At 65.4% G+C, this 57315-nt stretch carries 51 protein-coding genes, 2 pseudogenes and 1 other annotated feature (1 of these 54 only partly in view); of the genes and pseudogenes, 35 read left to right on the top strand and 18 right to left on the bottom strand.

All coding sequences use genetic code 11. The features are described from left to right. Positions 1-15: 15 nt before the first annotated feature. From EV685_RS02570 to EV685_RS02555, 4 genes are read right to left on the bottom strand one after another with little or no spacing between them, the layout of a single operon-like run. Complete coding sequence (locus EV685_RS02570) at positions 16-345, bottom strand: STAS domain-containing protein (RefSeq protein ID WP_130480398.1); 330 nt, start codon at positions 343-345, stop codon at positions 16-18. An 8-nt stretch (positions 346-353) separates the two neighbouring features. Further along, complete coding sequence (locus EV685_RS02565; RefSeq protein ID WP_130480397.1) at positions 354-719, bottom strand: response regulator; 366 nt, start codon at positions 717-719, stop codon at positions 354-356. Positions 720-725: 6 nt separating this feature from the next. Further along, complete coding sequence (locus EV685_RS02560) at positions 726-1097, bottom strand: response regulator (protein WP_130480396.1); 372 nt, start codon at positions 1095-1097, stop codon at positions 726-728. Between the two features lie 34 nt (positions 1098-1131). Continuing rightward, positions 1132-2292, bottom strand: a complete 1161-nt coding sequence (locus tag EV685_RS02555; protein WP_130480395.1) for a methyl-accepting chemotaxis protein — start codon at positions 2290-2292, stop codon at positions 1132-1134. 315 nt (positions 2293-2607) lie between these two features. Here EV685_RS02555 and EV685_RS02550 point away from each other — a divergent pair, with 315 nt between their 5' ends. From EV685_RS02550 to EV685_RS02465, 16 genes are all read left to right on the top strand, one after another. Next, positions 2608-3873 carry a methyl-accepting chemotaxis protein gene (locus EV685_RS02550; RefSeq protein ID WP_130480394.1) on the top strand — a complete coding sequence of 422 codons (1266 nt, stop codon included), beginning with the start codon at positions 2608-2610 and terminating at the stop codon, positions 3871-3873. Positions 3874-3913: 40 nt separating this feature from the next. Then, complete coding sequence (locus tag EV685_RS02545; RefSeq protein ID WP_165396694.1) at positions 3914-5992, top strand: sensor domain-containing diguanylate cyclase; 2079 nt, start codon at positions 3914-3916, stop codon at positions 5990-5992. Between the two features lie 382 nt (positions 5993-6374). Next, a complete protein-coding gene (locus EV685_RS02540; protein WP_130480392.1) occupies positions 6375-7331 on the top strand; it encodes a hypothetical protein in 957 nt (318 codons plus the stop codon). After that, on the top strand, positions 7331-9352 hold the full coding sequence (locus EV685_RS02535) for a cytochrome c3 family protein (RefSeq protein WP_207224751.1): 2022 nt from the start codon (positions 7331-7333) through the stop codon (positions 9350-9352). The genes EV685_RS02540 and EV685_RS02535 overlap by 1 nt, the downstream gene beginning before the upstream one ends. After that, a complete protein-coding gene (locus EV685_RS21145) occupies positions 9349-11451 on the top strand; it encodes a cytochrome c3 family protein (RefSeq protein WP_165396693.1) in 2103 nt (700 codons plus the stop codon). Before EV685_RS02535 ends, EV685_RS21145 begins: the two co-directional genes overlap by 4 nt. Positions 11452-11517: 66 nt before the next feature. Continuing rightward, entirely contained in the window at positions 11518-13989 is a 2472-nt protein-coding gene (locus EV685_RS02515; protein ID WP_130480389.1) for a tetratricopeptide repeat protein, read from the top strand. Continuing rightward, positions 13979-14671: a cytochrome c biogenesis heme-transporting ATPase CcmA gene (gene ccmA / locus EV685_RS02510; protein WP_130480388.1), complete on the top strand. Its 693-nt coding sequence runs from the start codon at positions 13979-13981 to the stop codon at positions 14669-14671. Before EV685_RS02515 ends, ccmA begins: the two co-directional genes overlap by 11 nt. 68 nt (positions 14672-14739) lie before the next feature. Next, the gene (ccmB, locus tag EV685_RS02505) at positions 14740-15408 is read left to right on the top strand and encodes a heme exporter protein CcmB (protein WP_130480952.1); all 669 of its coding nucleotides are present in this window, start codon (positions 14740-14742) and stop codon (positions 15406-15408) included. A gap of 284 nt (positions 15409-15692) precedes the next feature. After that, positions 15693-16454, top strand: coding sequence for a heme ABC transporter permease CcmC (gene ccmC, locus EV685_RS02500; RefSeq protein WP_130480387.1), 762 nt, complete (start codon positions 15693-15695; stop codon positions 16452-16454). Between the two features lie 72 nt (positions 16455-16526). Then, on the top strand, positions 16527-16682 hold the full coding sequence (ccmD, locus tag EV685_RS02495; RefSeq protein WP_130480386.1) for a heme exporter protein CcmD: 156 nt from the start codon (positions 16527-16529) through the stop codon (positions 16680-16682). A 3-nt stretch (positions 16683-16685) separates the two neighbouring features. Continuing rightward, complete coding sequence (ccmE, locus tag EV685_RS02490) at positions 16686-17159, top strand: cytochrome c maturation protein CcmE (RefSeq protein WP_130480385.1); 474 nt, start codon at positions 16686-16688, stop codon at positions 17157-17159. Further along, entirely contained in the window at positions 17156-19150 is a 1995-nt protein-coding gene (locus EV685_RS02485) for a heme lyase CcmF/NrfE family subunit (RefSeq protein ID WP_130480384.1), read from the top strand. Before ccmE ends, EV685_RS02485 begins: the two co-directional genes overlap by 4 nt. Next, complete coding sequence (locus EV685_RS02480) at positions 19147-19683, top strand: DsbE family thiol:disulfide interchange protein (RefSeq protein WP_207224749.1); 537 nt, start codon at positions 19147-19149, stop codon at positions 19681-19683. Before EV685_RS02485 ends, EV685_RS02480 begins: the two co-directional genes overlap by 4 nt. Then, on the top strand, positions 19676-20182 hold the full coding sequence (locus EV685_RS02475; protein WP_130480383.1) for a cytochrome c-type biogenesis protein: 507 nt from the start codon (positions 19676-19678) through the stop codon (positions 20180-20182). Before EV685_RS02480 ends, EV685_RS02475 begins: the two co-directional genes overlap by 8 nt. 106 nt (positions 20183-20288) lie before the next feature. Continuing rightward, positions 20289-21632, top strand: coding sequence for a tetratricopeptide repeat protein (locus EV685_RS02470; RefSeq protein WP_130480382.1), 1344 nt, complete (start codon positions 20289-20291; stop codon positions 21630-21632). Positions 21633-21650: 18 nt separating this feature from the next. Then, the gene (locus EV685_RS02465) at positions 21651-22976 is read left to right on the top strand and encodes an NAD(P)-binding domain-containing protein (protein ID WP_130480381.1); all 1326 of its coding nucleotides are present in this window, start codon (positions 21651-21653) and stop codon (positions 22974-22976) included. 19 nt (positions 22977-22995) lie between these two features. Here EV685_RS02465 and EV685_RS02460 read toward each other — a convergent pair whose 3' ends face one another. After that, positions 22996-23685, bottom strand: coding sequence for a GntR family transcriptional regulator (locus EV685_RS02460; RefSeq protein ID WP_130480950.1), 690 nt, complete (start codon positions 23683-23685; stop codon positions 22996-22998). Positions 23686-23910: 225 nt separating this feature from the next. On the opposite strand from EV685_RS02460, the gene ylqF reads away from it, so the two are divergent. The 3 genes from ylqF (at position 23911) to EV685_RS02445 (ending at position 26718) form a co-directional block, all read left to right on the top strand. Further along, entirely contained in the window at positions 23911-24948 is a 1038-nt protein-coding gene (gene ylqF / locus EV685_RS02455) for a ribosome biogenesis GTPase YlqF (protein ID WP_130480380.1), read from the top strand. A gap of 147 nt (positions 24949-25095) precedes the next feature. After that, on the top strand, positions 25096-25380 hold the full coding sequence (locus EV685_RS02450; RefSeq protein ID WP_130480379.1) for a helix-turn-helix domain-containing protein: 285 nt from the start codon (positions 25096-25098) through the stop codon (positions 25378-25380). A gap of 15 nt (positions 25381-25395) precedes the next feature. After that, the gene (locus tag EV685_RS02445) at positions 25396-26718 is read left to right on the top strand and encodes a HipA domain-containing protein (RefSeq protein ID WP_130480378.1); all 1323 of its coding nucleotides are present in this window, start codon (positions 25396-25398) and stop codon (positions 26716-26718) included. A gap of 21 nt (positions 26719-26739) precedes the next feature. On the opposite strand, the pseudogene EV685_RS20535 reads toward EV685_RS02445, so the two are convergent. Further along, positions 26740-26928, bottom strand: a pseudogene (locus EV685_RS20535) (hypothetical protein); the annotation flags it as partial. Positions 26929-26985: 57 nt separating this feature from the next. Next, a complete protein-coding gene (gene aroQ / locus EV685_RS02440; protein ID WP_130480377.1) occupies positions 26986-27429 on the bottom strand; it encodes a type II 3-dehydroquinate dehydratase in 444 nt (147 codons plus the stop codon). A 245-nt stretch (positions 27430-27674) separates the two neighbouring features. Between aroQ and EV685_RS02435 the strand changes: the two genes are divergently transcribed. From EV685_RS02435 to EV685_RS02405, 7 genes are all read left to right on the top strand, one after another. Further along, the gene (locus EV685_RS02435) at positions 27675-28907 is read left to right on the top strand and encodes a 3-hydroxybenzoate 6-monooxygenase (protein WP_130480376.1); all 1233 of its coding nucleotides are present in this window, start codon (positions 27675-27677) and stop codon (positions 28905-28907) included. A gap of 61 nt (positions 28908-28968) precedes the next feature. Then, complete coding sequence (locus tag EV685_RS02430) at positions 28969-30006, top strand: cupin domain-containing protein (RefSeq protein WP_130480375.1); 1038 nt, start codon at positions 28969-28971, stop codon at positions 30004-30006. A 78-nt stretch (positions 30007-30084) separates the two neighbouring features. After that, complete coding sequence (locus EV685_RS02425) at positions 30085-30786, top strand: fumarylacetoacetate hydrolase family protein (RefSeq protein ID WP_130480374.1); 702 nt, start codon at positions 30085-30087, stop codon at positions 30784-30786. Between the two features lie 20 nt (positions 30787-30806). Beyond that, positions 30807-31448, top strand: a complete 642-nt coding sequence (gene maiA, locus EV685_RS02420; protein WP_130480373.1) for a maleylacetoacetate isomerase — start codon at positions 30807-30809, stop codon at positions 31446-31448. Positions 31449-31609: 161 nt separating this feature from the next. Then, complete coding sequence (locus EV685_RS02415) at positions 31610-32137, top strand: TRAP transporter small permease (protein WP_130480372.1); 528 nt, start codon at positions 31610-31612, stop codon at positions 32135-32137. Then, complete coding sequence (locus EV685_RS02410; RefSeq protein ID WP_130480371.1) at positions 32134-33465, top strand: TRAP transporter large permease; 1332 nt, start codon at positions 32134-32136, stop codon at positions 33463-33465. Before EV685_RS02415 ends, EV685_RS02410 begins: the two co-directional genes overlap by 4 nt. 41 nt (positions 33466-33506) lie before the next feature. Continuing rightward, positions 33507-34553, top strand: coding sequence for a TRAP transporter substrate-binding protein (locus tag EV685_RS02405; protein WP_130480370.1), 1047 nt, complete (start codon positions 33507-33509; stop codon positions 34551-34553). A 159-nt stretch (positions 34554-34712) separates the two neighbouring features. On the opposite strand, the gene EV685_RS02400 is transcribed toward EV685_RS02405, so the two are convergent. The 3 genes from EV685_RS02400 to EV685_RS02390 all read right to left on the bottom strand — a co-directional run bounded on the left by EV685_RS02400 (position 34713) and on the right by EV685_RS02390 (position 36980). Continuing rightward, positions 34713-35150 carry a universal stress protein gene (locus EV685_RS02400; protein WP_130480369.1) on the bottom strand — a complete coding sequence of 146 codons (438 nt, stop codon included), beginning with the start codon at positions 35148-35150 and terminating at the stop codon, positions 34713-34715. A 145-nt stretch (positions 35151-35295) separates the two neighbouring features. Then, on the bottom strand, positions 35296-36096 hold the full coding sequence (locus EV685_RS02395) for a hypothetical protein (protein ID WP_130480368.1): 801 nt from the start codon (positions 36094-36096) through the stop codon (positions 35296-35298). A gap of 35 nt (positions 36097-36131) precedes the next feature. Continuing rightward, entirely contained in the window at positions 36132-36980 is an 849-nt protein-coding gene (locus tag EV685_RS02390; RefSeq protein WP_130480367.1) for a hypothetical protein, read from the bottom strand. Positions 36981-37407: 427 nt separating this feature from the next. Here EV685_RS02390 and xrtB point away from each other — a divergent pair, with 427 nt between their 5' ends. The 9 genes from xrtB to EV685_RS02345 all read left to right on the top strand — a co-directional run bounded on the left by xrtB (position 37408) and on the right by EV685_RS02345 (position 47943). Next, positions 37408-38313, top strand: a complete 906-nt coding sequence (gene xrtB / locus EV685_RS02385; protein ID WP_130480366.1) for an exosortase B — start codon at positions 37408-37410, stop codon at positions 38311-38313. 11 nt (positions 38314-38324) lie between these two features. Beyond that, a complete protein-coding gene (gene epsI / locus EV685_RS02380) occupies positions 38325-39023 on the top strand; it encodes an exosortase-associated protein EpsI, B-type (RefSeq protein WP_130480365.1) in 699 nt (232 codons plus the stop codon). Positions 39024-39050: 27 nt separating this feature from the next. After that, a complete protein-coding gene (gene gmd / locus EV685_RS02375; protein ID WP_242615382.1) occupies positions 39051-40181 on the top strand; it encodes a GDP-mannose 4,6-dehydratase in 1131 nt (376 codons plus the stop codon). A 16-nt stretch (positions 40182-40197) separates the two neighbouring features. Beyond that, the gene (locus EV685_RS02370; protein WP_165396691.1) at positions 40198-41733 is read left to right on the top strand and encodes an oligosaccharide flippase family protein; all 1536 of its coding nucleotides are present in this window, start codon (positions 40198-40200) and stop codon (positions 41731-41733) included. 43 nt (positions 41734-41776) lie between these two features. After that, positions 41777-43033 carry a glycosyltransferase family 4 protein gene (locus tag EV685_RS02365; protein ID WP_130480362.1) on the top strand — a complete coding sequence of 419 codons (1257 nt, stop codon included), beginning with the start codon at positions 41777-41779 and terminating at the stop codon, positions 43031-43033. Beyond that, a complete protein-coding gene (locus EV685_RS21300; RefSeq protein WP_420820798.1) occupies positions 43030-43656 on the top strand; it encodes an acyltransferase in 627 nt (208 codons plus the stop codon). The genes EV685_RS02365 and EV685_RS21300 overlap by 4 nt, the downstream gene beginning before the upstream one ends. Before the next feature lie 410 nt (positions 43657-44066). Then, positions 44067-45443: an O-antigen ligase family protein gene (locus tag EV685_RS02355; protein WP_130480361.1), complete on the top strand. Its 1377-nt coding sequence runs from the start codon at positions 44067-44069 to the stop codon at positions 45441-45443. Beyond that, complete coding sequence (locus EV685_RS02350; RefSeq protein ID WP_130480360.1) at positions 45440-46342, top strand: glycosyltransferase family 2 protein; 903 nt, start codon at positions 45440-45442, stop codon at positions 46340-46342. Before EV685_RS02355 ends, EV685_RS02350 begins: the two co-directional genes overlap by 4 nt. Before the next feature lie 47 nt (positions 46343-46389). Then, positions 46390-47943: a hypothetical protein gene (locus tag EV685_RS02345; protein WP_130480359.1), complete on the top strand. Its 1554-nt coding sequence runs from the start codon at positions 46390-46392 to the stop codon at positions 47941-47943. Between the two features lie 149 nt (positions 47944-48092). Here the strand turns inward: EV685_RS02345 and EV685_RS02340 are convergent. From EV685_RS02340 to EV685_RS02305, 8 genes and pseudogenes are all read right to left on the bottom strand, one after another. Next, positions 48093-49288 (bottom strand): annotated as a pseudogene (locus EV685_RS02340) (IS3 family transposase). Continuing rightward, positions 48924-49040, bottom strand: a sequence feature (AL1L pseudoknot). Its footprint overlaps the pseudogene before it by 117 nt. Before the next feature lie 104 nt (positions 49289-49392). Then, positions 49393-50526, bottom strand: coding sequence for a glycosyltransferase family 4 protein (locus tag EV685_RS02335; protein ID WP_130480358.1), 1134 nt, complete (start codon positions 50524-50526; stop codon positions 49393-49395). A 5-nt stretch (positions 50527-50531) separates the two neighbouring features. Continuing rightward, positions 50532-51134, bottom strand: coding sequence for an acyltransferase (locus tag EV685_RS02330; protein ID WP_130480357.1), 603 nt, complete (start codon positions 51132-51134; stop codon positions 50532-50534). A gap of 66 nt (positions 51135-51200) precedes the next feature. Beyond that, a complete protein-coding gene (locus EV685_RS02325) occupies positions 51201-51929 on the bottom strand; it encodes a WecB/TagA/CpsF family glycosyltransferase (RefSeq protein ID WP_242615381.1) in 729 nt (242 codons plus the stop codon). A gap of 390 nt (positions 51930-52319) precedes the next feature. Continuing rightward, positions 52320-55130 carry a patatin-like phospholipase family protein gene (locus tag EV685_RS20745; protein ID WP_207224747.1) on the bottom strand — a complete coding sequence of 937 codons (2811 nt, stop codon included), beginning with the start codon at positions 55128-55130 and terminating at the stop codon, positions 52320-52322. 158 nt (positions 55131-55288) lie between these two features. After that, entirely contained in the window at positions 55289-55861 is a 573-nt protein-coding gene (locus tag EV685_RS20875) for a PEP-CTERM sorting domain-containing protein (protein ID WP_130480355.1), read from the bottom strand. Positions 55862-56143: 282 nt separating this feature from the next. Further along, positions 56144-56848: a PEPxxWA-CTERM sorting domain-containing protein gene (locus tag EV685_RS02310; RefSeq protein WP_242615380.1), complete on the bottom strand. Its 705-nt coding sequence runs from the start codon at positions 56846-56848 to the stop codon at positions 56144-56146. A gap of 186 nt (positions 56849-57034) precedes the next feature. Next, on the bottom strand, positions 57035-57315 hold the end of the coding sequence (locus EV685_RS02305; protein WP_130480354.1) for a PEP-CTERM sorting domain-containing protein. Its footprint extends 451 nt past the window's final position; 281 of the gene's 732 nt are visible here — the last part of the coding sequence; its start codon lies beyond the right edge, outside the window; it ends in the stop codon at positions 57035-57037.

Here is a 57315-nt window from a genome sequence, read left to right as displayed (position 1 = left end):
CGGGTGTCCTGGGGGTCAGGCTGACGGAGCGGGCGTCGATGCGGGCGTCGATGCGGGCGTGGCCAGCAGCGACTGCAGGCCGAAGGTCTGCAGGACGTCGCGCACCACGGCGCTCGCCTGCACGATGCGCAGCTGCGCACCGCCGAGCTTGAGCGTGTTGCGGGTGGCCAGCAGCAGCTGCACGCCGCTGCTGTCGCAGGTGGTGACGGCGCTGAGGTCCAGTGCCAGGTCGGCCTCGGGCGTGCTCGCCGCATGGCTTGCGACGATGGCCAGCAGGGCCTCGCGCTGGGCCATGGCCTGCTGGATGTCGAGGTCGCCGCTCAGTGCGTGCAGCGCATGGGTCACGGCCGGCCTCAGACGCAGAGCTTGTGGACGGCCTCGACCAGCTGCGAGGGCTGGAAGGGCTTGGTGATCCAGGCGCGGGCGCCGGCCGCACGGCCCTCGGCCTTCTTGGCCTCCTGGCTCTCGGTCGTCAGCATGATCACCGGGGTGAACTTGTAGGCCGCCAGCGTCTTGATGTGGCGCAGGAAGGTCAGGCCGTCCATCTGCGGCATGTTCACGTCGCAGACGATCAGGTTGATCTTCTGGCCGGTGAGCTTGGCCACCGCGTCCTTGCCATCGCCGGCCTCGACGACCGCGTAGCCGGCCTTCTGCAGCGCCAGCTTCACGACGGTGCGGAAGCTGCTCGAGTCGTCCACGACCATGACGGTCTTGCTCATGTCGTCTTACTCCTTGAAGAACGAGGTGACCAGCTCCACCAGTTTGGAGGGCTGGAAGGGCTTGGTGATCCAGGCATTGGCCCCGGCGGCGCGGCCTTCGGCCTTCTTCGCCTCGCTGGTCTCGGTGGTCAGCATGACCACCGGGGTGCGGCCATGCTTGGGCTGGGTGCGCAGCTGGCGCACGAAGCTCAGGCCGTCCATGCCGGGCATGTTCACGTCGCAGACCAGCAGGTCGACGGGGCTGGTGGCGAGCTTGCGCAGGGCGTCCTGCCCATCGCTGGCCTCGACCACGCCGTAGCCGACACGCTTGAGGGCCAGCGCCACCACGGTGCGGAAGCTGCTGGAGTCGTCGATGACCATCACGTTCTTGCTGCCCATGGCAGATCTCCTTGTCGTTGAGGTTGGTGGCGGGTCAGAAGAACTCGACACCGCTGGTGCGTTGGATGTCCACGGTGCCGTGGTGGTGGTTGCGCTGTTCTTCCATCGTGTAGGTCTGCTCCAGGTCTTCCAGCCAGCGTGCCGCGTCGGCGTGGGTGGCGTCCTGGTGCGTCTCGATCCAGGTGGCGAAGCGGTTCATGTCGTTGCCGATGGCATCGAGCATCTGCGTCAGCCGGTCCTGAAACTGGAAGCCCACAAAGATCTGTTCGAGGTCCTGGCCCAGCCGCGAACTCAGCGACTGCAACTCGCGCGAGGACGCCAGCGAGCGCGACAGGTCGCGCACCAGCACGGTGACGACGTCTCGGGCCTGCAGGCGGGCGCGCAGCTCGATCTCCTCGTCGGAGCGGGTCTGGGCGATGGCCTGGTTGCGGGTGCGCTCGATGCGTTCGGCCAGCGACTGGATGCGCTGGGCCAGCTGGGCGCCGTTGCGGTCGCACTGGCCCGAGAGTGAACGGACCTCCTGCGCGACCACCGCGAAGCCCTGGCCTTCGCGGCCGGCGCGGTGGGCCTCGATCGAGGCGTTGAGCGCCACCAGACCGGTGTTGGCCGCGATCTGGCGAACGTCCTTGACCAGGCGCTGCAGGGCGTGAAGTTCGTCGTGCAGGCCGGCGATTTCCTCGACCATGGCCTGGCGCTGGCGGGTCGCTTCCTGCATCGGGCCGAGCAGGCCGTCGATCGCGTCGCGGTGGGTGTCGACCAGCTCGTCGGTGGTGCCCGCGCGCAGGCTCATCGAGCTGCCCTCGACCTCGCGGGCAGCCACCGACAGGCCGTCGGACAGGCTGGAGAAGGCCTGCAGCAGCGCGTCGATCTTCTGGCCGGCCTCGTTGCGCGAGGCGTCGATGTGGCGCTTCCAGACCGGCACGACCTGGCTGACCATCAGGCGCGCGCCGCTGTCTTCGGCGCTGCCGGCGGCGTCGCCCGGCCGGTGGCCGTTGCCGCGCTGGCGGCGCACCAGCCAGCCGGTCAAGAGGGCGCCGGACAAGGCCAGCCCCACGCCGATCGGCCATGCGGGGGCGGCAACGGCGACGCCGGCGACCAGCAGGCAGCCGCTGGTGGCCAGCAGGTCAATGCCGGTCCGAGTCGCGCCGGTCCGGGCGGCGCCGGAGGCCGTGCGGGAAGTCTTGTCGTGTGTCAACGCAGCCCCCGTGTCGGGAGCGGGCCGCGTTGGCGTGTGCAAGAGACCATGTGCGCGCTCTCCATCTGAAAAAACCGTTGTCGTGGGTCGCATCCAACCTGCCTGCCGGACGGGCATGCCGAAGCGCTCAGGTTCAACTGTCGGGCGGTAAGGCCCCCGGCGATGCCCGGATATCGGCCGGCGGAACCGTTTACTTCTCAGGTATCGGTGGACAGGCGTCACGGAAGAATCGCTTCATCGGGTCTGTGCTGGCGTCCATCTGTCGCGCGCGCCGCTCAGCCACTCACCCACCCACCCACCCACCAAGGAAGTTGGATGTCGATGAACCTCGTGGCGCCATCGCCGCCTGACCTGAGCCCGACCCACCCGGATCCCGCCGCCGGTCTTGACGCGGGTGACGCCGACCGACGAGGTCACGACGGCGCGAGCACCGCCCTGCGCAACTACTTCCGCTACCACGGCATCTACGCGCCGGGCGTGCGCCTGATGCGGGCGATGTCGGTGCGTGGCAAGGCCACCCTGCTGGCCACCGCCTTCATGCTGCCGCTCGCGCTGGCCCTGCACCGGCTCTTTGAGCACCAGCCCCATGACCCGCAGGAAATGACCCTGCTGCTGATGAGCATCGGCTTCTGTCTGGCGCTGGCGCTCTACATGCTGCTGTCCTTCTACCGCGTCACCCATGGCGGCTTGACCCATCTGAAGGAGCAGGTCGGTCGCATGGCCAGTGGCGACCTCAGCATGCGGCCCCAGCCCTGGGGGCGCGACGAGGTGGCGCATGCGATGCACTCGCTCGGCCAGTCGCTGGGCCGTCTGGCCGACCTGTTCGCGGTGGTCCGTCAAGGTGTGGCGGCGTCCTCGCACGCCTCGCGCGAGATCGCCGCTGGCAACCACGACTTGGCACGTCGCACAGCGGCGGCGGCGGCGGCCATCGACCAGGTGCTGGCGGGGGTCGGCCAGTACATCGAGCAGCTCGATGCCAGCGGCCTGCGCGTGGACGAGGCCGAGGCGGTGGTGCAGCGCATGCGCCTCGACGCTGCCCATGCACGCCACCAGATGACGCAGCTCGATCACCGCATGCAGGCCTTGCAAAGCCGCAGCCGCGAGATCGTCGAGATCGTCGCGCTCATCGACAACCTTGCCTTCCGCACCAACATCCTGGCGCTCAACGCCTCGATCGAGGCGGCCAAGGCGGGCGAGGCCGGGCGCGGCTTTGCGGTCGTCGCCCAGGAGGTCCGCAGCCTGGCCGGCCGCAGCGCCGAGTCGGCCCGCCGCATCGGCGAGATCATCTCCGGCTCGACCGACGACATTGCCCAGGGCCATGTGCTGGCCGGCGAGGCGGCACAGGCGCTGCGCCAGACCGACAGCCAGGTCGAACGCATCCACGACGAGATGCAGCAGATCGTGGGCCTGACCCGCGCCGGCCAGACCAGCTCGCAGGAAATCCTCGCCGAGCTGCGCCGCTTGGGCGAGCTGACCCAGGAGAACCACCGCCTGGTCGACCAGATGGCGCTGGCCTCGAACGCGCTCAGCGCCGAGGGCGAGCGGCTGGATGACACGGTGGCGAGCTTCAAGCTGGTCTGATCCCGGTGGCGACGCCTCAGGGCGTCCCTACACTGCCTTCGTGTCCCTCTGGTCCCTACCCCTGATCCGTGTTCGAGCGCTGCTGCGGCGAGCGCCGCGCCAGCTGGCGCCGTGGTTCGGCTCCTTGCGGCTGCAGCTGGCGCTGGCCTGTGGGGCCCTGATCGCCGTCAGCGTGATCGCCGTCACCACGGTGGTGGTGCAGCGCGGGGCGCTGCACAGCGAACAGGCGGTGCTCGACAACGAGGCGGCCAATGTCGATCACCTCGCGGTCCTGCTGCGTGACCGCGTGGTGCGGCTGCAGCTGGCCTTGCGGGCGGCTGCCCAGCCGGTCGACGACCTGGTCCTGCACGACCGGCTGGCCCAGCAGCGCTACATGAGCCAGCGCCAGGTGCTGGCCACGCTGTTCTCGACCATCGCGCTGGTCGACCTGGATGGCCGCGTGCTGGTGCTGCGCAACGGGGCGGACATCGGCCACCCTGACATCCACATCGGCGACCGGGCCTATTTCCTGGCCACCCGCCACCAGGGTCGGCCGATGATTTCCGAGCCGCTGATCGGCCGCGTCTCGCGCGAGGCGATCGTCGCCTTGACGATGCCGGTGCTGGGCGCCGATGGCCAGCTGCGGGCGGTGCTGCTGGGCACCCTGAAGCTGAATTCCAGCGATCTGCTCTACGGCCTCAGCACCCAGATGGCCGCGGATCCCGCCGTGATGCAGACGATCATCACCGACGCCAGCGGCCTCGTGCTCGCACACCCGGATCCCGCCGTCGTGCTGCGCCAGATCGACGAGGTGCCCGGCCTGCGCCTGGCGGCCGCGCGGTGGGTGAGGGCGGGGCGTCCGATCGAGCCGATGCCCGAGGCCTACAGCGACGCCGGCTACGTCGTCGCCGCAGCGGGCGTGCCCGGGCCGGACTGGATGATCTTCCGCGTCGCCAGCTCCGATGCGCTGCTCGGTGGCCTGCGCTCCGGCGTGCGCGAGGCGATCGCCTTTGGTGCCTTGATGGCGCTGCTGGCCATGCTGCTGCTCTGGGCCTGGGTGACGTGGTTGCTGCGGCCGCTCTCCCGGCTGGAAGACCGCACCCGCCTGCTTGGGCCGGGTGGCCCTCCGCTCGAACAGGGTTGGCCCGATGCCAGCGGCGAGGTCGGCGAGCTGGAGCACGCGCTGCGCGCCGCGTTGCAGGAACAGGTCCGTGCCGAGGCCAGCAATGCCGAGCTGCTGGTCAAGCTGAGATCGGTCATGAGCACCGCACCGATCGGTCTGGCCTTCACCCGCTCGCGCACCTTCGAGCTGGTCAGCGATGAGTTCTGCCGCCTGTTTGGCCATCCACCCGGCGGCCTGGTCGGCGAGACGGCCCGGCTGATCTATGCCTCCGACGAGGAGTACGCCGGGCTCGGACCGAAGGTGGTGCAGGCCTTTGCCGAAGGGCGACGCTACAGCGGCGACCACGAGTTCGTCCGGCGCGACGGTGGTCGCTTCATCGGCGAGCTGGTCGGGCGGCCGGTCGATCCAAGCGACTCGGGCGCCGGCACCATCTGGCTGCTGCGCGACGTCACCCGCGAGCGTGCCGACCAGCGCGAGCTGGCATGGAGCGCCAGCCACGACGCGTTGACCGGGCTGATCAACCGGCGTCAGTTCGAGCGTTCGCTGGCGGCACTGGTCGACCGCCAGCGGCTGGCCGAACAGCAGTCCTTGCCCTGGTCGGGTGCGGCGCTGCTGTTCATCGACCTGGACCTGTTCAAGCAGGTCAACGACAGCGCCGGCCACGCCGCCGGCGACGAGATGCTCCGGGCGGTCGCGCGGGCTCTGGACAGCAGCCTGCGCCGCGACGAGTGCGTGGCGCGGCTGGGTGGCGACGAGTTCGCGGTCCTGCTCGACGCCTGCGATCCGCCGGCGGCCGAACGTCTGGCGCACAAGCTGCAGCAGGCGATCGAGCAGATCCGCCTGCCCTGGGGCGAGCACCTGCTGCAGGTCGGGGCCAGCGTCGGTGTGCTGGTCATCGAGCCGCCCCTGCGCGAGCCCGATGTGCTGATGCACGCGGTCGATCTGGCCTGCTACGCCGCCAAGCAGTCGGGTCGCCACGCGGTCTGGGTCGCCGAGCGTGTGCGCCCCGACGCGTGAACATGTAACAACTGCATCGCAGCGGCACCGATCGGGTCCACCCATTTGGGGGATTTGACCCCCGACAAGATGGAAAAGCGCCTGCTTTTCCGGCGACCACCCGTGCCGGATTCCACGAATTCTCCCTGCTGCAATGCAGCATCCGAGGCATCGGCGTGGGGCTGCGGCGGTGTCAAGGGCCCGCCACACGTGACGGTTCAGACTTCCTTCACCTGTGTCCCGCCTTACCTTTGTTCACCGCTGGCTTCAGCGAGGTTTCATGCACCGACCCTAGGATCCTGGGAAATCGTTCCATTGAGCGAGATCAGTTCGGGTGCCAACCCCCAAGTGACGTGCCTGGCCCCGTCTGATCGCCGCTCTCCCGACCTACAGGAATCCGCCCGTGAGCACTGCACTGTCCGCCTCGCATCCGGCCCATGCCGGCCAGGTCACGGCCCGTCCGCAGGCCGACGCCGGCTCATCGGCGCGTGCAGACACGAACGCGCCGGCGCGTCAGCGCGGACAGCGCAATGCCTCGGTCCTGGTCACCTTGGGCACCCTGTTGGGTGGGGCTTGGGAAATCAGCCGGCGCGGTTTTTTCACAGCCGGCGACGACATCGGTTACTGGCTCGGGGTCGTGGGCGGCTCGATGATGTTGCTGCTGCTGCTCTATCCGCTGCGCAAGCATGTGCGCGCGATGCGCGGCTGGGGCTCGCCCAAGGTCTGGCTGGCCGGCCACATGGTGCTGGGCATCGGCGGGCCGCTGCTCATCTTGCTGCACTGCGGCTTCCAGGTCGGCTCGATGAATGCCGCCGCCGCCCTCTACAGCATGTGCATCGTCGCCGCGAGCGGCGTGATCGGCCGATTCCTGTACGTGCGCGTCAACCGTGGCCTCGTCGCAGAACGCAATGCCCTGGGCGAATTGCGGCGACAGATGGGCTTCGATGGCGAGCGCCGCTCCATGCTGTGGTTTGCGCCGCAGGTGCAGGAATCCCTCAACGCCTTCGAGGCCGACGTGGTCGAGCGTGGCTCGGTCAAGGCCGGTGCCGGCCGCCACTGGCTGCGCCTGCTGCTGGTGCTGCCGGTGCGCAGCTGGTCGGTGCGCCTGAAGGCCCAGCGCGACATCCGACTGGCCTTGCGTGTGCTGGCGCGTGAACAGAACTGGCAGGGCAGCCTGCTGCGCCAGCGCCAGCGTCAGGCGCGCCGCTCGCTGGTGTCCTACTTTGTGGCGGTGATGCGGGTGGCGCTGTTCGCCGCCTGGGAGCGTGTCTTCGCGCTCTGGCACGTGGCCCACATCCCCTTCGTGTTCCTGCTGGTGATCGCGGGCGTCGTGCACGTGATCGCGGTGCACGCCTACTGATGTCCGATGTGCACCGCCCCTGCCATCCGCTGCGCGCCCTCTTGAAGGGCGCGCAGGCGGGATGGGCCTTGCTCCGGCGCGGGGTCGCCGGCCTGGTCCTCGTGATCCTGGCCATGTTGGCGATGCTGGCGGGCACGGGCGTCGCCCGGGCCCAGGGCATCGAGTCGGTGCTGTCGCCCGGCAAGGTGGTGCAGTCGCACGCCAAGGCCGAGGCCGAGTGCAAGAGCTGCCACGTCAAGTTCGACCGCAACGCGCAGGACCGCCTGTGCATCGATTGCCACAAGGACATTGGCGCGGACGTGCGCGACAAGGCCGGCTTCCACGGCCGCAAGCTGGCCGCCGAGCCAGCGCCGTGCCGCGACTGCCACACCGACCACAAGGGCCGCAACGCACGCATCGTCGAGTTCGATCCCAAGACCTTCGACCACACCGGCCTGGCCGACTACACGCTGCGCGGCGCGCACATCAAGACCGAGTGCAAGAGCTGCCACCTGCCCGGCAAGAAGTGGCGCGAGGCGCCGCAGGACTGCCTGTCCTGCCACAAGAAGGACGACACCCACAAAGGCTCGCTGGGCCCGAAGTGTGCCGACTGCCACACCGAAAGCGACTGGAAGAAGACCACCTTCGACCACGACAAGACCCGCTTTGCGCTCAAGGACAAACACGCCGATGCCAAGTGCGGCGATTGCCACCGCGACAGCAACTACCGCGAGACGCCGCGCACCTGCATCGGCTGTCACCGCAAGGACGACGAACAGCTGATCAAGGGCCGTCGCGGTCACCAGGGCCAGTACGGCGAGAAGTGCGAGAGCTGCCACAACGCCAAGGCCTGGAAGCCCAGCACCTTCAACCATGACGTCGACACCAAGTACCTGCTCAAGGGCAAGCACAAGCCGCTCGAATGCAAGGCCTGCCACACCGGCCACCTCTACAAGAACCCGGTCAAGAGCGATTGCCTGAGCTGCCACGTCAAGGATGACAAGCACAAGGGCACGCTGGGCAAGGATTGCGCGTCCTGCCACAACGAACGCGGCTGGAAGGACCAGGGCAAGTTCGACCACGACAAGACCAAGTTCCCGCTGCTGGGCAAGCACATCGAGGCCGAGTGCAAGGCCTGCCACAAGTCGCAGGTCTTCAACGAGGCCCCCAAGGACTGCATCGGCTGTCACGAGAAGGACGACAAGCACGAGAAGACCCTGGGCCGCGACTGCGGTGCCTGCCACGGCGAGCGCGACTGGAAGACCACCAAGGGCAAGTTCGACCACGACAAGACCCAGTTCCCGCTGCGCAACGGCCATGCCGTGCCCAAGCTCGAATGCAAGGCCTGCCACAAGAGCCTGAAGGAGATGCGCAAGACGCCGCTGGACTGCCTGAGCTGTCACAAGAAGGACGACAAGCACGAAGGCCAGCTCGGCCCGCGCTGCGAGAACTGCCACACCGACAAGACCTGGAAGACCACCATCGGCTTCGACCACGCCAAGACGCGCTTCCCGCTCACCGGCCGCCACATCACCACCGTCTGCAAGGACTGCCACACCACCGGCGCGCGCTTCAAGGACGCGCCGATGGACTGCTACAGCTGCCACAAGAAGGCCGACAAGCACAAACTGACGCTGGGCGTGGGCTGCGAGAGCTGCCACAACACGCGGTCCTGGGGCATCTGGAACTTCGACCATGACCGCCAGACCAGCTACCGGCTGGAAGGCCCGCACGCCAAGGTCGCCTGCATCACCTGCCACAGCCGGCCGGCACCGACCGGCAAGAAGGTCGCCCCGACCGGCACCACCTGCGTGGCCTGCCACCGCAAGGACGACGTGCACGACGGCGCCTTCGGCAACCGCTGCGAGCAGTGCCACGTGGTCGACCGGTGGAAACGCATCGTCAACCGCAGCATGAGTCCGGCGCCTGCCTTTACATCGGCGACACCGGCGGCACCGGCGGCATCGGCCGCACCCGCCGCACCCGCCGCGCCCGTCGCACCCGCACAGAAGCCCGCCCGATCGAACCGGAGTCCCTCATGAACCAGCCCCGAACGCCTGACCTGATGTCGCTGCTGCGGCACCTGCTGGCCCTGCTGGTGCTCGTCGCCAGCGGCCTGATCGCCCCCGCCGCGCAGGCCCAGACCATGGGCCGCGACTTCGACCACAACCGCACCGGCTTCGTGCTGAGCGGTGCCCATGCACGCGAGCGCTGCGAGTCCTGCCACGTCAACGGTGTGTTCAAGGGCACGCCGCGCGACTGCCAGACCTGCCACACCAGTGGCAGCCGGCTGGCCCGCAACAACACCGTCAAGTCGGCCAACCACATCCCGACCACGGCGCCTTGCCAGACCTGCCACACCAGCCAGTCCTTCAGCGGTGCGCGCTTCAGCCATGCCGGCGTCGCCCGCGGCAGTTGCGCGACCTGCCACAACACCCGCAACGCACCGGGCAAGCCGACCAACCACATCGCCACGACCGCCAGCTGCGACACCTGCCACCGCACCACCGCCTGGCTGCCCGCGACCGGCACCGACCACAGCACCTTCACCGCCGCCACCAACTGCGCGAGCTGCCACAACGGCAGCAGCGCGACCGGCAAGACCGCCCGTCACATCGCCACCGGCTCGCTCAACTGCACCAGCTGCCACAGCACCCGCGGCTGGCTGCCCAGCAGCTGGAACCACAGCCAGATGGCCGTGGCCAACACCTGCTCGTCCTGCCACAACGGCAACAACGCCAGCGGCAAGTCGGCCACCCACCTGGTGACGACGGCGCAGTGCGACACCTGCCACAAGTCGACCGCCAGCTGGACGGCCAGCACCAAGGTCGACCACAGCACCTTCTCGGCCGCGACCAACTGCTCGACCTGCCACAACGGCACGACCGCCACCGGCAAGACGGCCCGCCACATCACCACTGGCACGCTCAACTGCACGTCCTGCCACAGCACGACCACCTGGACGCCCAGCAGCTGGAACCACAGCCAGATGGTGGTGGCCAACACCTGCTCGACCTGCCACAACGGCAACAACGCCAGCGGCAAGTCGGCCACCCACCTGGTGACGACCGCGCAGTGCGACACCTGCCACAAGTCGACCACCAGCTGGGCCGCCAGCACGGCGGTCAACCACAGCACCTTCACCACGGCGACCAACTGCACCACCTGTCACAACGGCAGTGGCGCGACCGGCAAGCCGATGACGCACATCCCCGTGGCCGCCACCAACTGCATCAGCTGCCACACGACGACCGGCTGGAAGCCGCACCGCTTCACGCACAGCCAGGTGGTCGTCACCAACCAGTGCAGCACCTGCCACAGCGGCAGCTACCCGCCGGCCGACGGACGTCCGGCAACGCATGTGCCCTACCAGTCGCTGACCGGCGTGGCGATCACCAACTGCGACACCTGCCACAAGGCCGGCTACCTGTCGTGGACGCCCGCGCGGCTGCACGCCAGCATCACCGTGACCAGCCAGTGCGCGACCTGCCACATCGCCGTCAAGCCCAACACCGGCGTGCACATCGGCGTGACCGGCAACTGCGAGAGCTGCCACCGCAGCACGTCGTCCTGGGCCTCGGCCACCTTCGCCCACTCGCCGGCCAACGCGGTGGGGACAGGCACCTGCGACACCTGCCACAACGGCGTGCAGGCCAAGGGCAAGCCGCCGGGCACGCACATCCCCGTGCCAGTGGGCACGGCCAAGTGCGACTCCTGCCACCGCTCGCAAAGCTCGTTTGCGACCGCCGTGACGATGAACCACAACGTCGTGGCGACCGCCACCTGCAAGAGCTGCCACAGCGGCGCCTTTGTCTCGCAGGGCATCGTCGGTGCGCTGGGCAAGCCGACCAACCACATCCCGGAGGCGACCCAGCTGCTCAACGGCGCCTCGCTGGACTGCAAGTCCTGCCACACCGGCACGACGGCCTGGACCACGGTGCGCATGAACCACAACGGCACGATGGGCAACGGCGCGGGCTGGTGCAAGGGTTGCCACCTCAGCGGCACCAACTTCCTCGGCAACATGGACAAGGAATCGCTCACGCACGAGCGTCGCTCGCCGGTGCCGACCGACTGCTCCATGTCCGGCTGCCACCGCCCGCTGGGCAACTCCGGCAGCACCTACACGAACTGGGACTGAGGCCGGCGCGCCGCGCCCGCGCCGTCCCGCCACGCACCCGACAAGAACGACAGCAAGGACCCGACCGTGATCCATCGCCAAGAACCGCACCGAGCACTGGCCCCACTGGCTCCTCTGGCCCTCGCCTGCGTCGTCGCCTGCCTGACGCTGGCCCCGTCCGTGGCCCGGGCCCAGCTGCTCGACGAGCTGGAGCTGCGCCGCGAGGGCGCCGATGCGATCGTGCAGGTGCGCCTGCAGACCCTGGTGCGCTACGGCCGCAGCGTCAGCACCCGCAGCGGTGACCTGTTCCAGATCTACTTCGACGCGCCGGACCTGCGCGATGCCGCCATCCAGCCCAGCCAGCGGCGCCTGCAGGCCATCAACGGCCTGCCCACGCTGACGGTCAACGAGGAACCGCTGCTGGGCAGCGTGACCCAGCGCAAGCTGGTCGTGCGCATCGACCCGGCCACCCGCATGCGGGTGCGCGCCGGGCGTGACAACCGCAGCATCGAGCTGGTCCTGCCCGGCCTGGGCGCCCGCGTGAAGGCCGCACCGACGGCATCGGCCCCGGCAGCCACGGCCCTGGCCCCGGCGCTGGCCGCCGGCGGCGCCACGGTCATCGTGCTGCAAAGCTCGACCGATCCCAACCTGCAGCTCAACGTGCCGGTGCCCAAGCAGCTGCAGTCGCTGGACGTCAACACCGCCACCCGCGTGGTCGACGGCCAGACGCGGCACGAGATCCATCTGGGCCCCTTTGCCGATGTGGCCGAGGCGCGCCGCGCGCTCGAGATCGCGCGGGCCCGCTTCCCGGGGGCGGCCATCGTGACCCTGCCGGCGGCGCCTGCCCCCACCGCGCAGGCAGCACCCGGGGTGCCCGTCAACGTCGAAGCCACGGCCGCCACGCTCCTGGCCGAGGCCCGCGCCGCCAACCAGGCCGGTGACACGGCGAGCGCGCTGGACCGGCTCAACCGCCTGCTGGACCTGCCGCCCAACCGCGCCTCCCGCGAGGCGCAGGAACTGATCGGTCTGGTGCGCCTGAACGCGGGCGACACGGCCCGCGCGCGGCGCGAGTTCGAGACCTTCCTGAAGCTCTACCCGACCGGCCCGGACAGCCAGCGTGTCGCCGCCCGCCTGGCCGCGCTGCCGGCCGAGACCGCTGCGACGGCCGAGGCGCCGCGCAAGCAGGCCGCCACGACGACGGTCAACGGCTCGGCCGGCCTGTACTACTACGGCGGCCAGTCCAAGGTCCGTTCGGAGGAGTTCCGCGATTCGCCCATCAGCGGCCTGCCCGAGCTGACCCAGAACCCGACGCTGACCGGCACCGACCAGAAGCTGGCCATCGGCACCTTCGACCTGAACTACCGCCACCGCAGCACCGAGCAGGACCTGCGCTTCGTCTTCCGCGACAGCTACACGGCCGACCTGATGCCTGGTCGCACCAGCCGCAACAAGCTGTCGGCGCTCTACGTCGACCACAAGTCCTTCGAGCGCGGCACCAGCATCCGGCTCGGGCGCCAGTCGCCCACCGGCGGCGGCGTGCTGGGCCGCTTCGACGGTGCGACCGCCGGCTACACCTTCGCACCGAAGTGGAAGGTCAACGCCGTGGCCGGCCGGCCGACCGACAAGCTGCAGCAGACCAAACGCTCGTTCGGCGGCCTGTCGGTCGATGCCGATGCGTTGACGCCCAATGTCTCGGGCAGCCTCTACGGCATCCAGCAGAACATCGACGGGCTGGTCGACCGCCGCGCCATCGGCAGCGACCTGCGCTACTTCAACGGTGGCACCTTTGTCTCGGGCTCGCTGGACTACGACACCATCCTGCGGGCGGTCAACATCGCGGCGTTGCAGGGCACCTGGCAGCAGCTCGACGCCGAGGGCAATGCCGGCACCACCGTCAACTTCCTGCTCGACCGGCGCTCGCAGCCGATCCTGATGCTGGGCAACGCCCTGTTCTTCCAGGACCCCAACGGCGGCGCGATTCCGGTGCGCATGAGCGACGCGCTGGCGCTGCGCGACCTCGACACGCTGCGCAGCTATGTGCGCACGACGACGGCCTACTCCAACCAGGCGCAGCTGGGCGTGACCACGCCGCTCAACGAGCGCTGGCAGATCGGTGGCGACATCCGCATGACGCGGGTGGGCGCGATCGCCGCCGTGCCTGCGCTGGGCTTGCCGGCGCAGCCGGCCACCGGCGCGATCTGGAGCCTGGGCGGCCAGCTGATCGGCAGCAACCTGTACTCGATCCGCGACACCCACGTCTTCAACCTGACGGCCCAGCGTGGCGCGACCTTCAGCGGTCAGCTGTTCATGTACAACAACCTGTCGGCGCTCAACGAGCAGTGGAGCGTCGAGCCGTCGCTGCAGGTCTACCGCCAGAGCGACGACAGCGGCGTCAAGCTCGCCCGCATCAAGCCCGGTCTGCGTGTCTCCTGGCGCGTCGACCCGGGCGTCACCCTCGAGTCGGCCGCCGACTACGAGCTCAGCAAGATCACCACGACCACAGGCAACGAGAATACGGACCGCGTGTTCTATTACCTGGGCGGTCGTTATGACTTCTGATCCTGCGGCGCCGCTAGAGGCCCGCGAGCTGGCCTGCCGACGTGGCGAGCGCAAGCTCTTCGGCGGCCTCAACCTGGCCCTGCGCCCGGGCCGTCTGGTCTGGCTGCGGGCCGACAACGGCCGCGGCAAGACCAGCCTGCTGCGCCTGCTGGCCGGGCTGGCCGCACCGGACGCCGGCGAGGTCCGCGCCGCCGGCCTGCCGGTGCGACGCGCCGCCGCCGCTGGACGGGCACCGCTCTACATCGGCCACGCCAACGCCCTGAAGGACGACCTCAGCGCGGCCGAGACGCTGGCCTTCACCGCCCGCCTGCACGGCCGCATCGCCCAGGCCGATGCGCAGTCCGCGCCGGTGCGCGCCGCGCTGACGCGCATGGGCATGGGCCAACGGCTGGATGCGCCGGTGCGCACGCTGTCACAAGGCCAGCGCCGCCGCATCGCGCTGGCCCGGCTGGCGCTGGAACACGCGCCGCTGCCGTGGATCCTCGATGAGCCCTATGACGCGCTGGACAGCGCCGGCATCGCCGCGCTCGATGGCCTGCTGGGCGAACACGTCGCCCGCGGCGGCTGCGCCATCCTGACCAGCCACCAGGCGCTGGCCGCCAGCGCGCCGCCGGCCGATACCTTGTGGCTCACCCGCACCGGTCTGGAAGTCCGGCCGCTGGCGACGGAGCCCACGCCATGAGCGCCGCGCTGCAAGGCGTGGAAGGGCAGGGCGCCGATCGGGCCGTCGACGAATCGCCAGCCGCGCCGCTGCTCGGCACGCTCGCCGCGCTGGTCCTGCGTGACCTGCGCCTGGCCGCCCGCCGCCGCAGCGAGGCGACGCTGCCGATCGTTTTCTTCATCGTCGCGGTCGGCCTGTTCCCGCTGGGGGTCGGGCCGGAGCCGCAGACCCTGCGCCAGATCGCGCCGGGCGTGGTGTGGGTCTGCGCGCTGCTGGCGGCGATGCTGTCGGTCAATTCGCTCTATGCCGGCGACCATGCCGACGGCACGCTCGAACAACTGCTGCTGTGCGGCCAGCCGCTGGCCGGCGTCGCGCTGGCGCGGTCCTTGTCGCACTGGTTGCTGACGGGCCTGCCGCTGGTGATGGTGGCGCCGCTGTTCGGGCTGATGTTCGACCTGTCCGTCGAGGGCATCGCCGCGCTGGTGCTGGGCCTGCTGATGGGCACGCCGGTGCTGAGCCTGCTCGGCAACGTCGGCGCGGCCCTGACGCTGGGCCTGCGCAGCGGCGGCATGTTGGTCTTCTTGCTGGTGCTGCCGCTGGCGGTGCCGGTGCTGATCTTCGGCACCGGCGCGGTCGGTGCGGTCGAGACGGGGATGTCGCCGCAACCCCACTACGCGCTGCTGGGCGCGCTGCTCATCGCGACCGCCGGCTTGGCCCCGCTGGCCAGTGCAGCGGCTCTGCGCATCTCGACCGAGTGATCCGTGGCTGCGGGCCTGTCACGCGTCTTGACCTGCAGCAACTTCCGGTAATCCTGAGCGACACGATGCCCTGAGACAATGCCCGGCTGCCTGCCGGAACACCCGGTGCCCCGATCGCTCAGATCGCCCCGAATGCGGGGAACTCCGTCAGGGGTGCCGGGTCGGATCGGGCGCCGGTCCAGGCCAGAAACGCCTCGCGCCTTGAACTGCATATATTCGCCGTTACGCATGTTTACCGTCACGTCCATGCCCACGTCATCTTTGTCGACCCGATCGATCCCGTCATGAAGTCCTGGCGCCTCTTCACTTTCGCTGCACCGTCGCGCTTCTATGCCCTCACGGGCGCGCTGTTGCCATGGCTCTGGGCCGTGACGATCGCGCTGGCGCTGGCCGGCCTCTACATCGGCTTCATCGTCGCGCCGACCGACGCGACCCAGGGCGAGGCCTACCGCATCATCTACATCCACGTGCCCGCCGCCTGGGTCTCGATGGTGCTGTACCTGGCCATGGCCTTCTGGGCGGCCATCGGCTGGGCCTTCAACGCCCGGCTGGCCTCGATGGTGGCGCGTTCGATCGCCCCGACCGGCGCGATGCTGACCTTCCTGGCCCTGTGGACCGGCGCGCTGTGGGGCAAGCCGACCTGGGGCACCTGGTGGGTCTGGGATGCCCGGCTGACCTCCGAATTCATCCTGCTGCTGCTCTACCTCGGCTACATGGCCCTGGTGGCCGCGATCGACGACACCCGCCGGGCTGACCGGGCTGGCGCGCTGCTGGCGGTGGTGGGTGCGGTCAACGTGCCGATCATCTATTTCTCGGTCAAGTGGTGGAACACGCTGCACCAGGGCGCCACGGTCAGCCTGACCGCCGCGCCCAAGATGGCCGAGACCATGCTGCAGGGCATGCTGCTGATGAGCCTGGCCTTCTGGGGCTATGCCTTCGCGGTGGTGTTCTCGCGCACCCGGGCGCTGATCCTCGAACGCGAGCGCGACACCGCCTGGGTGGGCGAACTCAGCGGCCGTCCGGCGGCCGGCACGGCCTCGTCCTGAGCCCGCTGCCCGACCCGCGCGCCCGACACCCGACACCTGACACCCGACATTCGTTCTCGACACGGACACCCGATGAAAGACTTCTGGTCCATGGGCGGCTACGGCCTCTATGTGTGGGGCTCCTACGCGGTCTGTGCCGCGTTGATGCTGCTCGAACCCTGGCTGGCGCAACAGCGCCGGCGCCGCGCGCTGGAAGCGGCGGCACGACCGATCGATGAGGAGATCTGAACCATGAAACCCCGTCACAAGCGGCTGGCGATTGCCGGCGGTGTGCTGGTCGCCGTGGGCGCCGTTTCGGCCCTGGTGCTCAGCGCCTTCGAGAGCAATCTCGTGTTCTTCTACTCGCCCAGCCAGGTGGTCGCCAAGGAGGTGCCCGATGGCCGCACCTTCCGGCTCGGCGGCATGGTCGAGGAGGGCAGCGTGCGGCGTGAAGGCGTGCGCGTGAACTTCGTCGTCACCGACACGGTCCAGAAGGTGCCGGTCAGCTACGAGGGCATCCTTCCCGACCTGTTCAAGGAAGGCAAGGGCGTGGTCGCGCAGGGCACCGTGCAGTCGGGCGTCTTCCAGGCCCGCGAGGTGCTGGCCAAGCACGACGAGAACTACATGCCGCCCGAAGCCGCCGAGGCCCTCAAGCGGGCCAAGGAAGGCGGCCAGATGCAGAGCGCGCAGGCCGACAAGTCGATGCCCAAGGGGAGCCAGCCATGATCAGCTATGCCGAACTCGGGCATGTCCTGCTGTGGGTCGCCCTGGGCGTGTCGCTGGTGCTGGGCACCGTGCCGCTGGTGGGTGCGCAGAAGAACCGGGCCGACTGGATGGCGCTGGCCCGGCCCGCCACCACGCTGCTGTTTGTGCTGGTGCTGGCCTCCACCGTCTGCCTCGGCGTCGGCTTCGTGACGCACGACTTCTCGGTCACCTACGTGGCCAGCAACTCCAACAGCCAGCTGCCGCTGGCCTACCGCATCGCCGGCATCTGGGGCGGCCATGAAGGCTCGCTGCTGCTGTGGATGCTGATGCTGGCCGGCTGGATGATGGCCGTGGCGCTGTTCAGCCGGGATCTGCCGATGCAGGTGCTGGCCCGCATCCTGGCGGTGATGGGTCTGGTGTCGGTGGGCTTCCTGGCCTTCACGCTGCTGACCTCCAACCCCTTCGAGCGCCTGTGGCCGCCGGCCCCTGATGGCCGTGACCTGAACCCGCTGCTGCAGGACCCGGGCATGGTGATCCACCCGCCGATGCTCTACATGGGCTATGTCGGCTTCGCGGTCGCCTTCGCCTTTGCGATCGCCGCGCTGATCGGCGGCAACCTCGATGCGCAATGGGCCCGCTGGACCCGGCCGTGGACCACGGTGGCGTGGATGTTCCTGACCATCGGCATCGCGCTGGGCTCCTGGTGGGCCTACTACGAGCTGGGCTGGGGCGGCTGGTGGTTCTGGGACCCCGTCGAGAACGCCTCGTTCATGCCCTGGCTGGTCGGCACCGCGCTGATCCACTCGCTGGCGGTGACCGAGAAGCGCGGCAGCTTCAAGAACTGGACCGTGCTGCTGGCCATCATGGCCTTCTCGCTGTCGCTGGTCGGCACCTTCTTGGTCCGCTCGGGCGTGCTGTCCTCGGTCCATGCCTTCGCGACCGATCCGGCGCGTGGCCTGTTCATCCTCGGCTTCCTGGTCGTGGTGATCGGCTCCTCGCTGACGCTCTACGCCTGGCGCGCCCCGAGCGTCGGCCTGGGCTCGCGCTTCGCCCTGCTCTCGCGCGAGACGCTGCTGCTGGGCAACAACGTCATGTTCGTCGTGGCGATGGCGGCGGTGCTGCTGGGCACGCTCTACCCGCTGCTGCTCGACGCGCTCAACCTCGGCAAGATCTCGGTCGGCCCGCCGTACTTCGACACCGTCTTCGCGCCACTGATGATCCCGGTGATCTTCCTGATGGGCGTCGGTCCGATGACGCGCTGGAAGCAGGCCGAACTGCCCGACCTGGCGCGCCGCCTGCGCTGGGCCGCCGTGGTCGCGCTGGTCGGCTCGCTGCTGACGGGCTGGCTGGCCGGTCGCATCGAGGTCATGACCAGCATCGGTCTTGCGCTCGCCTGGTGGATCGCCGCCAGCGTGGCCACCGATCTGTGGGAGAAGGTCCGCCCGCTGCCCGGCGTGGCCACGCTCGGCCAGCGCCTGCGCCAGGTCCAGCGTGCGACGGTGGGCATGATGGTGGCGCACCTGGGTGTCGCGGCCTTCATCTTCGGCGTCACGATGGTGCGCACCTACGAGGTCGAGCGCGACGTCAAGATGAACCTGGGCGACACCACAACCGTGGCCGGCCACACCTTCACCTTCCTGGGCGTGCGTGACATCGAAGGCCCCAACTACGTCGCCGCGCAGGGCCAGGTCAAGGTCACGGCCGAAGGCAGCGAGAAGGTCATCACCGAGATGTACCCGGAAAAGCGCGTCTACCGCGTGCAGCGCAACCCGATGACCGAGGCCGCCATTGACGTCGGCCTGACCCGCGACCTCTATGTCTCGCTGGGCGAGGCGGTCGACAACAACGGCGCCTGGATCGTGCGCATCTACGTCAAGCCCTTCGTCGACTGGATCTGGGGTGGCTGCTTCATCATGGCCCTGGGCGGCCTGCTGGCCGCGACCGATCGCCGCTACCGCCGCAAGGTGGCCGCAACCGCAGCCCAGAACGCGGCCGAGGGGGTGTCGGCATGAACCGCAAGATGCTTCGCTTCCTGCTGCCGCTGGGCCTGTTCCTGGTCATCGCGGCCTTCCTGGGCGTGGGACTCAACCGCGATCCGCGCGAGGTCCCGTCGCCGTTGATCGGCAAGCCGGCGCCCGAGTTCGCGCTGGCCACGCTGCACGACCCGGCCAAGACCCTGCAGCGGGCCGACCTGCTGGGCAAGGTCTGGATGCTCAACGTCTGGGCCTCCTGGTGCGTGGCCTGCCGCGAGGAGCATCCGCTGCTGGTCCAGTACAGCAAGCAGAATCGCCTGCCCATCTACGGCCTGAACTACAAGGACCAGCGCGCCGATGGTCAGCAGTGGCTGGCCCAGTTCGGCAACCCCTACACCGACTCGCTGCATGACCTGAACGGCCGCGTCGGCCTGGACTTCGGTGTCTATGGCGTGCCCGAGACCTTCATCATCGACCGCGAGGGCGTGGTGCGTTTCAAGCACATCGGCCCGCTCACCCCTCAGGTGATCCGCGAGCGCATCGAACCGCTGCTGAAGACCCTCAATGTCTGATCACCTCGACCTGCCCACGAACTTGTGGCGCCTGATCCGGCGTGTGCCGGCCCTGCTCGCCAGCGTGTTCGTCGCCGTCAGCCTGCTGGCGCCCGCCGTGCAGGCCGCCGAAGCCCAGCCCGCCGTCGCCGACCCCGAGCTGGAGCGCCGCATGCTGGAGATCACCTCCGAGCTGCGCTGCCTGGTCTGCCAGAACCAGACCGTGGCCGGCTCCAGCGCCGGCCTGGCCGACGACCTGCGCGAGCAGGTCCGCGAGATGCTGCACAAGGGCGCCAGCAACGAGGAGATCATCTCCTTCATGACCGCCCGCTACGGCGACTTCGTGCTCTATCGGCCGCCGGTCAAGACCACCACCGTGCTGCTGTGGGCCGGCCCGACCGTGCTGATGATCGGTGGCGTCGCCATGCTGATCGTCGTGCTGCGCCGGCGCAGCCGCATGCCCGCCGAGGCCTTCGACCCCGACGAGGACGAGGACAGCGCCGCCACCGGCCGCACCTGACCCGCGTCGACCCGACCCGGCCCCTCCAGCGGCGCGCCCCCGTGCGGCGCGCCCTCCTGTCGCCCGGCCCTGCCCGGGCCACCGATCTGCTCGACCGACGACACCCATGACCCCTGACATCGCCACCCTGCGCCGACAGCTCCAGCAACTCCAGGAACTGCACGCCAGCGGCGCGCTGGACGACGTCCAGTTCGCCCAGAGCCGCGAGCGCCTTGAACGCCTGATCGTCGAGCAGGTGATGAACCCGACCGACGACACGGTGATCGAGGGCGCTGCGCCCGCCGCACCCGTTGCCGCACCTGTCGCTGCGCCGGTCGCAGCCGCCGCCCGCCCGGCCCGCGCCCGGCCGTCGACCCGGCTGATCGCACTCAGCAGCGCCTTCGTGCTCGCGTTGACCGTGGGCGGTTATGTGATGACCGGTTCGCCGTCCCTGTGGGACCAGCGTGCCGGCACCCCGACGGCCAACGCGGCCGCTGGCGCGGATGGGCAAGGCGGGCAGGGCGGTGGCCACGAGGTCACGATGGAGCAGATCGCCGCCATGGCCGATGGCCTGCGCCAGCGCCTGGAGACCGAGCCGCAGAACGCCGAGGGCTGGGCCATGCTGGGCCGCTCCTACAGCGTGCTGGGCCGTGCGGCGGATGCCGTGCCGGCCTATCGCAAGGCGGTCGAGCTGGTGCCCGATGACGCCGGTCTGCTGGCCGACCTGGCCGACTCGCTGGCCGTCACCAACAACCGCCAGATCGCCGGCGAGCCGATGACCTTCGTGCAGCGCGCCCTCAAGATCGACCCGAACCAGCCCAAGGCGCTGTCGCTGGCCGGCACCGAAGCCTTCCTGCGCGGTGACTTCAAGGCCGCTGCTTCGTTGTGGGAACGTATCCTGATCAGCCAGCCGGCCGACTCGCCGATGGCCCAGCAGGTGCGCGAAAGCATCAACGAAGCCCGCCAACGTGGCGGTCTGCCGCTGCTGGCCGACGGCGAGATGCCCAAGGGCGGCGCTGTCGCGGCCACGGCTGCACCCGCTGCGACGGCACAGGCGACACCGGCCGCACAACCTGCCGCACAACCTCGCGCACAACCCGCCACTCAAGCCGCCGCCGCCGGCAAGACCAGCGTTGCGGGCACCGTCACGCTGGCGCCCGCGCTGGCTGGCAAGGCCTCGCCCGAGGACACCGTCTTCGTGTTCGCCCGCGCCGCCGAAGGCCCGCGCATGCCGCTGGCCATCGTGCGCAAGCAGGTCAAGGACCTGCCGATCACCTTCACGCTCGACGACAGCAGCGCCATGGCGCCGACCATGAAGCTGTCCAACTTCCCGCAGGTCATCGTCGGTGCGCGCATCAGCAAGAGCGGCAACGCGATGCCGCAGCCGGGCGACCTGCAGGGCCTGAGCCAGCCAGTGGCGCTGGGGTCCAACAGCCTGAAGATCGTCATCGGCGAAGAAGTCGGCCGCTGAAGCCCGGGGGCCGTCTCGATGGACTACTCCTGGATCTACCTCGCCGTCCTGATCCTGCCGGTGCTGGCCTATGTCGCCTGGCAACGCCACAAGCAGGCCCGCGCGCTGCAGCAACTGGAAGAGGCCACGGCGGCCGGCCTGAACGAGCCGCCGTCGCTGCATCCGGTGATCGACCCGGCGCGCTGCATCGGCTCGGGCTCATGCATCCCCGCCTGCCCGGAAGGTGCGCTGGGCATGGTCGCGGGCAAGGCCGTGCTGATCAACGCCTCGGCCTGCATCGGCCATGGGGCCTGCCAGCCGGCTTGCCCGTTCGACGCCATCTCGCTGGTTTTCGGCACCGAGAAGCGCGGCATGGAGATCCCGCCGCTGAGCCCGACCTTCGAGAGCACCGTGCCCGGCATCTTCATCGCCGGTGAACTCGGCGGCATGGGCCTGATCCGCAAGGCCGCCGAACAGGGCCGTCAGGCGATGGACGGCATCAAGGCCCGCTGCGAAGCGGAACGATCGACCGCGTCTGCCTTCGACATCGACGTGCTGATCGTGGGCTGCGGCCCGGCCGGCATCTCCGCCGGACTGGCCGCCAAGGCCCATGGCCTGCGCTACCGCGTGATCGAGCAGGAAGACGCGCTCGGCGGCACCGTCTACCACTACCCGCGCAACAAGATCGCGATGACCGCGCCGGTCGAGCTGGCCATCATCGGCAAGGTCAAGTTCGGCGAGGTGCAGAAGGAAAAGCTGCTGGCCTTCTGGCAGCAGGTCGTCGCCAAGACGCAGCTCCAGATCCAGTTCTCCACCCGCATGGACGACGTCGTGCCGCTGGACGGCGGCGGCTTCGTGGTCAAGACCAGCGAGGGCGAGCGCCAGGTCGAACACCGCGCCCGCAACGTGCTGCTGGCGATGGGCCGGCGTGGCACGCCGCGCAAGCTCGACGTGAGCGGCGAGTCGCAGCCCAAGGTGGTCTACCGCCTGACCGATCCGGCCCAGTACGCCGGCCAGGCGGTGCTGGTGGTGGGCGGCGGCGACAGCGCACTGGAAGCCGCCATCGCACTGGCCGATGAACGGGGCACGGAGGTCACGCTGAGCTACCGCAGCGCCGCCTTCTCGCGCGTCAAGGGCAAGAACCGCAGCGGGCTGGAAGAACGCCAGAAGAGCGGCCGCATCCAGGTCCTGCTCGAATCCAAGATCCAGCGCATCGGCGAGCAGGACGTGCAGATCGACGTCGGCAAGGGCGCCATCCGCACCTTGCGCAACGACGCGGTCATCGTCTGCGCGGGCGGCCTGCCGCCCACGCCGCTGCTGCAGAAGATCGGCATCGCCTTCGTGACCAAGCACGGCGAGGTCTGAACGCCCGCCCGCTGCCGCCTCAGGCGGGTCGATCACCCGGCAGCAGGGCGGCCCGCAGCCGGTCGCTGCTGCGGACGGTGCTGGCCAGCTTCTCGTCCAGGCGGGCGGCCAGGCGGTCGATGTGCTCGCGCATCAGCGACGCCGCCAGCATGTTGTCGCCGACGGCCAGGGCCTCGACGATGCGGGCGTGGTCGTCGTTGCTGCCCTGGGCCTCGGTCTGCGACTGGTAGAGCGCCGACACCAGCGTGGTGCGGGCCGACAGGTCGACCATCATCGCGGTCAGGAAGCGGTTGCCCAGGCACTCGGCCAGGCAGACGTGGAAGTCGGCCAGCGCCACGCTGCGCGCGCCGGCATCGGCGGTCTGGATCGCGTCACGCTCGGCCGCGACATGCTCGCGCAACTGGCGCAGCGCCGAGGCCAGTGGCACGCCCGCCTCGCGCAGCATGCCGGTCTCGATGACGCGGCGCGCGGCATAGGTCTCGCGCGCTTCCTCGAAGGACGGCTCGACCACATACCAGCCCACCCGCGAGCGGACCTCGACAAAGCCGCGCGCCTGCAACTGCATCAGCGCCTCGCGCACCAGCGTGCGGCTGACCTCGAACATGTCGGCCAGGTCCTGCTCGCCCAGCCGCTCGCCCGGCTGCAGCCGGCGCGCCAGGATGGACTGCACCACCCGTTCGGCGATGTCGGCCTTGCTGCCGGGGTTCATGCTGCTGTTGCTGGAGGCCATCGGTCGTCTTCGGAACACAGGAAGGGGCGCTGGCATTGTCGGCGTGCCTTCCCTTTCGCCCTCCCTTTACTCATCGCCGGACCCACCTGAAGACCGCGGCGCCGTCCAGGTCGGCAGCCCGGTCGAGACGATCTCGCCCATGCCGGTGGCGACCGATCGGTCCGGGCACGGCATCATTCGCGCCTTTTCCAAGAAAGCCCCCCCATGAGCATCCAATGGTTTCCGGGCCACATGAACGTCACCCGGAAGGCCATCGCCGAGCGTGTGCCCGACATCGACGTCGTCATCGAGCTGCTCGATGCGCGCCTGCCCGGCTCCAGCGCCAACCCCTTGCTGGCCGAACTGACACGCGGCAAGCCGGCGCTCAAGGTCCTGAACAAGCAGGATCTGGCCGACCCGGAACGCACCCGCCTGTGGCTGGCCCACTACCAGGCCCAGGTCGGCACCCACGCCTTCGGGCTGGACGCCAGCGAGCCCGCGCCGGCCAAGCGCCTGATCGACGCCTGCCGCGCACTCGCGCCCAACCGTGGCGGCATGGTCAAGCCCATGCGTGTGCTGATCTGCGGCATCCCCAACGTGGGCAAGTCGACGCTGATGAACTCGATGGTCGGCCAGCGCAGCGCCAAGACCGGTGACGAGCCCGGCATCACCAAGGTCGAGCAGAAGATCCTGCTGGCCAGCGACTTCTACCTGTTCGACACGCCCGGCATGCTGTGGCCACGGGTCAGCGTCATCGAGGCCGGCTACCACCTCGCCGCCAGCGGCGCCATCGGCCGCAATGCCTTCGATGAAGAAGACGTCGCGCTGGAACTGCTGGCCCGCGTGCGCGGCCCCTACCGCGACCGGCTGGAGGCGCGCTACAAGCTCGCCGGCCTGAAGGACGTCAAGGGCCTGGACGCGCTGACCGACAGCGAGCTGCTTGAACTCATCGGCCGCAAGCGCGGCGGCCTGATGCCCGGCGGCATCGTCAACCGCCAGAAGGCCTCCGAGATCGTGCTGCACGACTTCCGCAGCGGCGCCTGGGGCCGCATCACGCTGGAGACACCCGACGAGTTCGCGCTCTGGCACGCCGCTGGCGAACAGCGCGAGGCCGAACGCGCCGCCCGCAAGGCCGCCCGCCTGGCCGCCCGCAGCAAGGGCAGCGGCCGTCGCGCGGACGACGCCGGCGATGCGCCGGACGATCTGGACGCCGACATTGATGACGACCTTGATGACGACTACGGCGAGGACGACAAGGTCTGAGCAGAGCAGGGCGGGTGAATCGATGCGATTGCATCGATTCTTCGCAGGACGGGCGTACGATTCGGGCTTATCGATCCGATCGCATCGATTTTCTTGACGAGAGCCCAAACGCTGGGCAGGATCGATGCGAACCCATCGATTCAAGCCATGCGCATCGACATCACCTCTGTTCAGGAACTCGGCCTGCTGATCCGCGCCGCCCGCAAGACCCAGGGCGTGCGCATGGACGATCTGGCCGGCAGCGCCGGTGTCGGCCCTGTCTTCGTGCGCGAGGTCGAACGTGGCAAGGACACCGTGCAGCTTGGCCGCGTGCTGCGCCTGCTCGACGAGCTGGGCCTGCACCTGCGGGTTGACCTGCCCGACGACTGCCTCGCCGCGCTGGACAAGCTGCGGCGCGAGGGCGTGAAGCCCCTGCCGCCGCGCCGGACCTGATCGTCGCCGCTCGCCATGCCGCGCACGCTGCAGGTCACGATCAACCGGCGCCCGGTCGGCGAATTGCACGAGGCCGACGACCTCTGGCGCTTCGCCTACGACCCGCTCTGGCAGGCCGCGACCGACGGCTTTGACCTGTCGCCCGCCCTGCCGCGTGCCCAGTCGCTGCACGTCGATGGCGCCACGCGCCGGCCGGTGCAGTGGTACTTCGACAACCTGCTGCCCGAAGAGGCGCTGCGCGGCGTCATCGCGGTCGAATCGGGCCTGGATGCCGACGACGCCTTTGCCTTGCTGGCGCAGCTGGGCGCCGAATCGGCCGGCTCACTGGTGCTGCAGGCGACGGCCGACGCCCCTGAGCCGCCCGCCGGCCTGCGTGCGCTGATCGAGGCCGACCTGAGTCGCCGCATCGCTCAGTTGCCGCGTGCATCGCTGTCGCGCGAGGCGCCCAAGCGCATGTCACTGGCCGGCGCACAGCACAAGATGCTGCTGGTCCATCAGGGTGGCCTCTGGTTCGAGCCCTTGCCGGGCACGCCGTCGACCCACATCCTCAAGCCCAACCATCCGGGTGATGACTATCCGGCATCGGTCATCAACGAGGTCGCGACGATGCGGCTGGCCCGCGAGGTCGGGTTGGACGTGCCCCGTGTCGCCCAGGCCCGCGTGCCCGAGGCCGTCTATCTGATCGAGCGTTTCGACCGTGCCGTGTCGGCGGGCGATGGCCGCGTCGAGCGCCTGCACCTGATCGACGCCTGCCAGCTGCTCGACAAGTCGCGCCTCTACAAGTACAGCGCCGCCCACGTCGCCACGCTGGCCGAAGCCGTCGGGCGCTGCCGGCAGAAGGCCGCCGCACGGCTCGGCCTGTTCCGTTGGCTGGTCTTCAACCTGCTGGTCGGCAACGGCGACAACCACCTGAAGAACATCTCGTTCCGGGTCGATGCCGGCGGCATCCGGCTGGCCCCGGCGTATGACCTGCTGAGCACGGCGGTCTACGACACGCGCGCGCTGGCCGATGAGCGCGCGCGCTGGCCGGCCACCGCGCTGGCCATGCCGGTCGGCCAGGCCACGCGCTTTGCGACGGTGCGTCGCAGCGACCTGATCGAGGCCGCCGACACGCTGGGCCTGTCGACGGCCACCGCGCAACGCGAGACCGATCGCCTGATCGCCGCCGTCCGCCAGCGCATCGGCCCGCTGCATGCGGCCATCGAGACGGAGAGCGCCGCGCTGTGCGCCGCCAGCCGCGACCCGTCACGCGCCCGCCTGACGCTGGCCTGCGAGCAGCGACTGTTGGGCGCCATGCGGCATGTGGTCGTTGCCGAGATGGTGCAGCGCCTGGGCTGAGGCGAGCCGGCCCGCCGCCCTTCAGCCGATCAGGCCCAGCCTGCGCGCCGCCTGGATCGCCGCCATGCGCGTGTTCGCGCCCAAGAAGGCCAGGTTGGCGGCCACGTGCACCCGCACCGGGTTCTTGGCCAGTCCGCGATGGCGCACCTTGACGTGGCCAAACGGCCGCTTGATCACCCGCAACGGATGGGCAGGGGCTCGGATCAGCGCTGCGAACAGGCCTTCACGCGCTGAGTGGCGGCGATGTGCCCTGTTCCGTCTGCCCGCTCACTTCCCCGCCTTCGCCGCCGACACCGCCGCCCGCAGGCCCAGCAGGTAGCTGTCGACGCCGAAGCCGCAGATCTGGCCGCGCACGATCTCGGCGAAGACCGAGACGTGGCGGAAGGCCTCGCGGGCGTGGATGTTGGACATGTGCAGCTCGACGATCGGGCAGGTCAGGATCGCCAGCGCGTCGCGGATGCCGTAGCTGTAGTGGGTCCACGCGCCGGCATTGATCAGCACGCCGTCCACGCCGTCGACATAGGCCTGGTGGATGCGCTCGGCCATGTCGCCTTCGTGGTTGGTCTGGTAGGTCTCGACCGACACACCCAGCTCGGCGGCCAGCGCGGCCAGTTGCGCGTCGATCTGGTCGAGCGTGATGGTCCCGTACTGCTTCGGGTCGCGCTTGCCGAACATGTTGTGGTTGATGCCGTGGAGCATGAGGAACTTCATGGTGCGTGTCCTGGGGTCGTGGAACAAAAAGGCCGCAACGATACGACGTGCCGGGCGGCCGGCGGCTGGGTGCGTGGTCAGGACTGACTTCACGGCGTGTGAACAATCCCGGCGCGCTGCCAGGCACCCCCGTGTTTTCCCGATGAAGACCCTGCGGGGCGCTGCGATGTCTTGACGCGCATCAGACCTCCCTCAACAATAATCAGCATGCGGACGATCAGCATTCATTGATTGAGGGCGACGACATGACAAACAAGGTTTCCGGGCCGGTGCTGGTGGCCGGTGGTGGCATCGGTGGCATCGCGGCGGCGCTGGCGCTGACGCGGCAGGGCCATGACGTGCAGGTGCTGGAGCAAGCGCCGGAGCTGGGCGAGATCGGTGCCGGCATCCAGCTCGGGCCCAACGCGTTTTCGGCCTTCGACGCGCTGGGCATCGGGCCGCAGGCGCGCAGCCGGGCGGTCTACACCGACTTCATGGTCATGCACGACGCGATCGATGAATACCAGGTCGGCAAGATCCCCACGGGCGAGGCCTTTCTGCAGCGCTTCGGCAACCCCTATGCGGTGATTCACCGGGCGGACGTGCACCGCTCGCTGCTCGAAGGCGCGCAGGCCAGCGACCGCATCCAGGTCCGCACGTCGACGCAGGTGTGCTCGGTCGAGCAGGACGAGGCCGGCGTCACCGTGATCGACCAGCACGGCGAGCGCCACCGCGGCATCGCGCTGATCGGCGCGGACGGCGTCAAGTCGGCGGTGCGGCGCCAGTACGTCGGCGATGAGGCGCGCGTGTCGGGCCATGTGGTCTACCGCGCCGTGGTCGACAAGGCCGACTTCCCCGAAGACCTGCGCTGGAACGCCGCCAGCATCTGGGTCGGCCCGAACTGCCATCTGGTGCACTACCCGCTGCGTGGTGGCGAGCAATACAACGTGGTCGTGACCTTCCACAGCCGCCACGTCGAGCAGTGGAGCGTCACCGAAGGCAGCCGCGAGGAGGTGCAAAGCTACTTCGACGGCATCTGCCCGCGCGCCCGCCAGCTGATCGACCTGCCGAAGTCGTGGAAGCGCTGGGCCACCGCCGACCGCGAGCCGATCGGCCAGTGGACCTACGGCCGCGCCACGCTGCTGGGCGACGCCGCCCACCCGACGCTGCAGTACCTGGCGCAAGGCGCCTGCATGGCACTGGAAGACGCGGTCACGCTGGGCGAGGCACTGCGCGTGTCGGGCAACGACTTCACGCAGGCCTTCGACCTCTACCAGCGCTCGCGCGTGGCCCGCACCGCGCGCATCGTGCTGTCGGCCCGCGAGATGGGCCGGATCTTCCATGCCAAGGGCGTCGAGCGCCTGGTCCGCAACGACCTTTGGCGCGGCCGCAGCGCCGACCGTTTCTACGACGCGATGGCCTGGCTCTACGGCTGGACGGTCGAGAATTGTCTGGATGCGGCCGGGCCTCGGCCTGCCCCGGCGCAAATCCAGAACTGACCAAGAGCCGGCCAAGAACAGCGCAAGAACGCCCCAAGAACCGACCCCAAACGGACACCCCATGAACGACCTTGGCCGACTCGAAGACCTGCCGCCCGACTACGTCGCCGAGCTGCGTGCGCTCAATCTGGTGCCGCTGTGGCCCAGCCTGCGTGGCGTGCTGCCGCCGGGCAAGCCGCGGCCCCAGACCCGTGCGACACACTGGCCCTACGCCACGCTCAAGCCGCTGCTGCTGCAGGCCGGCGAGCTGACCCCGATCGAGAAGGCCGAACGCCGCGTGCTGGTGCTGGCCAACCCCGGCCACGGCCTGGACAAGATGCAGGCCAGCGCGGCGATGTACCTCGGCATGCAGCTGCTGCTGCCGGGCGAATGGGCGCCGTCGCACCGCCACACACCCAACGCGGTGCGCATGGTGGTCGAAGGCGAGGGCGCCTGGACGACGGTGGACGGCGAGCAATGCCCCATGTCGCGCGGCGACCTGATCCTGACGCCCACCGGCCTGTGGCATGAACACGGCCACGACGGCGACCAGCCGGTGATCTGGCTCGATGTGCTGGACCTGCCGCTCGTCTACTACATGGAGGCCTCGTACCACATCAACGGCGAGCGCCAGAGCGTCTCGGCCAGCCGCAGTGACCGGGCCTATGCGCATTCGGGCATCGTGCCGATGCCGGTCTTCGAGCGCAGCCGCAAGGCCTACCCGATGCTGCGCTACCCCTGGGTGCAGGCGCGTGCCGCGCTGGAATCGCTGGCCCTTGATCAGCCCGATCTGGAGACGGTGCAGATCGGCTACGTCAACCCCGAGACCGGCGAAGCGGCCGAGAACATCCTCGGCTTCTACGCGCTGATGCTGCGCCCGGGCCAGACCCTGCGCCTGCCGGCCCGTTCGCCGGCGATGGTCTTCCACCTGATCGACGGCCATGCCGGCATCGGCTGCGAGGACCAGACCTTCACGCTGGTCGAGGCCGACACCGCCTGCGTGCCCGGCTACACACCCATCACGCTGGTCAACCACCGGGCCGATGCGCCGGCCTTCCTCTTCATCGCCGACGAGACCCCGCTGCACCGCAAGCTGGGCGTCTACGAGGTGCGCGGCTGAGGCCGTGCTGCCTTGCCCCTTGCCCTTGGCCCCTTGCCCCTGGCTCCTGTCACCCTTCTTCCCCAAGAGACCGAACCCATGACCTCCTACCTCTGGACCCCGCCCCCCGTCGCCTCCCTGCCGGTGCGCGGCACCGAGCAGCGCGCGCCCATCAACCGACTGTTCTTCGTTGGCCGCAACTACCACGCGCACGCCATCGAGATGGGCAAGCCGGTCGACAAGTCGGTCGAGCGGCCGTTCTACTTCACCAAGTCGCCGTCGACGCTGGTCGAGTCCGGCGCCACCGTCGCCTACCCCAGCGAGACCGGCAACTACCACCACGAGATGGAACTGGTCGTGCTGCTCGGCAAGGGCGGTTTCCGCGTCTCGGCCGACGATGCGCATGAGCTGATCTACGGCTATGGCTGCGGCCTGGACATGACCCGCCGCGACCTGCAGTTCGTGCTGCGCGACAAGGGCCGCCCGTGGACGCTGGGCAAGGACGTCGAAGGCTCATCGGTCTGCAGCGAGATCGTGCCGATGCCCGGCGTGGTGATCGAGCGCGGCGCGATCGCGCTGACCGTCAATGGCCAGCCGCGCCAGTCGTCCGACATCGACAAGCTGATCTGGAACCTGCGCGAGATCATTGCCGACCTGTCGCTCTTCTATCACCTGCAGCCCGGCGACCTGATCTACACCGGCACGCCCGAAGGCGTCGGCCCGGTCATGCCGGGTGACCGCATCGACGGCCATGTCGAAGGGGTGGGCAGCATCGTGATGCACGTCGGCCCTGCGGCCTGAACGGGATCGGACGGATCGGCATGAAGCTGCACAACTTCTTCCGCAGCGGCACCTCGCACCGGCTGCGCATCGCCCTCCACCTCAAGGGGCTGGCGCCGGACTACGTCGCCGTCGACCTGCGCACCGAACAGCACCTGGGCGACGCCTTCAAGGCGCTCAACCCGCAGGCGCTGGTGCCCGCGCTGGAGCTGGACGACGGCGCCGTGCTGATCCAGTCGCCGGCCATCATCGAGTGGCTGGAAGAGACACATCCCGAGCCGCCGCTGCTGCCGCGTGAGCCGCTGGCGCGTGCCCGCGTCCGGGCGCTGGCGGCGGTGATCGGCTGCGACGTGCACCCGATCAACAACCGCCGCATCCTCGAAGCGCTGCGCCACGACTTCGGTGCCGACGAGGCCCGCATCAACGCCTGGTGCGCACGCTGGATCAGCGCCGGCTTCGATGCCATCGAGGCCCTGCTGAACGCCGACACGACGCGCGGTGCCTATTGCTTTGGCGATGCGCCCACGCTGGCCGATGTCTACCTGATCCCGCAGGTCGAAAGCGCCCGTCGCTTCAAGGTCGACCTGTCGCGCTGGCCGGCCATCGCGGCGGTCGAGGCCGCGTGTGCCCGGCTGGACGCCTTCGAGCGCGCGCAGCCCTCACGACAGCCCGACGCGGGCTGACCCTTCCGCCGGTCCGCCGGTCCGCCGGGCCCAGAGGCGGGCGCTCTGCGCCCGCCTGACCTGATCTGGATCACCTCTGCCACACACTGGCGGGCTGCTGCATGGCGACATGCACATGCCTTGTGCCACATCAAGACGGCCTTTTTTAGAAACCCGCTCCCATGCAAGAAAACCTCTCGTCAGACCTGCCGCCTGGCACGGTCCTGGGTGCCTACGGACGGGCCTTGCGCGCCACGTCCCAGGTGCTCGCGCTGCTCGGCGGCCTCGTGTTCATCGGCCTGGTGCTGATGTCCATCGTCTCGATCGTTGGCCGCAAGGTCGCCTCCGCCCCGGTGCCCGGCGATGTCGAACTGCTGCAGATGTGCGCGGCCTTCGCCTCGGCCAGCTTCTTCGCCTGGTGCCACCTCAACCACGGTGACGTCAAGGTCGACTTCTTCACCCAGAAGATGCGCCTGTCCGCCGTCCGCAAGCTCGACGCCTTCGGCTCGCTGCTGGTCGGCCTGTTCGGCGCGGTGGTCGCCTGGCGCAGCACGGCCGGCGCGCTCAACCTGCTGGAGTACCAGGAGACCTCGCCCATCCTCGGCCTGCCGGTCTGGATCGCGCAGATGCTGATGGTGCCGGGCTTTGTCGTGCTCGCGCTCGCTGGCCTGTACATGGCCGTTCGTCAATGGAAGGGGCATGCGGCATGAGCGGCATCGCTGTGGGCGGGCTGATCTTCGCGGCCCTGATGGTTCTCCTCGTCATCCGCGTGCCCATCGGCATCGCGATGTTCATGGCCGGCTCTGGCGGCTACCTCGCGCTCAGCGGCTTTGACAGCACGCCACTGCTGGCCTCGCTGAAGAACCTGGCCTATGCGCGGCTGTCGAACTACGACCTGGTCGTGATTCCGCTGTTCCTGCTGATGGGCCAGTTCGCCACGCACGGTGGCCTGAGCCGCAGCCTGTTTCGCTTCGTCAGCGCCTTCATGGGCCACAAGCGCGGCGGCATCGCCATGGCCTCGATCGGTGCCTGTGCCGGCTTCGGCGCGATCTGCGGCTCGTCGCTGGCGACCGCCGCGACCATGGGTCAGGTGGCGCTGCCCGAGCTGAAGCGGCATGGCTATTCCGGCGCACTGGCCACCGGGGCGCTGGCCGCTGGCGGCACGCTGGGCATCATGATCCCGCCGTCGGTCCCGCTGGTGATCTACGCCATCCTGACGCAGGAATCGATCGGCAAGCTCTTCATGGCGGCCGTGATCCCGGGCCTGATCGCCATGGTCGGCTACATGGTCGTCATCCAGATCATCGTGCGCCTGAACCCCGCCGCCGGCCCGGCCGGTGCGCCGGTGCCCTGGCCCGAGCGCATCAAGGCGATGCTGGAAGTCCTGCCGGTGCTGCTGGTGTTTGTCGTCGTGATCGTCGGCATCTACGGCGGCTGGGCCAACCCGACCGAGGCAGCGGCCATTGGCGCGGCGGCCTGTGGCGTGCTGGCCGTGCTGCGCGGGGGCATGCGCATCAAGGGCATCGTCGACAGCGCGCTCGGCACCGCCAGCGCCACCGCGATGATCTTTCTGGTGCTGCTCGGCGCGGACATGCTCAACACCGCGTTGGCCCTGTCGCAGATGCCGGCCGAGCTGGCCGCCTGGGTCCAGTCCAGCGGCGCGCCGCCGCTGCTGGTGATGACCGCGATTCTGCTGGTCTACCTCTTCCTTGGCTGCGTGATGGACAGCCTGGCCATGATCCTGCTGACCATCCCCATCTTCTACCCGGTCGTCATGGGCCTGGACTTCTGGGGCCTGTCGCCGGTCGACAAGAGCATCTGGTTCGGCATCCTCGCGCTGATGGTGGTGGAGATCGGCCTGGTCCATCCGCCCGTGGGCATGAACGTCTACATCATCAACCGGCTGGCCAAGGATGTGCCGCTGAGCGAGACCTTCAAGGGCGTCATGCCCTTCCTGGCCTCGGACCTGATCCGCATCGTCGTGCTGCTGTTCTTCCCGGCGTTGTCGCTCTTCCTGGTCAACGCCTTCCCGTCCTGAACCTTGTTTGCCTTGTTCCCAACCCACCGAGGAGACCGTCCATGAACAACCGCCGTTCCCTGATCTCGACCGCCGCAGCGGCCCTTCTGAGCCTGAGCGCCGCCGGTGTCGCGCAGGCCCAGCAGGTGGTGCTCAAGGTGCACCACTTCCTGCCCTCGACCTCGAACGTGCAGCTCAACCTGATCCAGCCCTGGTGCGACAAGATCGCCAAGGAATCGGGCGACAAGCTCAAGTGCCAGATCTACCCGGCGATGACGCTGGGCGGCACGCCGCCGCAGCTGTTCGACCAGGCCCGCGACGGCGTGGCCGACATCGTCTGGACCATCCCGACCTACTCGGCCGGCCGCTTCACCAAGAGCGAGGTCTTCGAGCTGCCCTTCCTCACCCGCAGCGCCAAGGGCTCCAGCCAGGCCTACTGGACCTATGTCCAGAAGAACGCGCTGGACGAGTACCGCGGCGTCAAGCCGCTCTGGCTGCACACCAACGACGGCTCGTCCTTCCACCTGTCCAGCCCCAAGGGCATCACCAAGCTCGAAGACCTCAAGGGCTTGAAGATCCGCGCCGCCACGCGCCTGAACTCGCGCATGCTGGCCTCGCTGGGCGCCACCCCGGTGCAGATGCCACTGCCGGCGGTGCCCGAGTCGATCAGCAAGGGCGTGATCGACGGCGCCATGGTCCCCTGGGAAGGCGTGCCGACCGTCAAGCTGCATGAGATCGCCAAGAGCCACGTCGACGTGCCGGCCGGCCAGCTCAAGTTCGCCAACTCGCTGTTTGCCTTCGTGATGAACCAGGGCAAGTACAACAGCCTGAGCCCGGAGCTGAAGAAGGTCATCGACGACAACAGCGGCGCGGCCACCTCGGCCTGGGCCGGCGAGACCGGCTTCGACCGCGTCGTCGCCGCCAACCACAAGCTGTCGAGCGATCGCGGCAATGCGCTGCAGAAGCTCGACACCGCCGAATACGCCCGCTGGGTCAAGGCCAGCGAGAACGTCGACGACGAGTGGGTCAAGGAAGTCAGCGCCAAGGGCGCCAACGGCAAGGCCCTGCTGGACGAGGCGCGTGCCTTGATCAACCAGTTCGACAAGTGATGCCGTGAGGTCGTCGCGGGGTGCGCCTCATCCCGCCCCTGCGACGACACATGCCTTAGCGCATCAGCGCATCAGCTAGCCAGCACATCGGCACATCGGCACATCGGCACATCGGCACATCGGCACATCGGCACATCGGCACATCGGCACATCGGCACATCAGCGCCACACGATCACAGGCGTCTTCGAATGTGTCAGCACCCGCTGCGTCTCGCTGCCCAGCAGCAGGCCGGCCATGCCCTTGCGGCCGTGCGAAGCCATGCCGATCAGGTCGCAGCCGCGTTGCTCGGCCAGGCTGCAGATCCGCTGGTATGGGTGGTCGCTGACCTCCATCAGCGTCTCGCAGGCCACCTTGGCCTCGGCCGCCGTGTGGGCGATGAAGGCCAGATAGCGGTCGGCGTGGGCCTTGCGGTCCACTGCCCAGGTCGCCTCGGTGTCCTCGATCACGTCGACCTGATAGCTCAGGATGTGGAACTCCGGCGCGACATACAGACCGGTCACTCGGGCACCGCATTGGCGGGCCAGTTCGATGCCTCGGAACACCGCGCCTTCGGACAGCTTGGAACCGTCGGTCGGCAACAGGATGTGGGCAAACATGACAACACTCCTCCGATGAACGGCCGGATGCTTCCGCGCGCAGGCGGTGGCAAGCAAGATCTTCGGCGGCCGGTCCGGACCCGGCGAACGGGTCGGTCGTCCTGACCGACTCTATGCTTGGGTTAGGCCAGATACAAGGACTTGTTCAGCCGCCCGACGTCCCCGGCACGGCAAACGAATTCAAGATCGCCCCCATCGCCGCATACACCCCCGGCGCGGCGTGCTGTTCCAGCATGCTGGCGGTGACGTAGATCGCCTGCCCGTTGCGGATCACCACCCGCTGGATCTGGTAGAGCACGCCCTGCACATCGCGGTGGCGCATCACCCGCACGCCCGATTGCGTCGCCGGATCGGTCTGGGCGCTGACCAGCTCGAAGCCCATCGCCGCCATGCCCTGATTGCCCAGCGCCATCCAGTCGTCGACGCTGGCCGTGCCGACGGGTTCGACCCGCACGTTCACGTTGGGCATGAAGTTGCCGAAGTTCGACGTGTGGCGCAGCACCAGCGCCGAGCCGGTGCGCTGGGCCAGCGCGTCCTCGCGCACCCACAGCCCATTGCGCGGCCAGGCCAGCGTCGCGCCGGTCTGCGGGTCGGTGAACACCGTCTGCTGTTCGGACGGCAGCGGCGCGGGCGTGGCGGGCGGCTGGCCGGCGCCGTTGTTGGTTCCGGGGCCGGCCACCCCCGCCGGCCGGCTCAGCGGCTGGCCTTGGCTGGACAGCACCGTGTCGCCCAGCGGCGTGCTGACCGTGCGGATCTTCAGCTTGACGCCGTCACCGCCGACGCTGACCTCCTCCGCGCCGCGCAGCAACTGGCCGATCTCGCCCTTGAACATCGCCATGAAGGCCAGCGTGACGATGCCGATCACCGCCCACTTGGCCGGGCCGGTCCAGTCGGTGCGGGCCGGTGCCGGCGTGGACGACGGGTCTGCCGCAGGCTTGTCCTTCATGACCTTGCTCCTTGCCGGGGCTCACGCCACCCGCATCACTTCACGCGCTGGACAACGACCGGCGGCGACTCCGCCACATGGGGCGGCTGCACGCCAGCCGAACGCAGTTTGGCGAGCACGCGCGCACGCATCGGCCCGATCGCGCCAGTCTGCCCGCCCGCGTCGCGCGCCACCACCTTCAGCGCCTTCACCGCCGCCGTCAGCGAGGATTCGTTCCGCTGTCCGAGGTCGATCAGCAGCACCGGCGAGCGGTCCACCACCACCACCTTGCCGCTGGCCGAGCGCTGCACCAGCTCGCCCAGCGGCTGGCGCGTCGTCACCAGGAAGGGCCCCAGCCCCGACAGGCGCTGCGCCATCTGCGGCTGTCGCGCCAGCACCAGGCGCAACAGGTCCAGGTGGGCACGCGACTTGATCAGGTCGACATCGCTCGGCACCAGCGCCACCGGCGCCGCCGCCGCATCGCCCAGCGGCAGCGCCTGACGCGCGGTGCGCGGCCAGGCCGGCACCAGGAACTGGTGCGCCGCCGCCAGCTCCGCATCCAGCGCATCGCCGGCCTGCACCTCCGACAGCAGCCGCACCAGCGCCTGATGCGCCCGCGCGCGCGGCCCCCGCCCAGCGGCGGCCGAGCCGATGTCGCCCACCAGCACATAGGTGTAGAGCGGCGTGCGCCGCTCCGTCCACGTTTCCAGCGGCCCGGTCGACAGCGCCCGCCAGGTCGGCGGCGGAGGTGGCGCCACCGCGACCGCCGGCACGGCCGTCGACGCGACAGCGGCCGGCGTCGACACCGGCTCGCGCACCTTCACCGGCGCACTGGCCGCCGCCGCAGACCCGGCCACGTCCGGCGCCGACACGTCAGCCGGACCCAGGCCCGAACACGCCGCCATCAGCCCGATCGCCCCCACGCACCCCGCCCGCACGCCCCAGTCCCGCACTGGCCCACGAACCCAGGCGACTACCCTCGCAGATTTCATTTCTTTCATCTTTGCAGCCTCCGGCGGCAGTGTCGCCGCTCGGATCGGGCCCCGGAACTGGCGACTCCCCCATGAAACCGAAGCAAGAGTCAGAGGATCATGTGCTGAGCCTGCGGCACCCTGCCGCTCCCGCCCGCGTCCGGCCCCGGCCCGGCCATCACGAAGTGCCAGCGAACGTCGATTTGTACGCGTGCCCCTCTGGCAGCCCCGCGTTGTGGGGGGAGGGGCGAGGGGCAAGGTTGTTAGGCTTAAGGACGCTCGGAAACCCTAGCCTCGCCCCGCCTGCGGGCCGGGCAGGCACACATCGCCTGGCCTCAGTCGCCGCACTACCGGACCGCCCATGAACGACACCCCGTCAGCCCCCACCGGCGACGCCCGCCCAAGCTTCGACGCCATCCCCTGGCTGATCGCCGGCCTGGGCCTGTTGGCGATGTACGTGCCGACCTTCTGGGACCTGTTCCACGGCATCTGGGCGACCGAGCAACAGGGCCACGGCCCCATCGTGCTGGGCATCAGCCTGTGGCTGCTGTGGAAGAAGTGGCCCGAGTTCAAGGACCTGACGCCCCGCCCACGCCCCGCCATCGGCTGGCCGATCTTCGTGTTCGGTCTGCTGCTCTATCTGGTGGGCCGCTCGCAGGACATCCTGATCTTCGAAGTCGGCGCCCTGATCTGGCTGATCGCCGCCATCACCCTGCTGCTGCACAGCGCCCCGGCCGTTCGCCTGCTGGGCTTCGCGCTGTTCTTCATGATCTTCATGGTCCCGCTGCCTGGCGCACTGGTCGACGCCATGACCCAGCCGATGAAGCTCGCCGTCTCCTACGTGGCCGAAGCGGTGATGCACCTCTTCAACTACCCGATCAGCCGCACCGGCGTGATCCTGCAGGTCGGCCAATACCAACTCCTGGTCGCCGACGCCTGTGCCGGCATGCAGACCCTGTTCACCCTCGAAGCCCTGGGCCTGCTCTATCTCAACCTGGTCCGCCACGAAAGCCTGGCCCGCAACGTCTCGCTGGCCATCCTGATCGTCCCGATCAGCTTCACCGCCAACGTCATCCGCGTGATCGTGCTGTCGCTGATCACCTACCACTTCGGCGACGAAGCCGGCCAGGGTTTCCTGCACGGCTTCGCGGGGATGGTGCTGTTCATGGCGGCGCTGATGTTGATCATTGCGGTGGACGGGGTGCTGCGCTGGCTCATCCGCCGCATGGACGCCCACCCCCGCATCGCCTCCTCGACCGCCGCCTGAGGCCCGCCGACATGACGACGACCCCCACCCTGCGCAAGCTCTCCACCGCCATCGCCCTCGCCGCCGCCATGGCCGTGACAGCCGGCGCGGCCGCGACGCTCAAACCCACCAAATACCTCGCCGACACCCGCCCCGAACTGAAGATCGAGCCATCCCTGCCCAACGAATTCGGCGACTGGAAGCTGATCCCGACCGTCAGCGGCGGGGTGGTGAATCCGCAGCAGAACGAGCTGCTCAACATCCTCTACTCGGAAATCATCAACCGCACCTACGTCAACTCAAAAGGGCAGCGGGTGATGTTGTCGATTGCGTATGGCAAGAATCAGAATGATTCGTTCCAGGTGCACAAGCCGGAGATTTGTTATCCGGCGCAGGGGTTTCAGTTGTTGAGTAACAGGGCCGGTGAATTGAAAGTCGCTGGCGGCGTGATTCCGGTGCGTCGCTTGGAGACGAAGTTGGGGTCGAATCGGTACGAGCCGGTGACGTATTGGACGACGTTGGGGGACAAGGCGGTGAGGTCGGGCGTTGAAAAAAAGCTCGCAGAAGTCAGTTTTGCGATGAAGGGATTTATCGCAGATGGATTGCTTTATCGCGTGTCTTCCATTGATTCGGCGAGTGATCAGGCTTTTCTGGTTCATCAGAACTTTGTAGATCAAATGATGGAAGCGGTCGACCCGCCGAGCCGAGCTCGATTGGCTGGGCTACCTTGAAAAATGAATGATTCGAAAGGCCTCACCTTGAACGCGCCTGCTTCTCCGAAAGTTGCCCTCATCACCGGCGTCACCGGCCAGGACGGTGCCTACCTCGCCGAGTTCCTGCTCAAGAAGGGCTACGTGGTGCACGGCATCAAGCGCCGCTCCAGCCTGTTCAACACCGACCGCATCGACCATCTCTACCAGGACCCGCATGTCGAGCAGCGCAACTTCGTGCTGCACTACGGTGACCTGACCGACTCGACCAGTCTGGTGCGCATCGTCCAGCAGGTGCAGCCCGACGAGATCTACAACCTCGCGGCGCAGTCGCATGTGGCGGTCTCGTTCGAGGAGCCGGAATACACCGCCAACGCCGACGGCATCGGCGCGCTGCGGCTGCTTGAAGCCATCCGGATCTGCGGGCTCGAGAAGAAGACCCGCTTCTACCAGGCCAGCACCAGCGAGCTCTACGGTCTGGTGCAGGAGATCCCGCAGAAGGAGACCACGCCCTTCTACCCGCGCAGCCCGTATGCCGTGGCCAAGATGTATGCCTACTGGATCACGGTCAACTACCGCGAGGCCTACGGCATCTACGCCTGCAACGGCATCTTGTTCAACCACGAGAGCCCCATCCGCGGTGAGACCTTCGTGACGCGCAAGATCACGCGGGCCGTGGCGCGCATCGCGCTGGGTCTGCAGGACTGCCTCTACCTGGGCAACATGAGCGCGCTGCGCGACTGGGGCCATGCACGCGACTACGTCGAGATGCAGTGGCTGATGCTGCAGCAGCAGCAGGCTGAGGACTTCGTCATCGCCACCGGCGTGCAGTTCAGCGTGCGCCAGTTCGTCAGCCGCGCGGCGGCCGAGCTGGGCATCGAGGTGGCGTTCGAAGGCGAGGGCGAGAACGAGTTCGGCTACGTCAAGGCCGTGACGGGCAACAAGGCCAAGGTCAAGGTCGGCGACGTGATCGTCAAGGTCGACCCGCGCTACTACCGCCCGACCGAGGTCGAGACGCTGCTGGGCGACCCGACCAAGGCCCGCACCAAGCTGGGCTGGACGCCGCAGACGACGTTCGAGCAGCTGGTCAAGGAAATGATCGAGAGCGACTACACGGCCGCTCGCAAGGACAGCCTGGTCAAGATGGCGGGGTTCCAGGCGTTTGATCACCACGAGTGAAACAGTAGAGATCCCATTGAATCAAAACCCGGAATCTCACTCGCAAGGACGCAAAGGCCTCGCTGAAAAAGCCATAAGTGGAGCCAAGTGGACCTACATTGGTACGGCTGTAAAAGTTGTGGCTCAATTTTTGGGTCAAATCCTCCTCTCAAGAATTCTGGGTCCAACCTCGGTGGGGCAATTTGCCTATGCATTCTTGGTTGTTAGCCTAGTGACGCTAATACTTGAGATGGGTTTAGGCTCTGCCTTGGTTCAGCGCCCAGTTCTTGATCGTCGTACTATCGGCATCGTCACTAGTCGACTAACGATCGTAGGAACTGTAGGTGCCCTAGTGCAATGGTACTTCGCCGAATTAATTGCGGTGAAAGTATTTAACCAGCCGTCTGCGATAGACGTGATCCAAGCAATGTCGGGCTCATACATCGTCAGCGCATTGTCCGTTCCGCTTATTGCTCAACTGCGGCGGGAAATGGCGTTCCGAGAAATACAGAGGTCGCAGACATATTCTTACCTCGTATCTTACTTGTTGATTGGTGTTGCTGCTGCTGCACTGGGGGCTGGAGTGTGGTCGTTAGTAATTGCTTGGTATTCAAATTTAGTGCTGCAGCTTATTCTGCTAGTGAGGGCTTTGCCTCAATCGATCTCGTTTGCTATGCCATTTCAGAGGATTGGCGTAGAAGTCTATGGCATCTTTATTGTGTCAACCAATATAATTAATTGGCTTATTGATAGTCTCCCATCGTTCCTGGTTGGAAGGTTCTGGGGAACTACTTCGTTGGGGCTTTATAATACCAGCAGCAATCTCGTCCGAGCCCCGGCAAATCACCTTGTAACTGCGTTACAGCAAATTCTTTTTGCTACTGTTTCCCGTCTTCAGCGTGACGATCGTGTCTCTGTCCTTGCATACAAAATCGCAGTCTCCGTAGTTTTAAGTGTCGCGTTGCCGCTGTTCCTATATATTGCTCTGGCATCAAACCTTATTGTTTCGTTTTTACTCGGTTCGAAGTGGGAAGGTGCTGCGCTATTGCTTCAGCCACTTTCGTTGGCAATGATACCCCATGCACTTATGGCTATTGCTGGGCCTGTACTCAATGGAAAGGGTAATCCTGAAAGGGAGTTGATTGCGCAGAGTGTATCTCTTTTAGTAATTTTATTTTTATTCTCGGCGTGCGTAGGATATCCTGTCGATGTGTTGGCTTGGGGAGTGTTCGTTGGGTTCTTGATTCGGTCATTGCTAATGACTTATGTGGTAACAAGAAATCTTGGATTGACGTTTCGTTCTGTATGCGGAGTGTTCTTCCCTCCGTTAATGATTGGATTTGTTTTTTTTGTTGCTAGTATTATCTCGCTGGGGTTCATGGGTGAGGCTGGTATGGCAGAGGTTTCCATCCTTTTGCTTTCATTTTTGTTCTCAATGGTCGCGTGCCTCGTTGCATTGACTCTAGTCCCTAGAGTTTTTGTTACGCAGGAGATTGCGTGGTTGTTAAAGAGGATTTTCGGAAGCCATAAATCTAGAGTGTTGAATAGGATCTCTTCTCGCGCGTGGCTGTGACTCAACGGTTGACTAGGTATATAAAAGAAAATGAGGTAGTGTCGTGCATATCGCGATTGTTGGACCGATTGCAGGTGAAGACGTGCGTGAGTACCTTGGAGGAGGAGTTGAAAGGCTGCCGATTGGTTATCTTGGCGCGCCGCTTACTGGAATAATGATTGGAGAGTTGTTGCGCCTCGGAAACTCCGTAACGGCAATAACAACTGATTCCGCCCTGTCGCTTTCTGATAGTCCTGTTCAGTTGTTGGGTGAGCGATTCAAGCTAATTGTCTGTCCAGCGCGTCCACGTGCGTGGCGTAACAATGGAAAATACCCTGGACGGGCGCTTGACCTCTTCAGTTTTGAACGAAGACAAGTCGCTAACCAACTAAAAGTAGCAGCGCCGGATATCGTTCATGCTCATTGGACGTACGAATTTGCGCTCGCAGCTCTCGCAAGTACAACTCCACACTTGATTACTTGCCACGACGCACCTGGCGTAGTGCTACGCTTTACGCGTAGCCCTTACCGAGCGCTGAGATACCTTATGGCTAGGCGAGTGTTTCGTCACGGTCGTGAATTTTCCACGGTATCTGACTACATGGCGCGTGAACTGGCTCCAGCACTGGGTTACTACCCTTGTGTAATTCCGAATCCGATAGCGCCATATGTCATGATGCGAGGGGGAGTGCGAGCTCACCCTGAAACTCGCCGAGTAGCGGTGGTATGCAATGGCTGGGATCGAAGGAAGAATCCTGAAATTGCGCTTCGCGCGTTCGCAAAATATCGTAGTACTGAACCTCTTGCGCAACTGCATATGTTCGGAGCTAGTTTTGGTGTTGGTGAATATGCTGAAAAATGGGCCAAAAAGAATGGATTGGCAGACAATGTACACTTTCTCGGCAGATTGCCGCATCGAGAACTGATTAACGTTCTTTCTGGTATGGATGTGCTGTTGCATACATCTCTAGAAGAGTCCTTTGGGGTGGTTATTGCTGAGGCTATGGCTCTAGGACTTCCAGTAGTGGCGGGCGACAAAAGCGGTGCCGTTCCTTGGGTTATGGGTGCCGATGCAGCCGGCTGTATATCAACTGGCGTGCTGGTGAATGTGCTATCAATTGATGCCGTTAGTGGTGGGCTCAAGAAGGCATTTGATGAGCGCTATTCAATGCGCTCTGCTTCTGCAGTATCACGCGCAAGGAATACTTTTGCACCGCACGCGGTCGCCCAAGCATACATATCTCGCTATCGAAATATTCTAAAGATTTCTGATGATGGCAGCCCATCTCAGCCAGCTACGCCCCAGGAACTATCGCTATGACATCCAGACTGTGGAGATGGAGTGCCCGTCTGCGCGACACGATTTTAAGGCGGTGGTGGGGTTTACGCGGCCGTCTTGTGTTTGGGGCCTTGGGTGTGCGCGGTGTTGCCGGAGTACGCTTTTACGGAATGCCTGTCATAAGTTTGGTTCCTGGCTCATTCATTGAGCTTGGTCCGAGGGTGGTTCTTTGCTCTCACCCTCGCTACACCGCTCTGGGAGTGGCTCGTCCAGTAGTCCTGCGCACACTAGCACCGAATGCATCGATTCGAGTTGGCGCCGACGTTGGCATCAGTGGCGGGGTGATCTGCGCTGCTATCTCGGTCGATATCGGGGATCGATGTCTTCTGGGTGCAGATGTTCAGATCACAGACACAGACTTTCATCCGCTAGCAGCTGAGGGACGTCGATTCGAAAAGCGCCAAGAATTTATCACAAGCGAAGCAGTTGTTATTGAGGAGAATGTATTTCTCGGGGCTGGCGTCAGGGTATTGAAGGGGGTTCGAATTGGGAGAAACACTGTTGTTGGAGCAGGTTCCGTGGTTACCCGAGACTTGCCTAGTGATGTTGTGGCCGCTGGGGTGCCTGCTCGAGTAATCACAAACCTTCCTGATTTAAAATCATAGCCCTTGAAAATACTGACTGCAGCCGATTTATGGTGCTTCCAAGTCTTGAGAGCAGTGGACCGGATCTGTTTGCGGTAAGGCGCGCATAAATGGCTCTCCGATACGTCCTCTTCTTGGTTCCTGCTTGGAGTATATTCATGAGAATACATCGTTAAGTAGTTGTGGATCTCGTTTGCAAGCTGCGGTAGCTGTTATTGGGGTTGAAAATAATAATGCCAACATACAATGTTGTATCTGATGAGGCGCGTAATCCAGTGTAGTGCATTTTGATTGATTGAGCGCTATCTGACGGTTGCGGCAGGTGGTTTCTTCTATTTATTCTGCTTGTCATCGCTATTATCTTTTGTGATATATAAACGTGTTGCTCCTGGCGTGATGCTTCAATTCTCCGGCAAGCGAAGGTGTTGAAAATGGAATTAATGGGTATTTTCCTTCTCTCACTTCCGTTCGGACTTGCTATCCTGTTGGGTTTGGCTTTGCCGGTTGTGTTCTTTTACGTCTCCACCTCATTGACTGTCGGCCTATTTGTTGTCGGAGTTGCTTGGATGGGGGAGATGATTGGGATGCAGCAGCCGCTTATATCAATAGGATTCAATGTATTCCCGGCTGATATTCCAATGATTGTGCTTGCGTTGGCCACTGGAACTCGGTGGTGTTTCGTTTCTACATCAGTTCGGCCTACTTTTGTTTGGGTGATGCTGTTTTTAGTGTTCTCCGTAAATCTCTCCTGGGGATTGATTGCAAATGGAAGTGCCGCCGGCGTGCAGGCCCGCCCTGACTTCTATGCTCTCGTTGCTGCTGGCTACGTAATGTCCTATGCCAGTTCCGACAGTTTGAACCGAACTATCTTGCGATCACTTGCATGGTTTGGTGTTGCGGTGGTTGCATTGTGTCTGTATAGATGGGTGGTCTTCTATGTGCCGATTCCTTCTTTGCTTCCTCCGGAAGGCGTATATAACGTAGATGGCGAGATTCGCGTTATTCCTTCTTATAGTGCGCTAGTTCTTGGTCAGTTGTCTGTGTTGGGTATTTTTGTGGCTCGATACAAGAAAAGTGTTCCTGGTGTAATCTATCTAGTTCCGTTTTCTTTGCTTTGTACGTTGCTTCTGCAACATCGATCTGTTTGGCTTGCGACGATCGTTGCTTTCGCTGTGGCTCTGATGTTGGCTCGCACGCAGAAATCTCCGTTCTGGCAACAGTTGATGTTGGCAACACTGGCTGTTTGCGCAACGCTGGCGCCGATGATGATGAACAGTGGAATTTCTAGCCAACTTTCCAGTTCCGCTCAGAAAGCAATATCCGGTCAGGGGACGGTTACCGAAAGATTCAATAATTGGCGTGTAACGATCGATTTGTGGAAGTCTTCGGGGCCGGCTGCTCTTGTCATCGGAAGAGCCAGAGGATCTGACATGCGGCGCATTGTCTTTGATAGCAAAGGTAATCGAAGGGAAATTGAATACAACTCACATAATCATTACGTCAATCAGCTTACAAATTTTGGCTTGGCCGGCTTTTCGCTCTTTGCGATTGTTGTAATAAGAGCGGCACTTGGATTATTTGCGTTAATAAGACGAAAGTCTGAGAATGCGGATCTGGCGGCACTCATGATGGTGTTGTTGGTCAGTCAGTTGGTTTACTATATTGCATATGGTGGTGATGTATTGCAGTATATGTTGCTCGGTTGGATATATGTTTGGGTTAGAGCTCGGTTTGAGATTGGCAAGAAAGAAGCTCCCATGAGTTCGGTGCGTCGCCCTGTGGTTGACGTCTTGGGGAGAGCGTCGTGATTCGTGCGACGGTCGGCTCATATCAGGATGATCGTAGAAAATCGATCTGCTTTTTACTGACGTGTTTTAATCGACGAAGCAAGACGATATCCTGTTTGCGATCGCTTGTTAAATGTGTTGATCTGGATGACTTTTTGATATGTTCCGTATTGGTCGATGACGGGAGCACAGATGGAACTGCTGAAGCCGTCGCTGCAGAGTTTCCATGGGTGACCGTCATCAGCCATGTTGGCGCACCTCTTTTCTGGTGTCGCGGTATGGCGATGGCCATGTCAGAGGCAATCAAAGATTCGCATGATTATTATGTTCTGATTAATGATGACACTGTTCTCTATCCAGCGAGTGTGAGTTCACTGCTGGACGTATACAAGAGCTCTTCTTTAGATGAATCAAGACCTCCTATCATTGTCGGTAGCACCAGAGACCCCCTAACTAAGGTGTTGACGTACGGCGGGCAGATCAGAAAATCAGGCGCAAGTCGTACTCGATTTGAGAAGATTCATCCTGCCGATCATGTGCAGGAAGTTGATACATTTAACGGGAATATCGTTCTTCTTCCTGCTGCAGTCGTTTCTTCAGTCGGCACTCTGGATCATCGATTCGAGCATGCGTTGGGTGATTTGGATTATGGGTTGCGCGCGCGGGCGCTCGGTTTTTCTGTATTGCTTGCTCCTGGGTTCCATGGTGAATGTTCCAATAATCCAGTTTCTGGGACATTTTTGGATTCATCCCTTCCGTTCGCTATCAGATGGAAGTTGTTGCTTGGAAGGAAGGGGCTCCCATGGCGCTCATGGATGATTTTCACCCGTAGACACGCAGGGCTGTTTTGGTGGGCTTATTTTGCTTGGCCCTATCTTCGTTTGATCTGTGACGCTTCTCTTATTCGATCGAGTCGTTAATGATTTGATCGGGCTACCTACATTTGCTTCCAAACATAATCACTGCCATGTCCGGTTCTCGTGTTGTGCTATTTCGGTTGCTTGTTGGTGCCTTAGCTATCTTTTCTGGCGCTTCTGGTGCGCTTGCTCAAGAAGCAACGTATGCCGGCGCTTTGCGGGGCACTTCACGCTGTGCGATTGAGTATGTTCCTGATAAGTCCGCGACGCTCAGCCGCGCAGCGGCGCTGCCCAAGGGCGGTGGTGTTGTATGGAGTTCTTCGGAACTCGCAGTTTGGCGTGATCGAGTTGACGATCCGAGAGCTTCCGGCTTGGTGTTAGCACCGTTGGAAATCGCTGAATATCGGCGGTTGCAGGAGTCCGCAAGATCTTTGCTGACCACAGACGAGGAATTTATTGACGCACTCGATGTTGGGGTGAATCGAGCAAAGCATGGTTCTAGAGCTCGCGACGCTTCATTGCTTTGGTTATTGGAGCGTGATTCTCAGATACTTGCTGCCGTCAGAAGATATTTGCTTCAGCAAATTGAAAACCCCAATAATGAGTTTTCGGCATTTTGCATCAAGTCTCATGTTGGGCCGGTTCTCGATGCGAAATTCTTCGAATCCTCGTGGCTGCTCAGATATGCGGTTACGTATGACTATGTTCGGTCTGGTCTTGCTGCGTCCGATAGATTGAAGATCGAGAACTGGATGCGGCGCCAGGCTCTTGTTCTTTCTGCTCAAGTAGATTGGGGTCTTTCGCGTATTTTCCCTGGACGCTTGTCGTCGAACTACACATTGAGAAGCGGGCCTGCCGCCGCACCGTATCAGCCGCTTTCACGGCAGATGGATAGCAATGGTGACTGCCGAGTTGACTCACTGGATGAGCCAGAGAGCGCAACTGTTTATGCTTATGTCGGCGAAAACCAGCAACTTGGCCCGCGACTTAGTGTTCTGTCGCAGTATTACAATAATCGCCGCGCAGTTCAGGTTGCTGCGTTTGGGCTGGTTGGGGTTGTTATTTCTGATTCAGGCTTGATTGATCGAGCAAAGAGGTACTTTGGTGAGTGGCTCGCTTACGCTGTTTGGCCTGATGGCAGTGAAGGTGAGTACGCTAGGAATGGCGACTATTGTATTCCTGCGCAAGGATTGATTTATTCTGCGGGAAATATGCAAGCGCAAATTATTGTTGCTTCAGCACTTGCTCGCGCAGGTGATCAATCATTGTTCTCTCTCTCGACTAGGAGTGGGCTATGGGGCTCGGAGTCTTCAGGCGATCAGCCGAGTAAGTCACTTGCGCTCGCAGTTGGGAAATACGTTGACGTTCGGCGGGGTATCGTCAAGAGGTTTATGTATGAGACTTGGCGGGTGAGTCAAAGTGGTCGCGAAACGACATCTCTGAAGCCGGCTCAGTCAAAATATATGGGTAGTGGTCGTCCCATTGAGAGTTTGCATGAAGTTGGTTTTTGGCCGGCTGCGCGTTATATCAATGTGCCAAGCTTGGTTGCGCATCTCACCGAGCGAATGGCAGGGCGTAATAAGGAGGCGTTGGCGAGTTCGGGGTTGGGTGACTTGACTGACTCGTTTAACGCTTACCCTTCGATATTTCTTACTCGGCCTTAACGGTCGCAATTGGAGCTTTTCAATCGATCTTTGAATTCCGCCGTTTCAGCCAACGTCATCGCCATGAGCTCGCATCACGTATTTAAGTTTCGAGATACTTGATCGGACGGTGAGCCGCCCCGGTTCTCGCGGAGGCCCCTTCGTTTAAGTCAGACGGTCCCGGCCTGATCAGCGCATTGCGGGTGGTTGAGGTCCTTCAACTCTGCTCGCGGCAGGTATCCCAGGGGCGCCATCAGCCGTTGGTGAATGAACCAGGACACCCATGCCAGCGTAGCCATCTCGACGGCCTCCTTGGTCTTCCAGGGGCCGCGTCGGTGGAACACTTTGGCCTTTCAAAAAGCCGTAGATGGTCTAGGCCAGGGCATTGTCGTAACTGTCACCCGTGGAGCAGACCGAAGGCTCGATGCTTGCCTCGGCCAGGCGCTCGGTGTAGCGATTCGACAGGTATTGCGACCACCTGTTGGAGAGGGAAATGAGGCTGTCCTGCTCGGTCGGTCGACGCGCGCACAGAGCCTGCTCTAACGCTTCGAGCACGCGCTAGGTATGCACGAACAGCGCTGGCGACAACCGACTATGCGTCGGCTGAAGACGTCCACGACGAAGGCCACGTAGACCCAGCCCTGCTAGGTCGAGCCATAGGTGAAGTCCGAGACCCAGAGTTGGTTGGACTGCTCGGACCGGAGCTGGCGATTGACCCGGTCCAGCGGACATGCTGCATTTGGATCGGGCACCGTGGTGCGCATCGCCATGCCCCGGCCCACGCCACGCAACCTGTGCCGACGCATCAACCGTTCGACCTTACAGCGCGCCACGGCCGTGCTCTCGCATCGGAGTTGGCGCCAGACCTTGTCGACGCGGTAGACCTGCAGGATGGCGTTCCAGACCGCTTCGATCTTGGGCACCAGCCCCCTGTCGCGCTGCGCCCGAGCACTGCACAGCGCAGGCGTCCTATGCCGCGCCGCATGCCGCCTATACGCCGACGGAGCGATCTGAGGCACCGGGCAGATCGGTTCGACCCCGTGGGCAGCGCGTCGCTGGTCCACCAGCGCGTAGATCAGTTCCACCGGCGGTGGGGCTCCGCCCGGGCGAAAAACGCGCTGGCCAGCTTCAGGATCTCTTTGGTCTTGCGCAGCTCGCGGTTCTCGCGCTCGAGTTCGCGGACGCGCTGCGCCTTGGCCGTGGCAATCCCATCACTCACGCCGCTATCGCGCTCATGCTGCTTGACCCGGTTGTCCAGCGTCTGCGCCGTGCAGCCGATCGTGCCGTCTATCGACTTGATGCACGCCCACTGCGACGCGTGCTCGCCTCGGTGCTCAAGCGACATCCGCACGTGGCGCTCACGCATCGCAGGGAGAACTTCGACTTCCTCATGATGGCTGCATGTTTTCAGATCATGGGGCGTCCGTAGAAGGCGGGGCGGTTCACCTTATAAAGCGCCTTATTGTTGGGCTACTTGTTGGAAGTTGCCTTTACGATGCCTTCAGTAAATCGTTTGATCATGTTTTCTTGCGTGTAGCGCTTGCTGTCGGCGAGTGCGTGGCTTTTCATTTGTGCAAGCGCTAGCTGATTTTTTAGGAGACTTGCAACGGAGGCTGCATATTCCGCTGGATTGTCGCTCACCATTAGGCCATTTATCTTGTTTGTGAGGTAGGCAACTTCAGGTGAGTGTTTTGCATTATCTGTGGTTATCATGACCAGTCCTGCGCAAAACGCGTCAACAATGTGTAGTCCGACTAGTCCGGGGTTGAGCATTACGTCGCTCATTCGAAAATATCGAGCCTTTTCTCGTCCTTTTTGCACTCCTAGCAGGTGGATCCATGGTCGAGTTACTTTGGCCTCTATCAGTTCTGGCATCGATGGGCCGTCGCCGATAACAAGAAGGTTGAAGTTCGGAATTTCCTGCCGAATTAGATCCGATGCGGAGATTAATAAATCCAGACGTTTGTCCGGGTATAGTGATCCGCAAAATATGCCAACCGGAGCGTTTTGTTCTATTCCGAGTTGTTTGCGTCCTTCAATCACTTCATCGTCTGACCAAGATGCAAGATCTTTCTTGAATCCTTCTGAATCGATGGCGTTGTCGAGTTGGGTGATATTTTCTCTACGGTAGCCGGCGGATTCAATAATATTTGTGGTGGCGCAAGTGTACGAAAACCACCAGTCGACTTGCTTCAGTAGCAGGTTTTTCCAAGTTTCTCTTAGTCCGGATGGGTGCTGGCTTTGGAAGTTCTTGCCATGCCCCCAGTACGCCACCTTGCGCACACCCCATAGTCTGCTCAGCAGCAAAGGGTAGTTGGAAAGTATTCGGCTCTCCTGCATCAAAATGACAAGATCAGCGCCCTTGGCTTGCTCGGGGAAGGGTTGCCAGATAACGTCTCTTGCTCCAACTTCCCATACTTTGTTTTGTACCTTGATTGCCCAGGGGAGATTTCCTTCGTCACGTTTGATCATTTCGCGGCGTGTTGCCTGGCCGTGAACCAGCATCAGATCAATGTTGTGTTCGGCGCAAGCTGAACGCAGCTGGTCAAACATTCCAGTGCGGTAGTGGAGAAGGCGGTGTTGAAGTATGACGACTTTTTTCATGGGATTCAGGTCTCATCCGAGCCGGGAGCAATTACCGAGTGATTCAATCCTCTTTCTGAGAACTCAAATCTGCCGGTTCGGATCATTCGTTCGTGCTTCAGGCGTTCATCTTGATTGTTGAATCGCTCGCCGATGGGTTTGGCAGGGTTTCCGGCTGCAATGCAGTACTCGGGGATGTTCTTTGTCACGATGCTTCCTGCTGCAATGATTGACCCCTTCCCGATGGTGACTCCTGACATGATGATCGCGCCGTAGCCTATCCAAACATCTGATTCGATGACGGCTGGTCTTACTTGTCCGTGCGCAGGGTGGTCAGGGTTGCCGATCCAGGGAGAGAATCGAACTGGATGGCCGATTCGGCGGAAGTCATGATCATTCCTGCCGACGATCGCCACGCGATTGGCGATCAAGCAGTAGTCGCCAATCGAGGCATCAGCTTCAATGTGTACTTGTTTGCCTAGATAGACGCCATTTCCGATGGTCAAGGAATTCGGTGCCCAGAGTCGCGTTCCCTTACCAACGTGCAGGCCGGTGCCTGTTTTTAGGTATCGTGACTTTCCTGTCGTTAAAAGAATGGTCTGCAATCGTCGGAGAAAGGCGAGCAGCATCTTGGTGTGGCCCTGGTTATTTTGCGGAAGTCACGTGTGTGGGTTACGTCGCATGAGTGATCTTTGCTAGACATTTCGATGCGTCAAAGATCTTCGTAAATCCAAAAGTGCCAGGTAGACAAACAAGCTATTCGTCACCAAATACCTCTTCCACAACCTCCCCGGCTCACTCCCCAACCGGTGCAGCCACTCCAGGCCGTTGTTGCGCATCCATGCCGGTGCGCGTTGGATCGTTCCGGCGTGGAAGTCGAACGCTGCGCCGACGCCGACCATGACGGCTTGGACCTTGCCTTGGTGTTCGGTCATCCAGCGTTCCTGTTTCGGACAGCCCAGGCTGACCCAGACGGTGCCGGCGCCGCTGTCGTTGATGGCTTGGGTGAGGGCTTGGTCCTCTTCGTCCGACAGGGCGCGGAATGGCGGTGAGATGGCGCCGGCGATGCGCAGGGTTGGCCAGATCGTGCGCAGGCGGGTTTGAAGTTTGTCCAGCGTGTCCGGTGTGCTGCCCAGCAAAAAGATGCTTTCGCCGGTGGCGGCGGCGTGGGCGCAGTAGTCGAGCATCAGGTCCGGTCCGCTGACGCGGCCTTGGGTGGGTGCGCCGAGCTTGCGCATCATCCAGGCGACCGGCGCGCCGTCGGGCGTGCGGAGGTCGGCAGCCAGCAGGGATGCTTCGTGCCGGCTGTCTTGCCGGGCCGTCACCAATGAATGGGCATTGCAGATGCCCACCGCCTTGCTCTGGCGCTGACGTGCCCAGGTCGAGATCAGTTGCACGGCCTCGTCGGGGCGGATGACATGCATCGGAATGCCGAGGACCGGCAGGGTGCGGGGGGCGGCTGGATCGTGGGCAGGCGAGGGCATTGGCGACAAGCAAGTTGGACGCTTGGATTGTCTGTGTCGGCCCATGGCAGATGCGGGTTTGTGCCCCTTCGGTTGAGCGCCAAATTACCGGTGCGGACGCGTTCGGCCAGGTTTCGGTTCGGCGGCCCATCGGCGCGAGCCCGTCGGACACGGGGTGTCCGACCTACCGGGGGATGCTGGACGGGGATGGGGCGTTGGCCGGTGGAATGGGTGCGGCGGGCTTCGGGCGGCTGGGCGCGGCGTGTTGGGCGCGTTCGGCCAGGTTTCGGTCCGGAGGCCCATCGGCGCCAGCCCGTCGGACACGGGGTGTCCGACCTACCGGGGCGGCGATCACTGGCCTGCCGGTCTGGCCTCGTCCATCACCACCCACTCCCCCAGCCGCCGATAGCTCTCGAACTGGCCCTCGTCGAAGAACTGGTCGGCGGTGGACTGGTGCGGGAAGGCTTTGCCGGGCTTGGCGTGGGTCTGGGCGTAGTGCAGCACGTCGAGCGGTTCGCGGCCGGTCAGCACGGGCTTGATGTAGACCAGCGTGCCGTTGGGCGGCGGGGTCTGGCCGGGCGGGCAGGGCACGCGGCTGTAGTCGATGGTGGCCTGGGCGATGGCGTGGGCGGCTGGGTCTAAGGTCTTGCCGGCCTCGGGCCGGGGCAGGGGGTGTTCGGGGTCGAAGACGATCTCGACGCCGAAGTCGACGCGGACCTTGCGGATGGCCTCGTGCAGGTCGTCGTAGCGGTAGTGCGGGTCGCAGCCGGCGTCGACGACGACGATGTGGGCGCAGTGGCGCCGGACCATCTCGTAGAGGCCGAGGTTCTCGAAGTGGCCGCCGTCGGAGAGGTAGACGAAGTCGCGGTCCTCGCTGGTCGCGCCGCTGGCCTCGCGCAGCAGGTTGGGCAGGCCGAACAGCGGTTCCTGCTGGCGCCACAGGCGGTGCTTGGCGCTGCGCGGGTTGGGCAGCCACCAGCCGAGCCGGGCGTTGAAGAAGGTCATCAGGAAGGCGACCAGCGTGGACGTGTGATAGCCCATGTTGGGCGAGGCCGCCGCGCCGGAGATGGTCATCGCGCGGCCCAGCGTCAGGCCGGTGCGGCCGCCGTATTGCCAGGTCGGCGCATAGCCCAGCCGGTCGTTGCCGCAGTGCAGCGGCGTCATCGTGAAGGACGCGGCCTTGCGCTGCTGCCATTCGAGCCGGCCACCCGAGGGCTTGACCAGGTTGAGCGCGACGTTGATGACCGGCAGCAGCCGGCGTTCGTCTGGCGCGCGCGGGCCCTCGGAGGGGTGGGCCAGGTCGGCCAGCAGGATGTTGTCCTTGGGGTCGAAGCCGGTGAACCAGTGCGGCCGGCGCTGCGCCCGTGTCGCGCCCAGGAAGGCGCGCTGCAGCCGGTTGCCGTACATGTTGTGCAGCGAGAAGGTGTTGACGCCAACCACCGCCGACATCGCCAGGCCGGCCAGGGCCAGCAAGACGATGGCGGGCAGCAGCAGGTTGATGTCGCTCTCCTCCAGCACGGTCTGGTAGGTCGTGGCCGCCCGCAGCGACAGCGGGGTGGCGTCCTTGGTGGCCGCCGTGGTTGCCTCCTTGGTGTCCACCTTGGTGTCCTCCTTGGTGTCGACTTTGGTGGCTTGTTCGGCAGCCTCCTGGGTGGCCTCGTCCAGCCAGGCCAGCGCGCCGGCCACGGAGGCGTCGAGCTGGCCGGTGCGGACCACCGCATCGGCCAGGCGCAGGCTGCAGGACAGGGCATAGCTCATGGCCAGCACCAGGGCCAGCGTGCTGATCAGCGCGCCCAGGTCGAGCAGGCGGGTGCCGGTGGCCTCCATCAGGGTCTGGGCGCGGTTGCGCACCGCCGCGCCGTGCTGGCTCCAGTAGCCGGCCAGGGTGGTGACCAGGCCGATCAGCGCGGCGCCGACGCCCGCCGTCTGCGGACCCAGGCCCAGGCGCATCGGCTCGGTCTCCAGCAGCCACATCGGCAGGTGCAGCACGACGATGGCGGCCAGCAGCCAGGCGAGGCCGGCGCCCAGCCACCAGGCCGCCGCGCGGGCCCACCACTCGCGGTCGTCCTCGCTGGTGCAGCGGGCGGACAGGCCGACGTGGCAGGTCATGCCGATCCAGAACACCACTAGCAAGGCCGGCACCGACAGCGTGGCGTACCAGGCGGCGGAAAGCTTGGCGCCCTGGATGACGACGCCGTAGAGCACCACGCCGCCGGCCACGCCGCTGGCGACCATGAAGCCGAGGTCCAGCAGCAGGATCAGGCGACCGTGGCGGCGCATGCCTTGCCCACGCTGGCGTCGCCAGACCAGGCCGATGACGACGGCCAGCGCGTGGGCGATCACGCTGTAGAGCATCAGTCGGGCCATGCCGTCCTCGGGCGAGACGACCTGCCAGCGGGCCGACCAGCTCAGCAGCACCGCCGCGCCCAGCAGGGCACCCAGGCAGTAGCGTCTGGCGCGGTTGGGCGGGTCCTTGGGCGGCATCTCGCCGGGCAGGTCAGCGACCATGTAGGCGATGGCCATGATGAGCAGGCCGGTGCCGGCCCACAGGGCGCCACTCTGCAACCAGGCCGGCACGGCATAGCCGTTGACCATGGCCATCATCAGGCGCGGCAGCAGCAGCGCAGCGGCCAGCAGCGGCAGCAGGACCAGCCAGTGCAGCGTGAGGTTGCGCAGGAAGATGGCGGCCAGCGACAGGCTGTCGGTCGACAGGCCGCGCACGGGACTGAGGTAGTTGGCGCAGGCGCGCAGGCGGTGTAGGGGCTCGGGCTCGGCCCGGCTGCCGGGCTCGCCGCCGGCCAGTGCGCCGGTCACGTCGGCCAGTGAGCGGTGACGGACCCAACTGCTCAGCCAGCTGCCGATGTAGCCGCCGCCGGAGACCGTGGAGAGGTAGTGGAAGCGGCCAAGTTCGCCGCGCCGCGCGAGGCCTTGCAGCACGCCGAGGCTGAAGGTGGCGCTGCGGATGCCGCCGCCCGAGAGGCAGAGCGCCGACAGCGGCTCGGGCTTGCCATCGGCGTCGTGGCCGAGGCCCAGCCAGAGGCGCTCGCTGGCGAGCACCGTGTCGATGTCGCAGGCTTGCGGCGGTGTGGTGCCGTGGCTGGTGCCTTGGCTGGTGCCGTTGCTGGCGCTGTGGCTGTGGCTGTGCTGGCTGTCGCTGGTCATGGTCCCGCCCCGGCTGTCCCGCGTCGCGCAGGAACTGCACGAACACGAAAAAACGTCAGGTCGGGATCATGTGCCGGCAGCGCTCAGAAGCGGCAAACCCGCCGAAGCGGGTTTGAAGTGCGAAGGCTGCAGCGTGAGGGCTTCACGCTGCGCAGGCCTCAGGCCTGCAGGTTCTTGCGCCGACGCGACATGAAGCCGACGGCACCCAGGCCGGCCAGCAGCATGGCGTAGGTCTCGGGTTCCGGCACCGGCGCGGCCGCGATGGTGAAGTTGTCGAGCTGCGTGTTGCTGCCGTCGACGCCGCGGAAGGCCACGATCAGGTTGCCGCCGACACCGGTCGTGAACGAGCCGGAGAAGGTCGTGGCAACGCCCGAAGTGCCGTCAAACGTGACGATCCCCGGGTTGTAGGCGGGACCGCCGAAGTTCAAGCGCAGGCCACCGGCCGGTGCATTGGCGGTAGACGCGTAGGTGAACGAGTACACATATTCGGTGCTAGCCATCAGGCCGCTGATGACCTGCGCCAGGCGGTCGGTGCCGGCGTTGAAGAACGCCGTGCCAGCGAGCCAGTCCACCGTCGTGAAGGTGGCGTTGGCGGGGGTTGCGCCATTGGTCCAGCCCGACAGGTTGGTGTCGAAGTCGCCGTTGGTGGCCGACTGGGCCTGTGCCGCCGTGCCGGTCAGTGCCAGGGCAGCCAGCGCCAGGGCGCTGAGGGTGTGCGTGAAGGTGTTCATGGTCACTTCCTGAGTTGGTTGGGCTGATGAGGCAAGAGCGTCAAGAGCGTGGTTGGCCGTTGGTTGCGGCTCTGGCTTGATCGTAAGGAGGTGTTTCGAGCTTGACGATGGCTGAAGGGCACCGGGAACCCCCATGAACACGGGGGTTTCGTGGCATCGCGGCCGACAAACCCCATGGACAAGGGGTTGGACAAGCGGTGCCGGATGACGTGGACCCGGATGGGGCAAGAGCGATCACGCGATCACACGATCACACGATCACGCGATCACGCGATCACGCGATCACGCGAGGTCGCGCGGCGAGGTGGAGCCGCGACGGCGCGAGAGAAAGCCGATGGCACCGAGTCCGGCGAACAACATGGCCCAGCTCTGGGGCTCGGGCACGGCGGAGATGGTGCTCAAGGCGGTGACGTCGAAGCGGGCGTTGTCGAGCCGCAGCTGGTCGTCCAGCACCTCGATGCTGAAGGTGTAGGTGCCGGCCTGCAGGTCGTCGAACTGGTAGCTGTCGCGGCGCGAGGGCCGGTTGCTGCGCAGGCCGGGCACATCGACCTCGCCGCTGCTCAGACCGGCGGCGCGCAGGATGTAGAGGCTGTCCTTGTTCTGCTCCTCGGAGCGCACATCGAACGAGAAGCTGACGTCCGCCGGTTGCAGCAAGGCCATGACGAAGGAGAAGGTGTCGCCGTCCTCCAGCTCGATGCGGCGATTGACGTTGCTGCCGGCGATTTCGGGCTTGCCGGCGCTCACGACCCAGCCACCGTTGAACAAGGCACCGCTGAGGTCTGCCAGCGTCCGGCTCTGGCGATCGCCGTAGTCACCGTTGCGCAGGCTGTCGAAGGTCTCGCTGTAGCTCTGGGTGTCGGCCATGCCTTGGGCGCGGGCGCTGGCGAGGTCGAACATGGGCAGGGCCAGCATCGTCAGAAGGCCGATCAACACGCGCATCGCGGTCATCGGGCTGACCAGGAACGGGAACTTGCAAGCTGGGGTCATGCTGGCCTTCCTTGGCGGGGACTGGGGGTCTTCCGTGCGACGCGACCGGTGTGGGTCGCGGCATGGAAGTCAGTCTAGGAAGGCGCCCGAATGTGAAAAGGCGCGACTGGCCGGCAAGTCCGGCGCTATTCAATCGCGATGCGCGGGCCGTGAGATCGGTCCGTGAGCGAGTGCACGGCGCGGGATTCAGGCCCCGGCCGGGCGACGTCGACGCGCGCGAAGTCCGATGGCTGCGAGGCCCGTGAGCATCAGCGCCCAGGTCTCGGGCTCGGGCACGGCGCTGACGGCGTTGATCTCGACACGCACATCGTCCAGCGCGACACGCGAGCGGTCATCGCCCTGTGCGATGAACTCGATGGTGGCCTCGCTGCCGGTGGCGGTGAAGCGGGTCGTGCCGATGGTCACGGGGTTGCTGATCAGTGCGGCATGGAAGGAGTCCGCGCAACCCAGGGCGAGTTCCTCGCAGT

The sequence above is a fragment of the Sphaerotilus mobilis genome (genome assembly GCF_004216565.1).
Taxonomy (GTDB): domain Bacteria; phylum Pseudomonadota; class Gammaproteobacteria; order Burkholderiales; family Burkholderiaceae_C; genus Sphaerotilus; species Sphaerotilus mobilis.
This window is presented reverse-complemented; position numbering and strand designations above follow the sequence as displayed.

What these genes read in the sequence shown, in the direction of transcription:
- EV685_RS02565 (WP_130480397.1), bottom strand. Translation starts at nt 719, where the DNA reads ATGAGCAAGACCGTCATGGTCGTGGACGACTCGAGCAGCTTCCGCACC.
- EV685_RS02560 (WP_130480396.1), bottom strand. Translation starts at nt 1,097, where the DNA reads ATGGGCAGCAAGAACGTGATGGTCATCGACGACTCCAGCAGCTTCCGC.
- EV685_RS02550 (WP_130480394.1), top strand. Translation starts at nt 2,608, where the DNA reads ATGTCGATGAACCTCGTGGCGCCATCGCCGCCTGACCTGAGCCCGACC.
- EV685_RS02535 (WP_207224751.1), top strand. Translation starts at nt 7,331, where the DNA reads ATGTCCGATGTGCACCGCCCCTGCCATCCGCTGCGCGCCCTCTTGAAG.
- EV685_RS21145 (WP_165396693.1), top strand. Translation starts at nt 9,349, where the DNA reads ATGAACCAGCCCCGAACGCCTGACCTGATGTCGCTGCTGCGGCACCTG.
- ccmA (WP_130480388.1), top strand. Translation starts at nt 13,979, where the DNA reads ATGACTTCTGATCCTGCGGCGCCGCTAGAGGCCCGCGAGCTGGCCTGC.
- ccmC (WP_130480387.1), top strand. Translation starts at nt 15,693, where the DNA reads ATGAAGTCCTGGCGCCTCTTCACTTTCGCTGCACCGTCGCGCTTCTAT.
- ccmD (WP_130480386.1), top strand. Translation starts at nt 16,527, where the DNA reads ATGAAAGACTTCTGGTCCATGGGCGGCTACGGCCTCTATGTGTGGGGC.
- ccmE (WP_130480385.1), top strand. Translation starts at nt 16,686, where the DNA reads ATGAAACCCCGTCACAAGCGGCTGGCGATTGCCGGCGGTGTGCTGGTC.
- EV685_RS02485 (WP_130480384.1), top strand. Translation starts at nt 17,156, where the DNA reads ATGATCAGCTATGCCGAACTCGGGCATGTCCTGCTGTGGGTCGCCCTG.
- EV685_RS02480 (WP_207224749.1), top strand. Translation starts at nt 19,147, where the DNA reads ATGAACCGCAAGATGCTTCGCTTCCTGCTGCCGCTGGGCCTGTTCCTG.
- EV685_RS02475 (WP_130480383.1), top strand. Translation starts at nt 19,676, where the DNA reads ATGTCTGATCACCTCGACCTGCCCACGAACTTGTGGCGCCTGATCCGG.
- EV685_RS02470 (WP_130480382.1), top strand. Translation starts at nt 20,289, where the DNA reads ATGACCCCTGACATCGCCACCCTGCGCCGACAGCTCCAGCAACTCCAG.
- EV685_RS02465 (WP_130480381.1), top strand. Translation starts at nt 21,651, where the DNA reads ATGGACTACTCCTGGATCTACCTCGCCGTCCTGATCCTGCCGGTGCTG.
- EV685_RS02460 (WP_130480950.1), bottom strand. Translation starts at nt 23,685, where the DNA reads ATGAACCCCGGCAGCAAGGCCGACATCGCCGAACGGGTGGTGCAGTCC.
- ylqF (WP_130480380.1), top strand. Translation starts at nt 23,911, where the DNA reads ATGAGCATCCAATGGTTTCCGGGCCACATGAACGTCACCCGGAAGGCC.
- EV685_RS02450 (WP_130480379.1), top strand. Translation starts at nt 25,096, where the DNA reads ATGCGCATCGACATCACCTCTGTTCAGGAACTCGGCCTGCTGATCCGC.
- EV685_RS02445 (WP_130480378.1), top strand. Translation starts at nt 25,396, where the DNA reads ATGCCGCGCACGCTGCAGGTCACGATCAACCGGCGCCCGGTCGGCGAA.
- aroQ (WP_130480377.1), bottom strand. Translation starts at nt 27,429, where the DNA reads ATGAAGTTCCTCATGCTCCACGGCATCAACCACAACATGTTCGGCAAG.
- EV685_RS02435 (WP_130480376.1), top strand. Translation starts at nt 27,675, where the DNA reads ATGACAAACAAGGTTTCCGGGCCGGTGCTGGTGGCCGGTGGTGGCATC.
- EV685_RS02430 (WP_130480375.1), top strand. Translation starts at nt 28,969, where the DNA reads ATGAACGACCTTGGCCGACTCGAAGACCTGCCGCCCGACTACGTCGCC.
- EV685_RS02425 (WP_130480374.1), top strand. Translation starts at nt 30,085, where the DNA reads ATGACCTCCTACCTCTGGACCCCGCCCCCCGTCGCCTCCCTGCCGGTG.
- maiA (WP_130480373.1), top strand. Translation starts at nt 30,807, where the DNA reads ATGAAGCTGCACAACTTCTTCCGCAGCGGCACCTCGCACCGGCTGCGC.
- EV685_RS02415 (WP_130480372.1), top strand. Translation starts at nt 31,610, where the DNA reads ATGCAAGAAAACCTCTCGTCAGACCTGCCGCCTGGCACGGTCCTGGGT.
- EV685_RS02410 (WP_130480371.1), top strand. Translation starts at nt 32,134, where the DNA reads ATGAGCGGCATCGCTGTGGGCGGGCTGATCTTCGCGGCCCTGATGGTT.
- EV685_RS02405 (WP_130480370.1), top strand. Translation starts at nt 33,507, where the DNA reads ATGAACAACCGCCGTTCCCTGATCTCGACCGCCGCAGCGGCCCTTCTG.
- EV685_RS02400 (WP_130480369.1), bottom strand. Translation starts at nt 35,150, where the DNA reads ATGTTTGCCCACATCCTGTTGCCGACCGACGGTTCCAAGCTGTCCGAA.
- EV685_RS02395 (WP_130480368.1), bottom strand. Translation starts at nt 36,096, where the DNA reads ATGAAGGACAAGCCTGCGGCAGACCCGTCGTCCACGCCGGCACCGGCC.
- EV685_RS02390 (WP_130480367.1), bottom strand. Translation starts at nt 36,980, where the DNA reads ATGGCGGCGTGTTCGGGCCTGGGTCCGGCTGACGTGTCGGCGCCGGAC.
- xrtB (WP_130480366.1), top strand. Translation starts at nt 37,408, where the DNA reads ATGAACGACACCCCGTCAGCCCCCACCGGCGACGCCCGCCCAAGCTTC.
- epsI (WP_130480365.1), top strand. Translation starts at nt 38,325, where the DNA reads ATGACGACGACCCCCACCCTGCGCAAGCTCTCCACCGCCATCGCCCTC.
- EV685_RS21300 (WP_420820798.1), top strand. Translation starts at nt 43,030, where the DNA reads ATGACATCCAGACTGTGGAGATGGAGTGCCCGTCTGCGCGACACGATT.
- EV685_RS02355 (WP_130480361.1), top strand. Translation starts at nt 44,067, where the DNA reads ATGGAATTAATGGGTATTTTCCTTCTCTCACTTCCGTTCGGACTTGCT.
- EV685_RS02345 (WP_130480359.1), top strand. Translation starts at nt 46,390, where the DNA reads ATGTCCGGTTCTCGTGTTGTGCTATTTCGGTTGCTTGTTGGTGCCTTA.
- EV685_RS02335 (WP_130480358.1), bottom strand. Translation starts at nt 50,526, where the DNA reads ATGAAAAAAGTCGTCATACTTCAACACCGCCTTCTCCACTACCGCACT.
- EV685_RS02330 (WP_130480357.1), bottom strand. Translation starts at nt 51,134, where the DNA reads ATGCTGCTCGCCTTTCTCCGACGATTGCAGACCATTCTTTTAACGACA.
- EV685_RS02325 (WP_242615381.1), bottom strand. Translation starts at nt 51,929, where the DNA reads ATGCATGTCATCCGCCCCGACGAGGCCGTGCAACTGATCTCGACCTGG.
- EV685_RS20745 (WP_207224747.1), bottom strand. Translation starts at nt 55,130, where the DNA reads ATGACCAGCGACAGCCAGCACAGCCACAGCCACAGCGCCAGCAACGGC.
- EV685_RS20875 (WP_130480355.1), bottom strand. Translation starts at nt 55,861, where the DNA reads ATGAACACCTTCACGCACACCCTCAGCGCCCTGGCGCTGGCTGCCCTG.
- EV685_RS02310 (WP_242615380.1), bottom strand. Translation starts at nt 56,848, where the DNA reads ATGACCCCAGCTTGCAAGTTCCCGTTCCTGGTCAGCCCGATGACCGCG.